Source organism: Roseateles sp. FW301-B2 (assembly GCF_058788955.1).
Map to the genome: position 1 here is coordinate 110,305 of NZ_JBYTBE010000005.1, position 56,241 is coordinate 166,545.

The window sequence follows — 56,241 nt, forward strand, 5'->3', positions numbered from 1 at the left end:
CCACCGTCATGCCGACCGCCTCGGCCAGCAGGGCCGAGAGCTCGCCGACGCGCCGCACATGGGCGCCGGTTTCCTTGGAGCGCTTTTCCACCGCCTCGCCGATGATGTAGACGGTGGAGCGCTGGGTGTCCTGGATCTCCTCGCGCAGCAGCAGGCTTTCGTAGGTGATCGCCACATTGGCGCAGAAGATCTCCAGCAGCTCGCGCGCCTGCTCGTCCACCGGCTCGGAGAACACCATATAGAGCAGGCTCTCGTTGCCCGAGCTGGTGCGGTAGTAGCCGACGTAGCAAAGCTCCTCGAAGTAGCTCTGCTGCTCGATCAGGGCCTTGTCGAGCGCCTCGCGCACCTGGGCCGGCAGGCTCTCGACCTCCTGGTCCACCAGCAGGCGCGAATACTCGGAGGTGGCGGCCAGCACCTTGAGGCGGCCGTCCATGTGCGAGGCCGCATAGGCCGAGATGCGGCTGGCGCACAGGCCCTGGGCTTCGTAGCCCAGCAGATGCGCCACCTGCTCCAGCACGGCCGAGGCGAAGCGGCGTAGATTGTGCGAATCGTAGACGCGCGTGATTGCATCGATGGAGCGGCGCAGCGACTGGCGCGACTGCTCGATGATCATGATGTCGCGGTAGGAGCGCAGCGCGGAATAGAACACCGTGATCAGCTTGCGCTTGGTGAGCTCGGTCTTTTCCTTGTAGTCGTTGATGTCATAGGTCTTGATGACATGCTCTTCCGGCGCCTGGCCGGGCTGGCCGGTGCGCAGGACGATGCGCACAAAGCTGTTGCCCAGCTCTTCGCGGATATAGCGCGCCAGGTCCAGGCCGGCATGCTCGGACTCCATCACCACATCCAGCAGGATCAGCGCGATGTCGCCGCGCGACTGCAGGATCTCGCGGCCCTCGGCGGCGCTGTAGGCATCGAGGAACTGCAGGCGGCGGCCCGAGAACTCGAAATCCGCCATCACCAGCTGCGTGACCTGGTGCACGGCGGGATCGTCGTCGACGATCATCACCACCCAGGGATCGATGGGCTTGACTCTGCCGGTGGTCGCCTCTTCGGGCAGTTCATCGGCAAACACCAAGTCGGTCATTACGTGCCTCACTTTGCAGAGCCAGGCCCGATTATGGCCAGGGACCGGCCGAAGTAAACAGCAAGAACTGACAGGTAGGCGCGGCCCAGTTTGGCGCTCGCGCCGGCCCGGTTTTCAGGCCTGGCTGACCCCGGCCGAGGCAAAGCTGGCCATCTCGGCCAGCAGTTGGCAGGCCGACACCAGCAGGGGCCAGGCCAGCGCGGCGCCGGAGCCCTCGCCCAGGCGCAGGCCCAGGTCCAGCAGCGGTTCGGCCTGCAGGGCCTGCAGCATCAGCCGATGGCCGCTCTCGTTGGAGCAGTGCGAGAACACGCAGCGCTCCAGCACGGCGGGCGCCAGGCGCGCCGCCACCAGCACCGCGGCGCTGGCGATGAAGCCATCCACGACGATGACGCGGCGCTCCAGTGCCGCCTGCAGCACCGCGCCCACCATCATGGCGATCTCGAAGCCGCCGAAGGCGGCGAGGGCGGCGAGTGGCTCGCTGGCCTGCGCGTGGCGCTCCAGCACCTGGCCCAGCAGGGCGGTCTTGTGCGCCAGCTGGCCATCGTCAAGACCTGTCCCCCGGCCCACGCAGGCGCCGATCGGCTGGCCGGCCAGGCGCGCCAGCAGCAGGGCCGCGGCCGAGGTGTTGCCGATGCCCATCTCGCCCAGCAGCAGCGCATTGCCGGGGCGCTGGCGCAGGAGGTTCTTGCCGGCGGCGATGGCGGTGGCGCATTGGTCCGCGCTCATCGCCGGCCCCATCAGCGCATCGGCCGTGCCGGCAGCGATCTTGGCGACCACCAGGCCCGGGCGGGGCGCGAACTCATGGCGCACGCCGGCGTCCACCACCGTCAGCGCCAGCCCATGCTGGCGCGCCAGCACGCTCACCGCCGCGCCGCCGGCGAGGAAGTTCTCCACCATCTGCCAGGTCACGTCGGAGGGGTAGGCCGAGACCCCGCGCGCCGCCAGGCCATGGTCGGCGGCGAACACCATCAGCTGCGGCTCCAGCAGCGCGGGCGTCTCGCTGCCCAGGATCAGGCCCAGCCGCAGCATCAGCGCTTCCAGCCGGCCCAGAGCGCCCAGCGGCTTGGTCTTTTGATCGATGCGGGTCTGCAGGCGCAGGGCCAGCGCGGCGTCGGCGAGGCTGGGAAGTTGCGGGATCAGGTCGCTCATGCGGATGGGACTCCAACAGTGGTTTGAATGGCCGCCAGCACCTGGGCCGCGCCGCGCTCGATGGCGGTGGGCCCGGGGCTGAGGATGTCGGCCGATTTGATTTCGATGAGCCGCGCGTTGAGCGCGGCAAAGCCGGGGCGGGCCAGCACGCGGTCGGGCGCGAAGCGCTTGCCGCACCAGGAACCGAGGATGAGCTGAGGCGCTTGCGCCAGCACCTCCGCGTGCGTGACGATGCGCTGCCGGGCGAAACCGGCCTTGGCGCGCTCGGCAAACACATCGACGCCGCCGGCCAGCTGGATGATCTCGCTCACCCAGCCAATGCCGCAGATGAGCGGCTCGTCCCACTCTTCGAAGAACACGCGTGGCCGCCAGGGCAGGGCGGCGGCGGCCGCGGCGATGCGCGCCTGCGCCTGCTGCAGCGCCGCCACCAGCTGCTCGGCCTGCGCCTCGCGCCGCACCAGCGCGCCCAGGCTAAGCACCATGGCGTGGATGCCGGCCAGATCGCGCTGGTCGAAGCACAGCGTGGCCAGGCCGGCCGCCGCGCATTCGTCCAGCAGGGGTTTCTGCAGGTCCGAGAAGCCGATCACCAGATCGGGCCGCACCGCCAGGATCTTCTCGATCTTCATGCTGGAAAAGCCGCTGATCTTGGGCTTTTGCGCGCGCGCCTCGGGCGGGTAGACGGTATAGCCCGAGATGCCGGCGATGTGGTCCTGCGCGCCCAGGCGGTAAAACGTGTCCACCGCTTCGGTGGAGAGGCAGGCAATGCGTTGGGGGATGGTCATGCGGGTGGGGGCTGCAGCAGCTGCATCAGATAGTCGGGCTGGAAATGCCGGTCGATGAAATCGGCCAGGCCATCGAACACCGCGTCCAGCGTCTGCACCTCGGTGCCGAACAGCGCGCGCAGCAGGGCCGGCTGCTCGAACAGGCCATGGGCGTACAGGCCCAGCACGCTGCCCTGCTGCCAGCCCACCGCCGCGCCAGCGTCATCGCGTAGCGCCACCTGGGCCGGCGCCATGCTGGGGTGCTGCGCGGTGCGGCCATGGTGGATCTCGTAGCCTTGCACCGCCACGCCGTGCAGCGCCGCCCAGGGGCCCTGCAGATCGGCGGCGAACTGCAGCTGGGCCGGGCGCAGCAGCTTCTCGCGCTCGAACTGGGTCACCAGGGGCAAGAGGCCCAGGCCGGGCGCGTTGCCGTCGATCTGGTAGGGGTCCAAGAGGCTTTCGCCCAGCATCTGCAGGCCGCCGCAAATGCCCAGCAGGGGTTTGCCGGCGGCGGCATGGCGGGCGATCGCCTGGTCGAGCTGTTGCGCGCGCAACCAAGCCAGGTCGGCCGCCACCGCCTTGGAGCCGGGCAGGATGATCCAGTCCGCCGCCTCCAGCTGCGCCGGCTCGCGCGCCCAGCTCAGGCGCACGCCGGGCAGGCTGCGCAGGGCCTGGAACTCGTCCAGGTTGGACAGGCGCGGATAGGCCACCACGGCGATCTTCAGCCCGCTGCCGCTGGCGACGTCATCGAACACGCCGTCTTCCTCGGGCAGGCCATGGCCGCGCCACATCGGCAGCACCGCCACCGTGGGCACGCCGGTGAGGGCCTGCAGCTGCGCCGGGCCGGGCGCCAGCAGGCGGGCATCGCCGCGGAAGCGGTTCAGCACAAAGCCGCGTATCAGCGCGCGTTCATGCGCGGGCAGCAGCTGGTGCGTGCCGTAGAGATGGGCAAAGGCGCCGCCGCGGTCGATGTCGGTCACCAGCAGGCAGGCAGCGTTCACCTCCAGCGCGGTGCGCATATTGACGTAATCGCTGCTGTGCAGATTGATCTCGGCCGGCGAACCCGCGCCCTCGATCACCACCACATCGTTCTCGGCCATCAGCTCGTGCAGGGGCGGGCGCGCGCGCAGCCAGAGTTGCTCGCTGCGTTCGCGCCAGGGCATGTCGGTGAGCTGCCGGTCCACCTCGCCCAGCACGATCACCTGCGAGGCGGTGTCCTTCTCGGGCTTCAGCAGCACCGGGTTCATGCGCACCTCGGGCAGGCAGCGCGCGGCCAGGGCCTGGAAGTACTGGGCGCTGCCGATCTCGCCCATCGCCCCGTTCAGGCCGGGCACGACGCGGGCGTTGTTGCTCATGTTCTGTGCCTTGTAGGGCGCGACTCTGAGCCCCTGGCGCGCATACCAGCGGCACAGCGCGGTGGCGAGCCAGCTCTTGCCGGCATTGCTGGTGGTGCCCAGCACCATCACGGCCTTGGCGGTCATGGCATCAACTCCTTCAGGGCGAGGCGCAGCGCCTGCTGCGCCGCGGGGGATTGGGTGGAGACGCGCAGCCAGCCGGTCAGGCCGAAGCTGCCGGCATCGCGCAGCTTGATGCCGCGCGCGCGCAGCGCTGGCAGGGGCAGCTCGGCGGGTGGCAGGGTGAGCCAGAAATTGCTGCAGCTGGGGCGTTGCCGCCAGCCCAGCTCGGCCAGCAGCTCGCGTTGCACGGCCCGCCATGCCAGCAGGCGCGCCCTGGCGTCGCGCAGATAGGCCTGCGCGGCGGGGCTGTGCCAATGGCTCAGGAGGGCGCAGCCCTCGCCGGAGAGCACCCAGCTGGGGGCCAGGTCTTGCATTGCGGCCAGCCAGCGGCCGCTGGCCGGTGCCAGCAGATAGCCCGCGCGCACCCCCGTCAGGCCCAGGGCCTTGTTGGGGCCCTGCAGGCGCCAGGCCTGCTCGGCCAGCGCCGGCGGCAGGCTCGTCTGCCCCTCCAGGCGCAGCGGCTCGTAGGCCTGGTCGATGGCCAGCTGCGCGGCCGAGGCCCGCAGGGCGGCGCCCAGCTGGGTCCAGTCATGCGTGTCCAGGCTGGCGCCGGTGGGGTTGCAGGGCTCGCAGACCCAGACCAGCGCCGGCCCGCTCAGGCCCGCCGCCAGCTCGGCCACCGAGGCATAGCCGCGCACCTGCAGGCCCAGGGCCAGGGCGGCGGCGGCATAGTCGCCATAACCGGGCTGCGGCACCCAGACCTGTTGCAGGCCGGCCAGCTGCGCCGCCAGGCTGAGCCGGCGTATCGCCTCGCTGCCGCCGGCGCTGGGTAGCACGCGCTCGGGCGCGAGGCCATGGGCGGCCGCCAGGGTCTCGCGCAGCGCCAGGTAATGCGGGTCGGGATAGCGGCCGCGCTCGGCGCCCAGCAGCGCGTCCAGCAGGGCCGGCGGCGGGCCCAGCGGGCTGGCATTGCTGGAGAAATCGTGCGGGATGGGCGGGCCGGAGTCGCTGCCGCCATGCATGGTTTTTTCTTGCATCAGTGGATAAGACCTCCGCGCAGGGCGGCGGCGCCCAGCATCAGCAGCAGGGCGGATCGCAGCATGCCGCGCAGGGTCAGGTCTTGCCCGCGCGCCATGTCGGCGGCCACGGGCGTGGCGCCGCCTGCGTTCAGGGCATAGACACCCGGCTTGGCCAGGCGCAGGTTCAATCGCAGCGCCAGCGCCGCCATCGGCCAGCCGCTGTTGGGCGAGGGCGTGCGCGCGGCCTCGCGCGCCAGCCTGGGCAGCAGGCGCCAGTGCCAGGCCAGCATGGCCAGGGCGCTCAGGCGGGCCGGCAGCCAGGAGAGCGCATCGTCGGCGCGCGCCGCCCATTTGCCGGCCCATTCCCAGCGGCCGCGATAGCCCCACATGGCATCGGCGGTATTGGCGAAGCGGTAGACCGCGGCGCCCGGCAGGCCGGCGATGGCAAACCAGAACAGCGGCGCCACCACCGAGTCGTTGAGGTTCTCGGCCAGGGATTCGAGGGCCGCTTCACGAACTTCGGCGGCGCTGAGCGCTAGCGTGTCGCGGCTCACCAGCCGGGCCAGGCGCGCGCGCCCCTCGGGCAGCGAGCGCTGCAGCGCCGCCTCCACCGCGTCGACCTCCTGGCTCAGCATGGACCAGGCCAGCAGGGGCTTGAGCAGCAGCGCCAGCGCGCCGGCGCAGGCCAGCAGGGCCAGCGGCGAGCGCCAGGGCTGCAGCAGGCCGATCAGCCAGCCCTCTAGCGCGGCCGCCAGCAGGCCGACCACCAGCGCGCCGAGGCACCAGGCCAGCGCGCCCCCGATGAAGGCGGGCGCGGGCCGCAGGGCCGGCAGGCGCTGCGAAAAGAGGCCCAGATAACGGCCCATGCCGACCACCGGATGCGCCCAGGCGGGCGGCTCGCCGAACAGGCGATCGACCAGCAGGGCGAGCAGCATCGCGAGCGGCAGGAGCAGGGCCATCTGCATCGAACAATCAGTCTTCGATGCCGCGCTGCGCCGGCACGCCGGCCTTGAAGTGATGCTTGACCAGGGCCATCTCGGTGACGGTGTCGGCCAGGGCGATCAGCTCCTCGGGCGCGTTGCGCCCGGTCAGCAGCACATGCACATGGGCGGGGCGCTCGCGCAGGGCTTGCAGCACCGGCTCCAGCGGCAGCCAGCCATAGCGCAGCGGGTACATGATCTCGTCCAGCACGACGAGGAAATGCTCGCCCGCGCGTATCGTGCTTTCGGCGCGTGCCCAGCCGTCGCGTGCGAGTTGGGCCGAATGCTCGAGGTCCTTGCTCTTCCAGCTGAAGCCGTCGCCCAGGCCCTCGATGGGCAGGCCCAGCTGCTCGAACATGCGGTGCTCGCCGAAGCGCGCGCTGGGAACCTTCATGAACTGGTAGATCTTCACCGCCTTGCCGCGGCCATGGGCGCGCAGCGCCAGGCCGAAGGCGGCCGTGCTCTTGCCCTTGCCGTCGCCGGTGTGGACGATGACGAGGCCGCGGCGCTCCGCGCTGGGCTGGACGCGCTGGTAATCGACGGGTGGGGTTTCAATCTGCATGATGGCCGGCGGAGATAAAGAAGCGCGCGAGCGCCTCCGGGTTGGATGGGAAGTAATGGTGCACATAGCTGGCGCGCAGGCTGCCTTGGGCATACAGCGCCTCGGCCGTGCGGCCGCCATTGGGATTGCTGGCGCGCGCCAGCGGCAGCAGCGGCGTGTCCAGCGTCGAGTAATGGAAGCTGTGGCCGCGCAGCGTGCCTTCGGGCCAGTCCAGCGCCTGCAGGCCCAGTGCGGCCAGGCGGGTCTGCATCTGCGCCCGGCCCGGCAGCAGGCCGGCCATGGGCTGGGCCCGGCCCTCGGCATCGCACAGCTCGTCCAGCAGGCACAGCATGCCGCCGCATTCGGCCAGCAGCGGCTTGCCGAGGGTCAGGTGTTGCGCCAGGCTGGCAAAGAAACCGGGTTGGGCGCGCAGCGCGGCGGCGTGCAGCTCGGGGTAGCCGCCCGGCAGCCAGAGCGCATCGCAGTCCGGCAGGGCCTCGCCGGCCAGCGGCGAGAAGGGCCGGAGCTCGGCGCCGAGCGCGCGCAGGCAATCGAGGTTGGCCGGGTAGATGAAGGAGAAGCAGGCGTCCTGTGCCAGCGCGATGCGGCGGCCGGCCAGCAGGGGCGGTAATGGTTCAGCGGACCGACCCGCAAACTCGACGCGAGGGAACTCGAAGCCGTCCACCAGGCCGGCCTCCCAGGCGTCGGCCCAGGCATCGAGCTGCGCATCCAGCCCGGGCAGCTCCAGCGCCTGCACCAGGCCCAGATGGCGTTCCGGCAGGGTCAGGTCTTGCTGGCGCGCGATCGCGGCCACCAGGGGCAGGGTGGGCGGCAGGCCCTCGGCCACCATGGCGCCATGGGCGGCGCTGCCGACGCGGTTGGCCACCACGCCGCAGAGCCGGATATCGCTGCGAAAGCCCTGCAGGCCCAGCGCCAGGGCCGCGAAGGTCTGGGCCATGGCGCTGGCATCCAGCACCGCCAGCACCGGCAGGCCGAAGGCGGCCGCCAGGTCGGCGCTGCTGGGCTTGCCGTCGAACAGGCCCATCACGCCCTCGACCAGGATCAGGTCGGCCTCCTCGGCGGCCTCGGCCAGCAGCTGCTGGCAATGGGCCAGCCCGCCCATGAAGAGATCGAGCTGGTAGACGGCATGGCCGCTGGCGCGCGCCAGCACCATCGGGTCCAGGTAGTCGGGGCCGGTCTTGAAGACGCGCACCTTGAGGCCGCGCCGGGCATGGGCGCGCGCGATCGCGGCGCTGACGCTGGTCTTGCCCGATCCCGAGGCCGGGGCGCTGACCATCAGCGCGGCGCAGGGGCGGCTCATCGCGTTGCCCTCTGAGACCCGCGCAGCGGCAGGATCTGCGCGCCGCCCTCGGCCGGCGGCCTGGGCGCGGGATCGAAGGGCAGGGCCAGCCAATGGCCGTCCAGTTGCACCAGGTGCAGGCGTTGTTCAAAGGCGGCCTGCAGGGCCTGGTGGCAGGCGGGCGTGCCGGGCGGGCCGAGGTGGCGCAGGCGCCCGCCCTGCATCACCGCCAGCTGATCGGCCTGCAGCGCCATATTGAGTTCGTGCAGCACGCTCAGCACCGCCACGCCCTGGCGCGCCAGCTCGCGCACGATCTGCAGCCAGTCGGCCTGGTGCGGCGGGTCCAGATGCGCCAGCGGCTCGTCCATCAGCAGCACCTGGGCCTCGACGGCGAGCGCGCGCGCCAGCAGCACGCGCTGGCGCTCGCCGCCCGAGAGGCGCGCCAGCGGGCGCTCGCGCCAATCCCAGCACTGCGTGCGGTGCATGGCGCGGGCCACGGCCTCATGATCCTGCGCGCTGGGCGGGGCCAGCCAGGCCTGGTGCGGCAGGCGGCCCAGCATCACCACCTCGTAGGCGCTGAGTTCGTCGGCGCTGGCCTCGTTCTGGCCCAGCCAGGCGAGGGCGCGCGCGCGCGCCCGGGGCTCCCAGCGCTGCAGCTCGCGGCCCAGCAGATCGATGCGGGCCCGCGCCGGCAGCAGGCCGGCCAGCGCGCGCAGCAGGGTCGACTTGCCGGCGCCATTGGGCCCCACCACGGCCATCCAGCAGGCCGCGGGCAGGGCCAGCTCGATGTCGCGCAGGATCTCGGCGTCCTGCAGGCGCAGGCTCTGCAAGGCGGCGTTGAGGGCCATATTCGTCGTCATTTCAGCTCCCCGACCTTGCCGCGATGCATCAGCAGCAGCAGATAGGCACCGCCCAGCATGGAGGTGACCACGCCCACCGGCAACTCCTGCGGCGCGATCAGCCAGCGCGCTGCGATGTCGGCGGCCAGCAGCAGGGCGCCGCCGGTGAGGGCCGACAGCAGCAGCAGCCAGCCATGCGTGCTGTGGGTGCGGCTGCGCACCAGGTGCGGCGCCACCAGGCCCACGAAGGCGATCAGCCCGGCCTGGGCCACGGCCGCGCCGGTGGCCAGCGCCAGGGTGGCGATCAGGCTCAGCCGCACCAGCGGCAGGCGCACGCCCAGCGAGCGCGCGGTGGCCTCGCCCAGGGTCAGCGCGTCGAGCGCACGGCTGGCGCCCAGCGCCACCAGCAGGCAGCCGAGCAGCACCGGCAGCAGGATCCACACCGAGGCCCAGCTGAGGAAGCCGGTGGTGCCCAGCATGAAGGCCTGCATGGGGCGCATGATGTCGGGCGTCATGATGGTGAGCAGGGCGGTGGCCGAGCCCAGCACCACGCCGACGATCACGCCGGCCAGCAGCAGGCGCATGGTCTGCTGCACACCGCGCGCCAGCGTCAGCGTCAGCAGCACGGCGGCCACGGCGCCCAGAAAGGCCGCGCCGGTGAGGCCCAGCTTCATCGACCAGGCCGCCGTCGCCGGCGAGAGGCCCAGCAGCACCAGCAGCACCGCCACGCCCAGGCCGGCGCCCGCGGAGGCGCCGAGCAGATAGGGGTCGGCCAGCGGGTTGCGGAACAGGCCCTGCGCCACCGCGCCGGCCAGGCCCAGCAGGGCGCCCGCGGCCCAGGCGCCGGCCGAGCGCGGAAAGCGGATCTGCCACAGGATTTGTTGACTTATCTGCTGCTGCATCGCGTCGCCGCCCTGCTGCAGCATCTCCAGCGAGAAACCCGTGCTGCCCACCGCCACGCCCAGCAGGCTCAGCGCGCAGCTCAGCAGCAGCAGGCCCAGCAGCAGGTGCAGCGGCTTGGTGGCGTTCATTTGGGGGCGACCTCGCGCAGGCAGCGCGCCATGAACTTGGCGGCCTCGCCCATCCGGGGGCCAGGTCTTGCCATCAGCTCGGACTCCTGCGGCGGGAACACGCACAGGCGCTTGTCCTTCAGTGCGCGGATCTGGTTCCAGCCCGGGCGCTCAGCCAGCTTCACCGCATTGCGTTGCGCCACCATGATGAGCTGCGGATCGGCGCGCACCACGAACTCGGGGTTGAGCTTGGGGAAGGGCCCGAGCTCCTTGCCGACGATGTTGCGCGGCCCCAGGCGCGCCAGGGTCTCGCCGATGAAGGAGCTCTCGCCGGCGGCAAAGGGCGAGCTGTCGACCTCGTAGTAAACCGTCAGGCCGCGTGCGCTGGCCGGCACGCTGGCGGCTGCCTCAGCCATCTGGGCCTCGATCTGCTGCCAGACCTTCAGGGGCTCGGGCACCGCGAGCAGCTGCCCGACGCTTTGCAGCACGCGCTTCACGTCGGCATGGCTGCGCGTTTCCAGCACCACCACCTTGAGGCCCAGCGCGGCCAGGCGGTCCTGCACGCGCGAGCTGGGCGCCACCAGCACCACATCGGGCCGCAGCGCCACGATGCTCTCCACCTGGGTGTCATCCAGGCCGCCGAGCTTGGGCAGCTTGTCCACCGCGGCGGGGTAGTTGGAATAGCGGTCCACGCCTACCAGGCGCTCGCAGGCACCCAGCGCGCAGACGGTCTCGGTGAGCGAGGGCAGCAGGCTGACGATGCGCTGCGGCGGCGCGGGCCATTGCTGCAGCAGGCCGCGATCGTCCTTCACGCTCACCGGCGCGGCGCCGGCCTGGGCGGCCAGCGCGAGCAGCCAGACATGGAGCCAGGGCTTCATCTTCTTGATCATCAGGGCAACTCCGCTTCGACCGGCCGGCTCCAGGCCTGGCCGGCCACCATCAGGGTGAGGTCCGCGCAGCGCGCGGCAATGGCCTGGTTCAGCCGCCCCAGCTCGTCCACATAGTGGCGCACCGCGCTGGACAGCGGGCTGACGCCCCAGCCGACCTCGTTGGAGACGAACAGCACCGGCCCCTGCAGGCGCGGCAGCAGGGCCAGCAGGGCGGCCTGCTCGCGCTGCCAGCCCGGCAGGTCGGGCTCGGCCTCGAAGGGCATCAGCCAGTTGGTGAGCCACAGCGTCAGGCAGTCCACCACCACCAGATGGCCGGGCGCGTCGGCCACGGCCAGCGCCCGGCTGAGGTGGCGCTGCTCCTCCAGCGTGGCGAAGCCGGCCGGCCGATCCGCGCGGTGGCGGGCGATGCGTGAGCGCATCTCCTCGTCATGCGCGGCGGCGGTGGCGAGCACGCTGACGCGGTGCGTGGCCGCGGCGCGCAGCCAGCGCAGCGCCAGGGCCTCGGCGTGGCGCGATTTGCCACTGCGCTGGCCGCCGACGATGAGCTGGTGCGCGGCCATCGTCGCTGCTTACAGCGTGGGGCTGTAGCGCAGGCCCACGAACAGGGTGCGCGGCGCCTGGGCAAAGCCACCCGCGGTCTGGTAGGCGCGGTTGAAGGCGTTGTCCAGATTCAGCTGCAGGCGCAGCTCGTTGCTGAGCTTGTATTGCGCGTCCAGATTGATCAGGCCATAGCCCGCCAGCGGCTTGGTGTTGGCGGCGTCGTCGTAACGCTTGCCCGAGGCCTGCACGGCCGCGCCCAGCGCCCAGGCGCCCAGCGTCGTATCGGCACGCAGGGTGCCGTACTCGCGGGCCCGGCGTGCCAGCAGCTTGTCGGTGCTCTTGTCCTTGGGCGCCTGCAGGTCCAGCGTGCCGGAGAGGCGCACTGGGCCGAGCTGCGTGCCCGCCGCCAGGCTGACGCCCTGCAGGCGCGCCTTGCTGACATTGGCATAGCAGCCGAAGGCGCTCTGGCAGCTGCCGGCGGCGCCGAACACGATCAGGTCCTTGACGTGGTTGCGGTAGGCGGTGATGGAGGCCTCGTTCAGGCCTTCGTTGTACTTGAGGCCGAACTCGATATTGCGGCCATGCTCGGCCTCCAGCGGCTTGACGCCGGGCTTGCCGAGGTCGGGGCCGTAGACGCTGCCGCGCTGGTACAGCGAGGGCGCGCGGAAGGCCGTGCCGGCCGAGCCGACGACGCGCAGCGTGGGCGCGAGCAGCCAGCCCAGCGCCAGCGTGCCGGTGTTGACGCCGCCGAACTGGCTGTCCTGGTCGTGGCGGGCATGGGCTTGCAGGCTGAACGCGCCTTCGCTCATCAGCCAGCCGAGCGCCGCGGCGTTCTGATGACGCTGATCCTCGCCGTGCAGGCTGGCCACCAGGCCGGTGTTTTCAAGCCGGTCTTCGCGACGCTCGAGGATGAAGTTGAGCTGGCGGTTCTTGGCGAACTCGTAGCTGCCGTTCAGCGCCAGATTGCGGATGCGCGTCTTGGTCAGGTAGGGCGAGGGCTTGGTCTCGTAGCGCTCGCTCGATTCGCCCAGGCTGGTCTGGGTCTGCAGGGCCGGCAGCCATTGCGCGCTCCAGCTCAGCTGCTTGGCCTCGGTGTCCTGGATGCTGTGGTCGTCGTTGAGGGGCTTGGACTTGGAGCTGTCGTACTGCGCATCGGCATGACTCTTCAGGGCGATGGCTTCGAGGCGATGCTCGGCGTTCAGCTGCGCGCCGACGCGGAACTTCACGTTGTGGCTGCGCCAGCCGTCGCGGTCGGGCACATAGCTGAAGCTGCCGGGCAGATCCAGGGTGGCGTTGAAGCCATCGCTGCGCTCGACGGCACCGCTGAGCGCGTAGTCGATGATGCCGGCCGTGCCGGTGATGCCGGCATCGGCCTTGCGCGTGCCGAGGCTGCCGAAGCCCAAACCCAGATCGGCCTGGGTCTTGCTGCCGCCCTTGCGGGTGATGATCTGCACCACGCCGCCGACGGCATCGGAGCCGTAGATCGCGCTGGCCGGGCCCTTCAGCACTTCCACACGCTCGACCTGCGAGATCGGGATCGCAAGCCAGCTGGTGCCGCTGCTGGCTTGCGAGTCGACGCGCACGCCGTCGATCAGCACCACGGTGTGGCGCGTATCGGCGCCGCGCAGGAACAGCGAGGTGTTCAGCGCCGGGCCGCCGTTGCGCACCATCTCCACGCAACCGGCGTTGCGCAGCAGGTCGCCGATGCCGCCAAAGGCCTGGCGCTCGATGTCTTCACGCGTGATGACGGTGAAATCGGCCAGCACCTCGCTGAGCTTCATCGGCGAGCGGGTGGCGGTGACCACCACGGTGCCCAGCTTGTTGGGGCCGGCGCCGCCTTGGGCGAGCGCGGCGTGGGGGAGGATGGCCAGCGTGGCAGCGGCCAGGGCCAGCAGGGTACGGGCGTGGGTAGGCGCAGGCAGGGAAGCCGCGTGTGCGAGGGAAAAGCTCATGGAATCCAGACAGCAAACAGCCAGGTGCCAGCTTCCCCGCAGGCCCCTGTGAATCGACGCATCGCGTCGCGATGCATCACCTGTTGGCCGGTATCCGGGCTGGTGGATTCAAGCGCCGCATCCTTCCCAGCGCAATTGCGCCAGTGGATTGCTGTACGGGCCTTGGAGCACTGAGGGCTCCATCCACTTACCGTTGCGGGGACAGCTCAGGTTGGGTTTGCCTCGGCGAGACGCGCCCTTCTGATTCCCGTTTAACTGCCCAGACATGAATGGCTGGGCGAGCACCAACGAGCGGCATTCTAGCCGGGCTTGTGCAGCGCGGCATTTGAGCCAACTCAGTTGCTCGGCTCGGGCGCCTTGGGCAGCTTGGGTGCTTTGGGTTTCTTGGGCGGCTTGGGCTTGGACGGCTGCTGCGCTGCGGCGGCGCTGGCGGCGCGTGCCGGCTTGTCGCTGGTTTGGCCGCGATGGCCATGGATGCCCGTCGCCGGCGCCGCGTGGCGCTGCTGTTCGGCCTCCTGCTTGAGGCGGGCCTGCTCCATCGCGTTGGCCTGCTTGGCCTCGTGTGCCGCGCGCTGCCTGGCCTCGGCGGTCTGTGCGGCGGAGGGTTGGTCGTAGGGCAGGGTCTGCGCGCTGGCCTTGGCATCCAGCGGGCAGGGGCTGCCGCGCAGCTCGCGTCCATCGGGGCCGCAGCGGTAAATCGTGGTGCTCTGCGGCTGGGTCTGCGCCAACGATCCGTCACTGCCGCAGGCTGCCAGCAGCAGCGCGGTGCTAAACAGGCGGATCGCCTTGCTCATGATGCGACTTCGGTGCCCACCGGCGCTGGCGGCTTGGGTGGCTTGGGCCTTGGCGGCTTGGCGTGGATCTTGGCCAGCGCCTTGTCCATCTCGCCCTTGAGCATCAGCTCCACCGCCTGGTAGGACTTGCCAATGCAATCCTCCACCGCCTGGCGCTCCGCCAGCGGCGGCTTGCGCAGCACATAGTTGGCCACCTCGGCCTTGATGCCGGGATGGCCGATACCCAGGCGCAGGCGCCAGAAATTGGCCGAGCCGAGCTGGGCCTGCATGTCCTTGAGCCCGTTGTGGCCGCCATTGCCGCCGCCCAGCTTCATCTTCATCTCGCCGGGCGCGATGTCGAGTTCGTCATGGATGGCGAGGATCTCCTCGGGCGCGATCTTGAAGAAGCGCGCCAGCGCCGCCACCGATTTGCCGCTGAGGTTCATGAAGGTCATGGGCTGCAGCAGCCAGATCGGGCCGGGTGCACCGGGCGCGTTGTTGACGCGCGCCACCAGGCCGTAATAGCTGCGCTCCACCTGCAGGTGGGCACCCAGGCCGCGCGCCAGGCCGTCTATCCACCAGAAGCCGGCGTTGTGGCGCGTGTCCTCGTATTCCGGCCCGGGATTGCCCAGGCCCACAAAGAGTCGAATCATGGCGAGGATTATCGATGCGAGCGTGCAAGAAAAAAGGCCCTGCAGAGCAGGGCCTTCGTGCCTTTGGATGAGGCTGAAGCAAGAATTACTTCTTGCCCTTCTTCTTGCCCTTGCCGTCGTCGGCAGGAGCGGCGGCGACCACGATGACCTCTTCGGCCACCGGCTCAACCGGCGTGGCGATCACGGGGTTGGGCTTGCCGTGGACCTTGACCTTGATGTGATCGGCCAGCTTGATGTCGTTCACGTGCACCGAATGACCCTTGGTCAGGCCGCTCAGGTCCACTTCGATGAACTCGGGCAGCTGCTGGGCCAGGCAGGTGATTTCCAGCTGCGTCACAACGTGGTTGACGGTGCAGTGGTCCAGCTTGACGGCCGGCGAGTTCTCTTCGCCCACGAAGTGCAGGGGCACCTTCTTGGTGATCTTGGTGGTGCTGTCCACGCGCTGGAAGTCCACGTGCAGGACTTGCGGCTTGTAGGGGTGCATCTGGTAATCACGCAGCAGCACTTGCGAGACGGCGCCGTTCAGTTCCATCTCGAGGATGGAGCTGTGGAAGGCTTCCTTCTTCATGGCGTGGAACAGCGCGTTGTGGTCCAGCTCGATGGTGGCGGGTTCGCCAGCGCCGTACACAATGGCAGGCACCTTGCCCGAGATACGCAGGCGGCGGCTCGCTCCGGTCCCCTGCAGCTTGCGCTCGAAAGCGGTGAATTTCATATGGTTCTCCAAAATGGATAGAGCACCCGCGACCAGGTGCTCAAGGAATGTGATCTTGCGATCACGGCTCATCACGCCACGCCCGTGAGGGCCCGGCGCCAATGTCTTAGAAGTTGTTGTTCTGCTCCGAGAACAAGGAGGTCACCGACTCACCGTCCGAAATGCGGCGGATGGTCTCGGCGAACAGGAAGGCCACCGACAGCTGGCGGATCTTGCCGCAGGCCTTGGCCGCGTCGGACAGGGGAATGGTGTTGCTGATCACCACCTCGTCCAGGTGCGAACCGGAAATGCGCTCGATCGCCGGGCCGGACAGGATGGGGTGGGTGCAATAGGCAAACACGCTCTTGGCGCCGCGGTCCTTCAGCACCTCGGCAGCCTTCACCAGCGTGCCGGCGGTGTCGATCATGTCGTCCATGATGACGCAGTTGCGGCCGTCGATTTCGCCGATCACATGCATCACTTCGGAGACATTGGCCGCGGGGCGGCGCTTGTCGATGATGGCCAGGTCGCAGCCCAGCTGCTTGGCCAGGGCGCGGGCGCGCACCACGCCGCCGACGTCGGGGCTGACCACCACCAGGTTGGAATAGTTGCGGGCCTTCAGGTCCGACAGCAGCACCGGCGAGGCGTAGATGTTGTCGACCGGGATGTCGAAGAAGCCCTGGATCTGGTCGGCGTGCAGGTCCATGGTGAGCACGCGCTCGACGCCCACGGTCTCCAGCAGATTGGCCACCACCTTGGCCGAGATCGGCACGCGCGTGGAGCGCGGGCGGCGGTCTTGGCGGGCGTAGCCGAAGTAGGGGATCACCGCGGTGATGCGGCGTGCGCTGGCACGCTTCAAGGCATCGACCATGATGAGCAGTTCCATCAGGTTCTCGTTGGTCGGCGCGCAGGTCGGCTGGATCACGAACACGTCGCGGGCACGCACGTTCTGCTGGATCTCGACCGTCACCTCGCCATCGGAGAAGCGACCGACCACGGCCTTGCCGAGGTCCACGCCCAGATGGGTGGCAATTTCTTGGGAGAGGACCGGGTTCGCGTTACCGGTGAAGAGGACGGTATTGAGCAGCACAGGCCATCCTTTGAGTCAGTGGCCTTTGGCCAGCCGAGCGGGGCGCCAAGGCCCCGGAGGTGGAAAAGAAATTTGGCAGGGGAAGAAGGATTCGAACCTTCGCATGTCGGAATCAAAATCCGATGCCTTAACCAACTTGGCGACTCCCCTACACAGGACACTGCAGAGCTGCAGCACCCCATAACTTTACTCAGTCTTCAGCCCATTCGCGAAGCGGATGAGCATCCAAACTGCGGCATATTTTTCCGAGCCATCCCGGAGGAAGATCCTCCAGATTTGTCGCCATGGCCTGGTCCGACATGCCTGCGCCTTGCGGCGCTTCGTCTTGCAACGTTTCTCCTGACACTCTGGCAAACACCGCACTGCCCGAGCCCGTCATCCGGCTGTTGCCGAAGCGGTCTTGCAGCAGTCGCAGCGCCTGACTCACTTCGGTACTGTGATGCTCGGCGGCGGCTTGCAAATCGTTGCGACCCCAACCTTGAATCACGCTGGCAAGCCAGTCGGACCTCGTTTTGTCTTCGCTGCTATTGTGTGCAGGAAAGCCCGCTACTATAGCCACGCTTTTTGATCTCTGCAAGAGCGGCGACGAAAATATTTCCTTGGTGCCTATGCTCGTGGCCGGTTTCAGCACCGCCAGGGTCTGGGCGGGCAGCGCGATGGGGTGCAGGATTTCGCCCACGCCTTCGACAAAGGCATTGCTGCCGCCCAGGAAGAAGGGCACATCGGCACCCAGGCTCAGACCGAGCGGAAGCAGGCGTGCGCGCGGCCAGTGCAGGCCCCAGAGCCGGTTCAACGCCAGCAGGGTGGAGGCGGCGTCCGAGGAGCCGCCGCCCATGCCGGCACCGGCGGGCAGGCGCTTCTCGATATGGATGTCGGCGCCCAGCGCGCAGCCGCTCTCGCGCTGCAGGGCGCGCGCGGCGCGCAGGCAGAGGTCGTCGGCGGGCAGGGCGTCGCCCCGGTCATGGCGCAGCAACTGGCCATCGCCGCGCTTCTCGAAGTGCAGGGTGTCGGCCCAGTCGATCAGCGCGAAGACCGATTCGAGCAGGTGATAGCCGTCGGGCCGCTTGCCCACCACATGCAGAAAGAGATTGAGCTTGGCCGGGGCCGGAACGTCGTAGAGCGCTTGCATGGCAGCGTGTCAGGGCTTGGGGTCGAGGCGCACGCGCAGCGTGGCCTCGGGTTCGGTGCTGCGCCTGGCCAGGATCAGACCCTCCTCGTAGCGGCTCAGGTCCACCTCCCAGCCCAGTTGCCGGAAGCCGGCCTCGTCGCCGGGCCTGCGCAGGTGCGCGGCCTGCGGCCAGGGGCGGCCCATCAGCCAGTCGAACATGGCGGCGATGGGAATGGCCTCGCCCAGCAACTCGCGGGTGAGGGCGTCGAGATCGTCGAAGCGGCGTTCATCGCTGGGGGTCTGCAGCAGCACCTCGCTGCCGCTCCAGCGCGCGCGCGCCAGCAGGCTGCCCAGCGGGGTGCTGAGTTCCAGTTGCCCGGCCTTGGCCGAGCCCTGCAGCTCGAAGCCGGCATTGCCGCCCTGGGCGCGGGCGCCGTTGAGTGCCGCCACCTGCACGCTCAGGCGGCCGCTCAGGCGCAGATCCTCGGCCTGGGCCTGATAGGGCTGCGGTTGCGGCGGCACGCTGACGCAGGCCGCCAGGGCCAGGCAGGCGCAAAGCGCGAGCGCACGCCTCATGGCTTGGCTTTGAGGCGCTGCATGGTCTCGCGCAGGGCTTCGTTCTTGGGGTCGCGCTTGCTGCCCTCGGCCCAGATGCGCTTGGCTTCGTCGCGCTGGCCGGCCGCCCACAGCACCTCACCCAGGTGGGCGGCGATCTCGGCGTCGGGGCGCGAGCCATAGGCCTGGCGCAGCAGGCGCTCGGCCTCGTCGAGCTTGCCCATGCGGTACTCCACCCAGCCCATGCTGTCGACGATGAAGGGCTCCTGCGGCGCGAAGCTGAGCGCCTTGGCGATCAGCTCGCGCGCCTCGGGCAGGCGCTCCTTGCGATCAGCGAGCGAATAGCCCAGCGCGTTGTAGGCGTGGTAGTGGCTGGGGCGCAGTTCGATCACCTTGCGCAGCAGCGCTTCCATCTCCGCGGTGCGCCCCAGCTTCTCGGCCATCATCGAGCGCTCGTAGATCAGATCGGCATCGTCCGGGAAGCGCTCGCTGGCCTTGCTCAGCACGTCCAGCGCCGGCGCCCATTCACGTGCATCGCGCAGCAGCTGGGCCTCGGCCAACAGCTTGGCGCGCAGATCCTGTTCGCGCTCGCCGGGCAGGGCCTGGATGAGCTGGCGCGCCTGCGCCAGCTTGCCCTGCCGCGCCAGCAGCGAGGCGCGGCGCAGCTGGGTTTCCATCTGGCGCTGCGGCGCATCCACGCGCAGCAGCCAGGCCTCGGCCGCCTTCAGCTCGCCGCGCATCTCGGCCGCTTGGGCCAGCAGCAGCCAGGCCTGCTGGCGCGCATCCTTGCCGGCATCGCTGAGCTCGGGCTCGGCCGCCTTGTCGCCCTCCAGCCGTTTCAGAAAGCTGCGCAGCGCGCCGTCGGCCGCCTCGGCATGGCCCAGCTCCAGCTCCAGCGAACCCAGCGCCAGCCAGGACGAGGGGTTGTCGGGCATCTGCTCGGTCAGCAGGCGGAACTCGCGTGCGGCATCGGCCGGGCGCTGGGCGCGCGCCAGGGCGCGGCCGTAGGCCTGGCGCAGGCCGTGGTTGTCGGGCTTGGCCTGCAGGGCCGACCTGATCAGCGTCTCGGCCTCGGCGCGCTGCCCCATCAGATCCAGGGCCAGGATCAGCGGCTCCTCGGCGTCTGGGAATTCGCTGGCGGCGCTGCGAATCAGCGCCATGGCGTCGTCGACCTCATCGGCCACCTGCTCCAGCTTGGCCAGCACCAGCATGCCCATCATGCGGGTGTCGGGCTGTTGGGCCGCCTCCTGCAACGTCGGCTTGAGGCCTGCCAGCACCTGCTTGGGCTCGGGCGCGCGCTGGAACAGCTGGGGCAGCGATGCCAGCACCGCGCCGCGCTGCGCGGCCGGCGTCAGGGCCAGCAGCGACTTCAGCGGCGCGGCAGCCTCGGCCGGCTTGTTGAGCAGGGCCAGCAACTGCAGCAGCGATTGATGGGCGTCGACGGAATCGGGCGAGGCATCGCGCCAGGCCTTGGCGGCGATCAGTGCCTGCTCGCCGGCGCGTGCCTGCAGGGCAATGCTCACCACGCGCTTGAACAGGGCCTGGTCCTGGGTGCGGCGCGCCGCGTCCAGCAGCACCTGGTAGGCGGTGCCGGCCTGTCCGGCATTGAGCTCCAGCTCGCCGATCAGCAGCTGGTAGAACAGCGGCGCATCCATCGCCGAATTGCTGATCACGGCCGGTGCGGAGTCGGCCTCGCTGGCGGCCCAGGCCGGAGCGGCGCAGCCCATCAGGACGGACAGGATGGCCGGCGCCCACAGCGGTTTGGCGGGCGGGCGGCGATTCGAGGCGGGCATGCGGGGCTCCTGGAGAACGAATGGGCCAGCCCGTGCGAGCTGGCCCTGCAGTCATTCTAGGCAAGGCGTCGCTCGTATCATGAGTCATGCCTGAATTGCCCGAAGTCGAAGTCACGCGCCGCAGCTTTGCCGACGCCATTGCCGGAGCCCGCGTGCTCGAACTCAGGCTGGGCAAGCCGCTGCGCTGGCCGTTGGGTGTTGCGCCGCAAAGTCTGGTGGGGCGCCGCGTGGGCGAGGTGCGGCGGCGCGGCAAATACCTCTGGCTGCCGCTGGAGCCGGGCGGTCTGCTGCTGCATCTGGGCATGTCGGGCTCGCTGGCCTTCCGGGAGCATGCGCCGCCGGCCGGGCCGCATGACCATTTTGAATTGCTCACCAACCGCGGCAGCCTGCGCCTGACCGATCCGCGCCGCTTCGGTGCGGTGGTCTGGTCGGATGCCCTGGATGCCGACCCGGCCGCCAAGCTGCTGGCCGGCCTGGGGCTGGAGCCCTTCGACGCGCGCTTCGATGGCGCGCATCTGCATGCCGGCCTGAGCGGCCGGCGCGTGGCCATCAAGCAGGCCCTGCTGGCGGGCGACATCGTGGTGGGCGCCGGCAATATCTACGCCTGCGAGGCCCTGTTCCGCGCCGGCATCGATCCGCGCCTGCAGGCGCAGCGCCTGAGCCGGCCGCGTGCCGGCCGCCTGGCCCTGGCGGTGCGCGAGATCCTGGCGCAGGCGGTGGAGGCCGGGGGCACGACGCTGCGCGACTTCAAGGACGCGCATGGCGTGGCCGGCAGCTTCCAGATGCAGGCCCAGGTCTACGGCCGCGAGGGCGAGCCCTGCCTGGTCTGCGGCACGCCGATACGCCGCATCGTGCAGGGGCAGCGCTCGACCTATTACTGCCCGTCCTGCCAAAAGCGCTGACTCAGGCGCTGATTCACGCGTTAGCATGCGCCGCGCATGAGAGAAGAAGAGCCCAACCCCGCCGCGATCCAAGCCCTGTTCGCCCCCACCTTGGTGGCCTGGCAGCGCAGCCATGGGCGCAACGCGCTGCCCTGGCAGAACACACGCGATCCCTACCGCGTCTGGCTGTCCGAGATCATGTTGCAGCAGACCCAGGTGAGCACGGTGCTGGGCTATTACCAGCGCTTTCTCGCCAGCTTCCCGAGCGTGCGCGAGCTGGCCGCGGCGCCGCTGGACGAGGTGCTGACCTTGTGGGCGGGCCTGGGCTATTACAGCCGTGCCCGCAATCTGCACCGCTGCGCCCAGGCCGTCTGCGAGCTGCATGGCGGCGAGTTTCCGCGCAGCGCCGAACTCCTGCAGACCCTGCCCGGCATCGGCCGCTCCACCGCCGCGGCGGTGGCCTCCTTCTGCTTTGGCGAGCGCGTCGCCATCCTGGACGGCAACGTCAAGCGCGTGCTGTCCAGGCTGCTGGCCTTCGACGGCGACCTGGCCAGTGCGGCGCAGGAAAAGCTGCTGTGGCAGCGGGCCGGCGAGCTGCTGCCCGCCAGCGCCGACATGCCCAGCTATACCCAGGGCCTGATGGATCTGGGCGCCAGCCTGTGCAGCGTGCGCACGCCGCAATGCCTGCTGTGCCCGGTGAGCGAGCTGTGCCTGGCGCGCGCCCAGGGCGAGCCGCAGCGCCTGCCCAATAAGACGCGCAAGCTCAAGCGCAGCCGGCGCGAGAACTGGTGGTTGTGGCTGGAGCATGAGGGCCGCATCTGGCTCGAACAGCGCCCGGCCACGGGTGTCTGGGCGGGGCTGTGGACCCTGCCGCTGTTCGACGACGAGGCCGCGCTGCAGCGGCAGTTGGACGGACTTGCCGGCCTGGGCGCCAGCGCCGAGGTGCTGCCGGTGATCCAGCACGCGCTGACGCATCTGGATTGGGTGCTGCATCCGCGCCGCGCCGAGGTGGCGGGGCCTGCTCCCGAGTTGAGCGGCGGCGTCTGGGTGGCGCGCGAGCGCCTGGCCAGTTATGCGCTGCCGGCGCCGCTCAAGCGCCTGCTGGATTGATGGCGGATGGATGGCGTATGCTTGCCCCCCTCGACAGCCGACCCCACACCATGCAAAGCACTGCCAAGCCCGCCGTCAAGAGCGCGATCGAATCGGCCGTGGTGGCGGCCCTCGCGGGCGCCACCTGCCTGTGGTTTCTGATCTCGGCGGCCAATATGGACGAGGTCGACGGGGCCAAGGCCACCCTGTGGGGCCTCGGTCTGGCGGTTTGCGTGATCGCCCATATCAGCTTCGTGGGTGTGGCCCTCAAGCATGCCGGCCGCCGCGTGCTGCCCTGGCTGCTGGGCATGGTGATCCTGTTTCCGGTGGTCTCGGTGGTGGCCATGGTCCTGCTGCTGCAGGACGAGCAGGCGGGCTGATTACTTCGCGTCCAGCTCGCGGTGCCGCTTGAGCACCTGGCCGTGATAGGCGAACTGCTTGGACAGCGTTTCCACCAGATAGACCGAGCGGTGCTGGCCGCCGGTGCAGCCGATCGCCACGGTCAGGTAGCTGCGCTGGTCGGCCGCGAAATTGGGCAGCCATTGCGAGATGAAGGCACCGATCTGGCCCAGCATCAGGCGCACCTCGGGCTGGGCCTCCAGATACTCGGCCACCGGCGCATCGCGGCCGGTCAGCGGACGCAGCTCGCGGTCGTAATAGGGGTTGGGTAGCACGCGCACGTCGAAGACGAAATCGGCATCGCTGGGCACGCCATGCTTGAAGGCGAAGGATTCGAACACCAGGGTCAGCGAGGTGCCGCTCACCACCACCAGATCGCGCACCCAGGCGCGCAATTGCGCGGGCCGCAGTTGGCTGGTGTCGATCACCGTTGACTCCACGCGCAGCGCCGCCAGCAGCTCGCGCTCCAGCTCGATCGCGTCCAGCAGGATGCGGTGCGCATCCTCGCCGTCCTGCTGGGCCTGACGCAGCGGATGCGGGCGGCGCGTTTCGGAGAAGCGCCGCATCAGGGTGTCGGTATTGGCGTCCAGGAAGATCGAGCGCAGGCCCACACCCTCGGTGCGCAGTTGCTTGATGAGCGGCAGCAGGTGCGGCAGCGAGCCGGCGCTGCGCACGTCCACCGCGATCGCGACGCGGCGCTTGCCGCGCTGCTTTTCCAGCGTCAGGAATTCCAGCAGCAGCTCGGGCGGCAGGTTGTCCACGCAGAAGAAACCGGCGTCCTCCAGCGCATGCATGGCGATGGACTTGCCGCCGCCCGACACGCCCGTGACCAGCACCACATCGCTTTGCGGCGCTGGCTTGGCCTCGGCCCCCCGCTTGCTATTGCTGCTCATGACCTGGCCTTCTTGCTGCGCGCTGCCGCGCCGGTGTTGGAGAGATCCAGCATCTCCTGCGCGTGGGCAATGCTGGTGGACGAGAGGCGCTCGCCGCCCAGCATGCGGGCGATCTCGGCCACGCGCGCCTCGCCATGCACCGGCTGCACATCGCTGCAGGTGACGCCGGCGCGCAGGGCCTTGGAGACGACGAAATGCTGGTCGGCGCAGGCGGCCACCTGGGGCAGGTGGGTAACGGCCAGCACCTGGCGCTCGCGCCCCAGCTGCTTCATCAGCCGGCCCACGGTCTCGGCCACGGCGCCGCCCACGCCGGCATCGATCTCGTCAAAGATCAGGGTGCCGGCGCCGCTGTCCTGCTGCTGGCAGGTGGTGACGGCGATCGCCAGCGCGATGCGCGAGAGTTCGCCGCCCGAGGCCACCTTGGCCAGCGGCCGCGGCGTGCTGCCGGCGTGTCCCGCCACCAGGAATTCGGCCGACTCCAGGCCGAAGCTCTGCGGTTGTTCCTGCTTGAGCAGGGCGATCTCGAAACTGCCGCCGGCCATGCCCAGCAGCTGCATGGCCTGGGTGACTGCGGCCGCGAGCTGCGGCGCCGCCTTGGCGCGTGCGGCGCTGAGGCGCCGCGCTTCCTGTTCATAGGCCTGGCGCGTCCGCTCCAGCGCGGCCTGCAGGGCGGCCAGATCGCTGGCAGCGTCCAGCGCCGCAAGCTCCTGCTTCCATTCCCGCAGCAGGGCCGGCAGCTCGGCCGGCTGGCGCCGGTAGCGGCGCGCCAGCGCCACCCAGGCGGAGAGGCGTTCGTCCAGCTCCTGCAAGCGCTCGGGCTCCATGTCGGCGCCGTGCAAATAGGCGCTGAGCGTGTGCGTGGCATCCTGCAGCTGCGCCTGCACGCCCTGCAAGGCCTCGACGGCGGGCTGCAGGCGGGCGTCGTAGGCCAGCACGTCCTGCAGATCGTCCAGCGCGCGTTGCGTCAGGCCCTCGGCATTGAGCTCGGCCTCGCTGAGAGCTTCGAGCGCCTTGCGCGCCGCATCCATCAGCGACTGCGCATGCGAGAGCCGCTGGTGTTCACCGTTCAGCTCGTCCCATTCATCGGCGCCGGGCGCCAGGCGATCGAGCTCGCCGATCTGCCAGCTCAGGCGTTCATGCTCGCGCGCCAGCTCGCCCTGGCGCGCCTGCGCCGCCTCCAGGCCCTCGCTGGCCTGCTTCCAGTCGGCGTATGTCTTGGTGACCAGCGCGGTTTCGATGCCGGCATAACCGTCCAGCAGGGCGCGCACCGCGGGCGCGCGGGTCAGGCCTTGCCAGGCATGCTGGCCATGGATGTCGAGCAGGCTGTCGGCCAGCTCGCGCAGCTGCGCCACCGTGGCGGCGCTGCCATTGATCCAGGCGCGGCTCTTGCCCTGCGCATCGATGACACGGCGCAGTAGCAGGCAATCGTCGTCGCCGTCAAAGCCGGCCTCGGTGAGCCAGTCGTGCAGCGAGGCGGGGCGGTCGAACTCGGCCGTGATCTCGGCCCGCGCCGCGCCCTCGCGCACCACCCCGGCATCGCCGCGGCTGCCCAGCGCGAGCTGCAGGGCGTCGATCAGGATGGACTTGCCGGCGCCGGTCTCGCCGGTGAGCACCGCAAAGCCGTTGCTGAAGTCGAGTTCAAGTTCGGGCACGATCACGAAATCGCGCAGGTTCAGGCGCCGCAGCATTCAACTCACCCCTTCGTACCAGCGCAGCTTGCGGCGCAGCGTGGCGTAATAACTCCAGCCGGTCGGATGCAGGAAGCAGACCTTGTGCTTGGAGCGCCGCACGGTGATGCGGTCGCCGTGCAACAGGCTGGCCAGGCTCTGCATGTCGAAATTCACGCTGGCATCGCGGCCGGCCACGATCTCCAGCCGGATCTCGCCCAGGTCGGGCAGCACGATGGGGCGGTTGGAGAGCGTGTGCGAGGCGATCGGCACCAGCACCCAGCCGCCGATGCTGGGGTGCAGGATGGGCCCGCCGGCCGACAGCGAATAGGCGGTGGAGCCGGTGGGCGAGGCGACGATCACGCCGTCGGCGCGCAGATTGGCCACGAACTCGTCGCCCACGTCCACGCGCAGTTCCACCATCGAGGCGGTGGCGCCGCGGCTCACCACCACGTCGTTGAGGGCCAGGCCCTCGAAGATGATGCGCTCATCCCGCCAGACCGCGCCTTCCAGCATGGCGCGCTGCTCTTTTTCGTAGGTGCCGGCCAGGATGGGCTCGAGCGCCTCGCGAAAGCGCTCGATCGAGATGTCGGTGATGAAGCCGAGCCGGCCCTGGTTGATGCCCACCAGCGGGGTGCCATGTCTTGCCATCTCGCGGGCAAAGCCCAGCATGGTGCCGTCGCCACCGACGACGATGGCCAGATCGCACTCGCGGCCTAATTCGTCGTTGGAGAGGGCGTCGAAGGCGGTGATGCCGGTGTTCAGGGCGGTCTCGCGCTCCAGCGAGACTTCCAGGCCGAGGCCGGCCACGAACTCGGCAATCTCCTCAAGCACAGGGCGTATGCCCCTGGCCTGGTGCTTGCCCACTAACGCCACATGACGGAATCGCTTGGCCATGCGCAGAATTACACCACAGGGTTGCGACGACTTGCGGAACATGGCGGGCCTGTCCGTACAATGAAAACCATGCTCGACGAGCGCTCCAAATCACTGCTGAAAACCCTGGTCGAACGCTATATCGCGGACGGTCAGCCCGTGGGTTCGCGCACGCTGTCCAAGGCCTCGGGCCTGGAGCTCTCGCCCGCGACCATACGCAATGTGATGGCCGATCTGGAGGAACTGGGCCTGATCGCCAGCCCGCACACCAGTGCCGGCCGCATTCCCACCGCGCGCGGCTATCGCCTCTTCGTCGACACCATGCTGACGGCGCAGCCGGCCCTGCTGGGTGCGGACGCGCGGCCGATCGAGACGCAGTTGCAGCCCGACCAGCCGCAGCGCGTGATCGCCAGCGCCGCGCATCTGCTGTCCAGCCTGTCGAGCTTTGTCGGCGTGGTCACCGCGCCGCGCAAGCCCAGCGTGTTCCACCACATCGAGTTCCTGCGCCTGGGCGAGCGGCGTGTGCTGGTGATCATGGTCTCGCCCGACGGCGATGTGCAGAACCGCGTGATCTTCACCGCGCAGGATCTCAACCAGGCCGAGCTGGCCGAGGCCAGCAACCGCCTCAACGCCCATTACGCCGGCCTCACCCTGGAGGCGGTGCGCGAGCGCCTGAGGAGCGAAGTGGATGCGCTGAAGGGCGAGATCGGCCTGCTGATGAATACCGCCGTGCAGGTCGGCACCGAGGCACTGGAGCATGAGGAAGAGCGCGTGGTGATCTCTGGCGAGCGCAATCTGCTCACCGTGCAGGACTTCAACAACGACATGGGCAGCCTGCGGCGCCTGTTCGAGATGTTCGAGCAGAAGACCCAGCTGATGCGCCTGCTCGACGTCTCCAGCCGCGCCGAGGGCGTGCGCATCTATATCGGCGGCGAGAGCCAGGTCGTGCCCTTCGAGGAGCTCTCCATCGTCTCCGCGCCCTACGAGGTGGATGGGCAGGTGGTGGGCACCCTGGGCGTGATCGGCCCCACCCGCATGGCCTACGACCGCATGATCCAGATCGTCGACATCACCTCGCGCATGGTCAGCAACGCGCTGTCGCAGAAGTAGGTCGCTGCCAACTGCCCTATACAATCCGCGCTCCTGGCGCCGGCCGGGTCACTCAGGGCCGTTAGCTCAGTTGGTTAGAGCAGAGGACTCATAATCCTTTGGTCGCAGGTTCAAGTCCTGCACGGCCTACCAATATCCATCGGGGTTCTCTCGATTTTCGGATGATCCCGAGCCCAGTGAAAACCGCAGACGTAGACGCCACGTAGACGCTGCGCCTGGGTTTCTGCTTTCCTGCCGGCCTTGGCTAAGCCGTCCTACGCCATGCTTGCACAGACAGGTCCTTTGGCGTGGTTGTGCGGCAGCGCTGGGGGCCAGCGCCACAAGGCACCGACCTGGCGACGCGAGTCCTCTACCTGTTCCGGTGGTGGACACCGCACCTAGTCTGTGGGGAGTCCCCGGAGAGTCCCTGGGGACACCTGAGGGACATGGCGAGGTCATGAAGTGGGTTGCCGTCAATTGCTCGGCTGTTGCTCTCGGTGCATGTGGCCTGACGCTGATCGCGTGTGGCGAGGCCCAAGCTGCTCGACTGACCACGATATTCGGCCCGCTAGATGCCTATGCTCTGTCATAGGGTTTGGTCTCGAAGTGCATCTGTTGGGGGGAGCGTGTAGGCGGGCGCAGGCCTAGTGACGCCTGTTGAGTTTCGAGTCTCTGACTCCTGCGGACAAGGCTTACCCCTATTGTTCGAAATAGTGCCTAATGCCGCCCAGCGCACTGACCAATGCGTACTTTGAGCAATTGATGAATAGCCCATACGTGATCCTCCCGCTGGACCAAGAGTTCCGCGCCACGCTGCCGACCAACATGGCGGCGCAACATCTCAACCGTTCACCCCAGACGTTGCGTCTGTGGGCCTGCAAGCAGAACGGCCCGCTGCAACCGTCGCGTATTAACGGGCGGCTAGCTTGGTCCGTTGCGTCCATCCGCAAGTTGGTGGGGGTGAGCGCATGCTGATCTGGCAGGGTGAAATGACCGGCGAGGCCGCCCCAGCTTTGTTGTTTGACTCATCCATGGGGCCCCGTTCGATTGCACAGTTCCGTGCACTGGTTGCATTGAGCGTTGGGGGTATCAATCGCGAGGAGCTTGATGAACTCGCAGCGGTTTCCAATGGACCGGCGCTGATCCAAAGCCTTGATTCGCAAGGCTACCGTGTGGGCAGCCGACGGAGGCCGGCTGCTTGGCCACTCATCTGGAGCGGACGTCATTGGCGTGGCTCAAGCGATGCTGGCTACCGGCAGCATCAGTGTTACCAATATGCGCTAACACCTTTGGGAGTTAGGGTGATGGAAGAACTTATGCGGCCGGACCGATTTTTCAGGCACCGCTGGTTTGGATACGTGAGTTACTACCACGCGCTGTGTGATCACGGGCAACTGTTCGCGCACGCCTCGAAGTTGTTCCGAAATCTGCTTCGCCGAAATGGACACTGGGCGTTCCTCGGAGGTGAAGCATGAGCTGCGTCGTTTTGCGCCTCAAGAAGCTCAAGGGATCCGGCATCGTCTGCATCGCGGCGAAGCACAATCTGCGCCGCATCGAGGCTGAGCAGGCTCCTGGTGGTCACATCGATGCCACTCGGAGTGGGCTCAATGCCGTGCTGCGCGGCGCCGACACGCCTGAGGGGGTCGCATCGCACGCGCTCTTGATGATGGCGGGTGCCGGCATAACCAAGCTGCGTAAGGATGCGGTCCGCGCGGTGGAGATTGTGGTGAGCCTGCCCAGCGGCCGCCCCGTCAATGAGACGGAGTTCTTCGAGGCAAGCTGTGCGTGGATCTGCAAGCGCTTTGGTGGAAGCGACAACATGCTCAGTGCAGTTGTGCACCGCGACGAGTCTGCAGTGCATATGCATGCTCTGGTGCTGCCGCTCCTGAACGGGCGAATGACTGGCAGCGATGCGGTCGGCGCCGGGCCACGCTTCCTCGCTATGCGGCGCGACTTCTGCAAAGAAGTTGCGGTGCCCTTCGGCTTTGATGCGTACCCTGACCGGCTGCTGGGTGTTGACAAGCAGCGCATGGCGAAGGCTGTGATCAAGGAACTGAACAGCCGCAACGACACCAGTCTGAAGAGCCTGGTGTGGCCTGCGGTTCGTGACTTGATTGAGCGACACCCCGTGGCTTTTGTCCATGCGCTCGGGCTGGCGACGCCACCGGAGCGCAAGCAGCGCCTGCGCTCCAGCACGTCGATCTTCATCAGCAAGGGCAAGGGCAGCCAGCGCCGGGAGTCGCTGGCTGCCTGATGGATCCAAGTTGACGCGGTTTCCATCGGCCCAGTTGATTTCGTATTCATAGGACGCTGACCATGAGCCGAGGCGGAAGCCGCCCGGGTGCAGGACGCCCGGCTAGAAGGGCGAGAGCGGAGGACTTCCGTCGCTTGGACGTCCGAATGCTCGCCCGCGCCGGCATGTTGCGCGGTGGATCGTGGCAGTGCCGATGGGTGGAGTCAGGGACCGACAGGACCCTGGCCACCTTGCGCATTGAAGCGCTTGGTGATCGGCTGGCGCTGAACTACGGTGTCGCGACAAACTCTACGACGAGCGCGGTGCCCGTTCTTGAGACTGCTTGCAACTTCGGCGGATCTCGCCCGTGGTTCTCGTGCCCGGGTTGCGAGCGCCGCGTGGCCGTCCTGCTGCTTGGCCGTTCTCGCATTGCCTGCAGCAAGTGCAGGGTGGTCAGCTACCGCAGTCAGCGTATCGACTTCTGCGGGCGCATGTGGCTGAAGCAACGCAAGCTCGAGGCACGGCTAGGGCCAAGGATGGCTTGCCCATCCAAGATGTCAATGGAAACCTACTCGCAGATCATCAGTGACATCCGGCGCTGTCAGCTGCGTAGGGATGCGTGGTTGACCGCGGCGCTCCGCGGCGTCCATGACGACCTCAGTGCACTGCGCGCTCAAATGCGTGCGGATAGCTCGGCATTCACTCTGGCACGCTAGCTAAGCTGGCTTGCTGGGGCACTTGTCTTACATTGAGGCTAGTCTTCATCTAGTACTGCCTCTCAATCTCGACCATGAATGGGTCCGTCGGAGTTGCAAACTGATCCTCGATGTCGTCCCACTCGCAAGAGTTGAACGCTGCCTTGAAGGCGCGCCGAAACTTCGTATCAATTTCAAAGGGAGGGGGTGGTCCATCGGACAAGGGGCGCAACTGGATCGCCGTCCATGTCCCTCGGATTTTCCGAATCAAATCGATGCGCATCCACTTGATGCTGCGTGTCGTCCCGATTTGGTCGCCTTCATCCAGCTTGAACTGAAGAACGAAGTCGCCTTCCTGGAATAAGCCTTCATCAACATCGTTGTCATTCACCCACTTGTTGCCACCGGTTTGCTGGAGTACGACCTCCTTAATGGCATTGCTGTCAGTTCGTAGTTCCCACCAGGGGAGCAGCTTCCATCGTCTAGGTAACGCCAGTCGCCGTGCTTCCAAGTAGGACAGTGTGGTGCTTTGCTCAAAATCGGCGTCGGGCTCTCTAGACCGCGCCTTGGCATGTTCAATATCGAGCGCGGCGAGTCGGTCTTCGGTTACGGGTTGGTAAACAAGATCCCGAAGTACTTTGTCCAAAGGGAGTACCGGGTTCGAAGTAAACACGCCGCATTCATGCTGTAGGCCTGTGGATAGCGCGTTGGCTGATAGATTTGCAGACCCAACGATCTGCCCGCGGCCTTTGGACCAATAGATCTTGCTGTGTAGCCCCTCACAGAAATAGACCGCTATGCCCGCTTGAAGGAGCCTTCGCACGCCGTCTGGGTGGGTCGCCCCTGCCTTGGGCCAGCAGACCACACTGAGATTCTTGATTCCCTTGGGAAGCTGATCGAGCGCGCCGTGCCCTACAAACGCCACGATGGCCCATTTCTCTTGGTCACCGGAAAAGATGTCAGCGATGCGATTCTTGATGGCAGCAGAGTTGAGAAGATATTCCATGACGACTATTCAGTTGGGCAATCAAGCTGCACCACAGCAGCGACGCCTAAGGAAATTCTTGCGGGCATATGTTTCGGCTCGAGGCCCTAGGCCCAACTCTCCCCCAACGCCTGCGCCTGCTGCAACACCAGCTCCACCGCCGCCTCCTGCATGTCCGGCGGGTACTTGTACTTGCGCAGGATGCGCTTGACCATCAGGCGCAGGCTGGCGCGCACGCTCTCCCGCTCTGACCAGTCCACGCTGAGGTTCTTGCGAAGGTTGTCGGTCAGCTCGTGGGCGATCTTCTTGAGGGTCTCGTCGGTGAGTTCCTTCACCGCGGACTCGTTGTTGGCCAGGGCATCGTAGAAGCGCACCTCATCGTCAGACAGACCCAGGGCCTCGCCCCTTGATGCAGCCTCCTTGAACTTCTTGGCCATCTCCACCAGCTCTTCCATCACCTGCGCGGTCTCGATGGAGCGGTTCTGGTAGCGGGTGATGACGTTGCCCAGCAGCTCGGAGAACTTCTTCTGCTGCACGATGTTGGTGGCGAATTTGGACTTGATCTCGCCCTCCAGCAGGCGCTCCAGCAGCTCCACAGCCAGGTTGCGCTCGGGCAGGTTCTTCACCTGCGCCAGGAAGTCGTCATCCAACAGGCCGATGTTGGGCTTCTCCAGGCCAACGGCGTCGAAGATGTCCACCACGCTCTCGGAGACCACCGCCTGGCTGATGATCTGGCGGATGGCGAGGTCGCGCTGTTCGTCGGTGCGCTTCTGCGCCACGATGTCCCGCTTGGTCAGGATCACCTTCACCGCCTGCATGAAGGCCACCTCCTCGCGCACGGCCTTCGCCTCATCCAGCGTGCAGCAGAGCGAGAAGGCCTTGCTCATGGCCAGGGCGGTGTCTGCAAAGCGCTTCTTGCCGCTCAGACCCGCCTCAAGGGGCAGACCCAGCACATGGTTGGCCGCGCCGGCCAGGACCTTGTGGCCGCCCGCGAGGAAGCCGCTCCAGTCATAGCCATGCAGCAAGGTGCGCAGCACATCCAGCTTCTCTGCCAGCACCGAGTAGGCCTCGTTCGCGTCCACCGTGGGGCGGCCACGGCCTTGGGCTGCGGTGTACTCCTTCATCGCGGCCCTCAGCTCATTGCCGATGCCGATGTAGTCCACGACAAGGCCGCCCTGCTTGTCCCGGAACACACGATTCACGCGCGCGATGGCCTGCATGAGGTTGTGGCCCTTCATGGGCTTGTCCACGTACATCGTGTGCACGCAGGGCGCGTCAAAGCCCGTGAGCCACATGTCCCGCACGATGACCAGTTTCAAGGGGTCGAGCGGGTCCTTGAAGCGCTTCTCCAGGCGTTTCTTGACCTGGCTGTTATAGATGTGGGGCCGCAGCAGGGCCTTGTCGCTGGCGGAGCCGGTCATGATGATCTTGACGGCGCCCTTTTCGGGGTCCTCGTCATGCCAGTCCGGGCGCAGCTTCACGATCTCGTTGTAGAGGTGCACGCAGATGTCCCGGCTCATGGTCACCGCCATGGCCTTGCCGGGCTGCGCCGCCAGTCTCGCCTCGAAATGCGCTACCAGGTCGGCCGCGATAGCCGCCACGCGAGGCTCTGCCCCCACCACCTTCTCCAGCGCCGCCCAGCGGCTCTTGAGCTTGGCCTGGGCGTCTTCCTCTTCGTCCTCGGCGAGCTCGTCGACCTCGGCATCGACCTGGGGCAGCTCGTCTTCTTTCAGTCGCAGCTTGGCCAAGCGGCTCTCGTAGTAGATGGCCACGGTGGCGCCATCCTCCTTGGCCTGCTGCATGTCGTAGACATGGATGTAGTCCCCGAAGACGGCGCGGGTGTCGCGGTCTGCGGCTGATACCGGGGTGCCCGTGAAGGCGACGAAGGTCGCGTTGGGCAGCGCGTCGCGCAGGTGCTGCGCGTAGCCCACCTGGTACTTGGTGACGGTGTAGCTGGCGCCCGGATCGAAATGCGCCGTAGAGGGTTCAATGGCAGTTGCCTCGCCATCTGAAGAGGCCAGCACTTGCGGCTTGGCTGATGAGAACTTGACCTCCTTCAGCTTGGCTTCGAATCCGTACTGGGTGCGGTGCGCTTCGTCGGCGATGACGACGATGTTGCGGCGATCCGAGAGCATGGGGAACAGGTCTTCGTCCTCGCCCGGCATGAACTTCTGAATGGTCGCGAAGACGATGCCGCCAGACGGCCGGTTGGCCAAGAGGGCCCGCACCTCCTGCCGTGTTGTGGCCTGGGCGGGCTGTTCTCGCAGCAGGTCCTGCGAGAGGCTGAACACACCGAAGAGCTGCCCGTCCAGGTCATTGCGGTCGGTGATGACCACGATGGTCGGGTTCTCCATCTGCGGCTCCTGCATCACCCGCGCCGCGAAGCAGGTCATCGTGATGCTCTTGCCGCTGCCCTGGGTGTGCCAGACCACCCCGCCCTTGCCGCGCGTGCCGGTGCCGTTGTCAGCGCGCGAGGCTGCGACGACCTGCTGGATGGCCGCCTGTACCGCATGGAACTGGTGATAGCCGGCAATCTTCTTCACCAGCTGCCCGTCGTCCTCGAAGAGCACGAAGAAGCGCAGGTACTCCAGCAGCCGGGCAGGTGCGAGCGCGCCACGCACCAGGGTCTCCAGCTCGTTGAACTCGCCCAGCGGGTCCAGCTGCACCCCATCGATGGTGCGCCATTGCAAGAAGCGCTCGGCGTTGGCCGAGAGTGAGCCCATGCGGGCCTCGCTGCCATCCGAGATGACCAGTAGCTCGTTGTACTGGAAGACGTCCGGGATCTGGGCCTTGTAGGTTTGGATCTGGTCGTAGGCCTTCCAGATATCCGCCTGCTCGTCAGCCGGGTTCTTGAGCTCGACAAGCACCAGGGGCAGGCCGTTGATGAAGAGCACGATGTCCGGGCGGCGGGTGTGGTGCGGCCCCTTGATGGTGAACTGGTTGACTGCCCACCATTCGTTGAGGGTCACGTCTTGCCAGTCGATCAGGCGAGCGAAGTCACCGCGCGTCTCGCCTTCTGTCTGGTACTGCACCGGCACGCCGTTGACCAGCAGCTTATGGAAGGCACGGTTGGCCGAGAGCTGGGCCGGGATCCCCAGGTTGAGGACCTGCTGCAGGGCATCGTCACGAGCGACCGTTGGCAGGTGAGGGTTCAGGCGCGCGATGGCAGCAGACAGGCGCTCCTTCAGCAGCACCTGGCGGTAGTCCGAGCGCTGGGCGTTATCGCCATCCGGGGCGATGGTCTGGCCGTGGTGGTGGGCCCATCCCAGCTTGGTGAGCCATCCCAAGGCTTCTTGTTCGAGTTGATCTTCAGTCATGACAGTTCCGATTGAACATTAGTCATCCTCCGTGGCCGCACGCTATCGCCACAAGGGGCAAGCCGCGATAGGGCCGCTTGCAGCGTTCCAGGCAACTAGGCTGGGGCACCCTCTGCCCGCTTGGCCGTAGCCCCTTCTTCTCCGGATCCACTGTCATCTTTGCCGTTTGCGGGCTGCTTTCCAGCGTAGAGCCTGGGGCGCTTCGAGAAATCTCGTTCAAGTTGATTGGCTCGAGACCACATGAACAGGTTGGGAGTCATCCACATGGCGGTGAGCATCAGGACCGTGAGGACTAGCCCTTCTCCCATGATTCTCGAAGGCGCGGCGCCGCTGATGCTCTGACCTCTGCCGACATAGGCCTCGATGCAGAAGACGATAAAGGCAGAGAAGCAGAGTTCCAGCAGCACGATGAACGTAGCGTTGGAGTGCTCTCGAAGGTGGGTATAGGTCTCGCGAATGTCCTTTGACCCCTCAAGCCGTCGCGCGCGAGTCAGCACTCGGTAGAAGCGATGCACGCAGCGTTCCGTTCGGAAGATGCGAAATAGGGTGAGGTACTGCATGCATCCGACAAACACTGTCGGCAGGGAGAACGCCAGAAGCGCCACTACGGCCGGCCGTCCCTGTAGTCCGAGCAGCTTGGTCGTGACCATGACGATGGCTGTGAGGAGCATTGCCCAGCCGATCGAGCGTTTGGCGTCGAGCTGGGACTCCTCCCGCCGCTGAGCCCGGCGGGACTTAGGGCGGGCGTTCTGTGGGCGTCGTGGGCCTACCCCCAGGGTAGAGCAAACCAAGTAGCTCACAGCAATGATGGCCAGCCCGACCCAGGCGCAGAGGAGATCAGGCGCTGCTGAAAGAACGCCCGAAGCCATCAGTACGTTTAGGCCGATGAGCGTGATGACCCACCCAAGCCAGAAGTAGCGTACGTGCTGCTCCATCTTCGAGCGCCAGTAGCGGCCGAAATGGATGACCGTGATGGGTGCGCTGATGATGTACGAGTACATCAAGCCGCCGGCGATCAGCAGAAAGGCGATGGCGGCCGCTGGTAATGCCTTGTCGTCTAGCGGCTTGGTCGTGTGCTCTCCGCTATACAACCGGAAGTCCAAGTACAGCAAGATGCCGCTGAGGCAAATCGCTCCGACAACCGCTCCCGAGAAGTACCGGACGAGGTAGGACTCCCACCATCGAGTGTTGGGCCCCGAACCTCCTGATTTTTTGTCGTCGCTCATGTCAATCTCCCTGTACACGGCTCAGTGGCCATGTTGCTGACAGTCAGTCCAGTTCCGTACTACGCGGCCAACCCCATCACCTTCGCTCCGAGATGCGACGGCAACCCCAGCCGCTCCAGGCCGCCCATGGACTCGCGGTCCAGGTCAAAGGGCAGCACCTCCAGCTGCAGCCGCTCGTCGAAGGCAAAGGCTGGCAGCGGCGCCCGGAAGCGCTCCGTGGCTGGGTAGACCAGCGCCATCCGCCCCTGGCCTCCCAGGTACTTCTGCCCGTAGGCATAGAGCTGATAAAAGTCCGACTGGCTGAGGCCGTACTTGCGGGCACGGTCGGTGGCGTCGAGCAGCTTCCACTTCGTGTCCAGCACCCAGGCCTGCCCCTGATGCGTCACGAACAGGTCGGGCTGCAGCTGGAAAACGTCCTGCTGCTCGTGCCGGCACAAGGACTGGCTCCGGGCCGGGGTGCGCAGCACGGCCTCTGCCGGTAGCTGCTGGCGCAGCCAGCGGGCCACGTAGCGCTCGAAGAGCTTCTCCATGGGGAAGAGCAGGCTCAGGCCTTGGAATTCGCCGGCCAGGGCCAAGGGCATGTGCTCGCCCAGGATCAGCTCGCACCAGGGCCTGACGGGCCGGTAGTGGGCCAGCAGCCGGTCTTGCCCCCAGGCGCGGAAGTCCTGCGGAATCTGTCGGCTGGCCGGGACCTCGGCGAGGCGGAAGCTCAGCTCTTGAGCCAGCCGCCAGTTGTCCGGGTCCTGCGTGTGCTGGCGCACCCGCTCCAGCGCGCGCTTGAGCAGCCGGTTCTCAGGCCGGTCCGGCAAGTACACCTCATGCCGCACCTGGAAGCGATGTTCCCGGCCAGGCGGCTGTTGGAGCTGCCGCGTTACGTCCAGCTGGCCGCGCAGAAAGGGCAGCTCCTCTTCGACGCGTTGGTACTCGAAGCGCAGCCCGCGACTCACCAGCGCATCGAGGTGCTGCAGGAACTTCCGCATCACCCACTCTGAGAGGGGCGCGTCAAAGAGCTGCAGCGAGGCCGCGCCCACTTCACGCGTCGGCAAGTCCAGCAGGGCCAGCAGGAGCTTGCGCAGCAAGGCTCTCGCCTCGTCCAGGTCACCGCCTTCGGCGTGGTGCTTGGGAACGATCTCGAGGGTCGTGCCGCAGGGTGTTTGAACCACCCCGACGAAGCTGTCCAGCTTCAGGCGCTGCCGCCCCTCGACCTGCAGCAGCCGGGCTCCATTGCGCGAGAAGCGCTCGCTCAGGCGGCACAGGTGGTCGAACGCGGTCACGCTGACCTGCGCGCAATCCAGCGTCGGCTCCACCGCCTCGGTGGTCAGGCAGGCGTACTCGCGCACGCTGATGCGCTGAGGGGCCCGAGGAGATGCCATGGCGCTCATGCGCGGCTCAGTCCTGCTCCGTGGCGCTGAGGTGGTCGATGACGCCCAGGTAGCTCTGCACCTCGCGGAAGGCCGCGTCGTTCACGTACCAGGCCTGCGGGCGGCGCGACACATTGACCTCATCACCGAACAGCGCGGCCGTGTTCACGCCCTGGCTGCGCACAAAGCAGAACTCCTCGGGCTTGCGGTGGTCGTTGAGCACCCACTGGATCCGCTGCCAGTCATCGAAGAAGTACTCCTGCAGCAGCGGCAGCACCTGCTTGCGGAAGATCTGCTCCAGCCGGCTCAGGCGGCGGTTCTCGCGCAGCGGCATGAAGAAGGCATGCCCCAGGCGATGGTCTCGGTCCAGCAGTGCTTCGATGCGCTCGTTCATGACCTCCAGCAAGCGCTGCACCTCGATGCCAGCGACGTTGATGCCCTTCAGCACTTCGGGCCTGGGCGGCATCTCGACGAACTCGAAGCGACGGCGTAGGGCCACGTCCATGCTCGACAAGGAGCGGTCGGCCGTGTTCATGGTGCCGATGAGGTAGACGTTGTCGGGCACGCTGAAGGGCTTCTTCGAGTAGGGCAGCGTGACCTGCAGCGCCTCGCTGCTGCCTGCCCGCTTGGAAGGCTCGATCAGGGTGATCAGTTCGCCAAAGATGCGAGAGATGTTGCCGCGGTTTATTTCGTCAATGATCAGAACCCGTGCCGGTGCAGCTGCCGGATCCGGTGTGAGTAGATCCTGAAGCATGGTGATGTCGAAGTCCTGCGAATCGCTCTCTGCCCTTTGAGGATAGAGCTTGTAGAAATGCCTTCGAGCGAACTCTCCGCGCCCCAAGAATTCCGCGGCGGATAAAGGTGTCGGGTACTTGCGTAGCCACCGCACCTTTCGTGAATGCGAATAGCCCTCGAGGATGGGTTCCTTGTGGAATTCATAGGGGCCGGTCACTTCAGCGATTGCCTTGAACTGGTAGATCCCCGCGTCAATGATCACCAGATCGCCGGCTCGAGCCTCATTCACAAACGGGAGCATGCAGGTAACGGCATAGTCCTTGGCAGGGTTGGTCAGATGGAAGTCCGCTGCCAGATATCTGTCTATCACCTCATCTTTGGACTGGCATCCAGAAAAATCGACGCCAGGCCCATAGTTCAGCAGGATGCAGTCGTTTTCTAAGCTGGTCCAGTAAGCCTCGCTGTCGGTGTCATTGCTGATCCCCAGCGTGAGCTTCCAAACTTGGCGCCCCCTAACCGTGACGGCGCCCGCAGGCTGCCATGCCTGTAACGCCGTCACTTCACTGCAAATCTCCTTGAATACCCCATCTTCAATGCGGTATCTCAGCGCGCCATCCTCGTGGTCGGTGGCGGCCCGAATGCCTTCCACAAAGTCCTCGTAGCTGAAGCTCTGATGGAAGGTCACAAAGCGCACGCGGCGTTCACGCACCAGCGTGTCGAAGCGCGCCTTGCGCTCTGCGCGCTGAGTGGGATGAGGATGTGCCCCCTTGAAGGCCGGATCCAGGATCTCCAGCGCGGCGTCGATGGTGCTGTAGGTCTTGCCGGTGCCCGGCGGGCCGTACAGGATCTGGTTCAGGGGCGGGCGGGGCGCGGCCAGGTCTGTAGCCTCGCTGGGGCCCTCGGGCGGCTGGATGCCGGTGCCATTGCTGGGGTGATCGTGGAACACGGGTGGCACTTCCCCGGTGTAAGCCTCCAACAGCTCCAGCAGGCGCTCGCGGCTGGGGATGCTGAAGGACACCGCAGGGTTCGGGGCGGCCAAGGTGGGGGCGTTGGCGGCCAGGCCATGGCTGCGGGTGTCGTCCGCTCCCTTGGGCGTGGCGCCTTGCGTGGCCTCCGTGAGCTCATGCGTCCAGGGCCCGGGCTGGAAGTAGACGACCGGCGTTTGCCGCGCACGCATGAGACACAGCTCACGCCCATCCGGCAGCCGGAAGCCGGCGTGCTTCTTGGTGGGCGGCTTGATGGCCGTGAGCGCGGGATGGGCCTGCAAGTAGCTCAGCGCCTCGTCCGTGCTGATGGCCCCGGCCAGCACCTCGCCGGCCTGCTGCCAGAGCGCCGTGCCGTACTCCAGCACCCCCTGCTCAGCGGGCTTTGCGGCCATCAGCTGCTGATAGACCTGCCCGGTGCTGGTCTTGGCATTCACACCCGGCAGCGCGTCCAGCATGGCGCGCTTGAACACGGGGGCGATCACGGGGTGAGCACGGTCCTGGTAGAGGAAGGCGATCTTCCACTTGGTGGCGTGGCCCAGGTCTGCGGCCTCGATGGCGTCCAGGCGGCCTTCTCGAGCGGCCTGGGCGATGTCGGCAATCAGGCCTCGCACACGCTCGAAGGCCTCATTGACCGTCGTGCCGTACTTGCTCAGCCAGCCGTGCGTCGAACCAAAGCTCAGGCCGCTGGAGGCTTGCCCCGACTTGTCGCTCTGGTCCTTGCGCGAATAGACGCCGAACTTGAAGGCCGAGCCACCCCAGATCGAGCCCAGGTCCTCTGTGCGGCTTTCCAGCCAGTTGGTGAAGCAGTCCTTGCTGCCGGCCTGTGAGTACTCCTCCAGGCTCATGCTGCGCAGGCTCTCCATGGGCCAGCGGGCCAGGAACTCGTCCCAGAGTGCGTTGAGGGCGGTGAAGTGCGTGCTAGTGGGGCTCATGGGCTGGTGGCGAGGGCGTGGTCGACGGCCTCGGTGGCCTCGGGCAGGCGGAGCTGGCCGGAGATGAGGCGGGGGAGGAGGGTGTCGCGGAGCCTTTTCAATGTCAGCGAGTGCTGCTCATTCGAAAACACCTTCTCCTGGATTGGTCCTACGGTTCGAGCGAACAGCTGGACTACCGGTGCAGCAGGTTTTGCGATCAATAGTCGTCTCATGTCGGCCACGGTGACATGCCCAAGGCCCGTGGTCTGCTTGTTCCTGGCAAGCTCCGCAAAGACTGGCCTAAGGTGGCGAAGTAGCTGCAGCAAGTAAGTTCGCTCAAAGGGCTCTACTGGAAGCACGCGGAAGATGTGTTGGTTCAACCATGCGGGCTCATGCACCCATACAAACGTGTCGATCGAGGTGTCGGGGTTACCTGACCAAGAGAACAATATGTCGCCGGTAGCGATGAGGTACTTCGCTGGCATCTCCACATCTGAATACGCCGTCTGCGCAGTCACGCCAGCTTTCAACTCTGCGATTTTTATGATTGGTCGGCCGCGACGTTCTGCGTTCGGGCTAAACGACTTGTAAGCAGCTCCATTTACGTAGGTGGCCATGTCGTACACCGAGCACTGAGGCCACCCCCTCGGCACCTCCCCCAACTCCGAGTCCTCGAAGCTGTCAGGGAAGAGCGCGGCTGTGGCCTCATCCATGCCTTCGGGGGCGCGGCCGGCCATATTGGCGCGCACGGGGTCGAAGTCCACGAACCAGGACTTGAACAGCGCCTGGGCGATGGCTTCTAGCGTGGTGTTGGTTTCGCGGAGGAGGGTGATGCGGTCGTCCAGAGCGTCAAAAAGCTCGGCTATCCGCACCTGGGTACCAATCGGTGGCAGGGCAATGGCCATCTGCCGGAGGTGAGATGGTCCGAAGTGCTTGATGACGCTGCCAGTCGCCATGCGCTCAGCCTGCTCGACGAAGCTCCTTGACGACAAGAAGGCACGAAGGTACTCGTGATGCAGTCGTGGGCTACTACTCCTAAACCTGATGATTCCCGTGTATGCAATAGCTCCGGCTGAATTGCCGTCAACGACGCTCACGCGACCGAGTGAGGCACTGGTGCTGATGAGAAGGTCGCCAGGCGCTAGAGCGAAGTGCTTCCATTTCGCGTCAACTTTGGCAGGTGCTAAGTAGTTGCACCCATCGAGTCGGACGTTTGGCCCCTCGATGTTGCGAAGTCGTAGAAGGGGTACACCGGATTCGGCGAAGTCCTTCGCCAGTATTCCCGGACCCTCCTGAAAATCCGTCACCTCGGCGAGTAGCGCCACCTCCCAATCCGCGGGGGTCTTCGCTCGCAACTCAGCCCAAGCTGGGGAATCAAAACTCATACCCCAGCCCCCCCAGCTTCCCCCGGATCACCGCATCCAGCTCCGCCCCCTTCGCCATCTGCTCCCCCAGCTGCTCCGTCAGCCGCGTCATCTTCTCGGCAAAGGCCTCGTCGTCGTCCTCGACTTCTTCGGCGCCCACATAACGCCCCGGCGTCAGTACATGGCCGTGCTGGGCGATCTCAGAGAGCTCCACGCTGCGGCAGAAGCCCGGCACATCGGCGTACTCACCCATCGCCTCGCCCGGCGCAGTCTCACCGCGCCAGGCCGCCACCATAGCGGCGATGCGGGCGATATCTTCATCCGCCAGTTCACGCTGCACCCGGCTGATCATGCGGCCCAGCTTGCGCGCATCGATGAACAAGACCTGACCCTGGCGCGCCGCGGGCTTCTTCTTGGCCAGGAACCACAGGCAAGCCGGGATCTGGGTGTTGAAGAAGAGCTGGCCCGGCAGCGCCACCATCACCTCCACCACATCGGCATCGACCATGGCGGCACGGATGACGCCCTCGTTGTTCTGGCTGGAGCTCATCGAGCCATTGGCCAGCACGATGCCGGCCCGACCCGTGTCCTTCAGGTGATGCAGCATGTGCTGCAGCCAGGCGTAGTTGGCGTTGCCCTGCGGCGGGTCACCATAGACCCAGCGCGGGTCGCCCTCCAGGCTGCCATGCCACCAGTCGCTGATGTTGAAAGGCGGGTTGGCCAGGATGTAGTCGGCCCGCAGGTCCGGATGCTGGTTGCGGGTGAAGGTGTCGCCCGGCTCGCGGCCGAGGTTGAAGTCGATGCCGCGGATGGCCAGGTTCATGGCCGCCAGGCGCCAGGTGGTGGGGTTGCTCTCCTGGCCGTAGATGGACACGTCGCCCAGCTTGCCGCCGTGCGCCTCGATGAACTTCTCGCTCTGCACGAACATGCCGCCGGAGCCGCAGCACGGGTCGTAGACCTTGCCGTGGTGCGGGGCCAGCACGGCCACCAAGGTCTGCACGATGGAGGCGGGCGTGTAGAACTGCCCGCCCTTCTTGCCCTCGGCGCTGGCGAACTGGCCCAGGAAGTACTCGTAGACCTGGCCCAGCACATCGCGGGCTGTGTTCGGGTTGTCACCAAAGCCGATAGTGGACACCAGGTCCACCAGCTCACCCAGCTTGCCGTCCGGCAGCTGCGCGCGGCCATAGCGCTTGTCCAGGATGCCCTTGAGTTTGGGGTTCTCGCCCTCGATCAAGGTCAGCGCGTCGTCGATGCTGCGGCCGATGGTGGGCTGCTTGGCCTGGCCGCGCAGGTGCTCCCAGCGCGCCCCTGAAGGCACCCAGAAGACATTGACGGCGGTGTAGTAGTCGCGGTCGTCGGCTTCGGCGGCGAGGTCGTCCTCGCTGGCGTCGCCGTAGTAGTACTCGTCGTCCGGGTTGCGCAGGCGGGCGATGACCTCGGCGCGGCGCGCGGCGAAGGTGTCGGACACGTACTTCAGGAAGATCAGGCCGAGCACCAGGTGCTTGTATTCGGCCGCGTCCATGTTGGCGCGCAGCTTGTCTGCGGCGGCCCAGAGGGTTTTTTTGATGTCGTCGAGCATGAGGGAGCGGTACAGCAGGTATCAGGGGGCAGCGGCTGCAGCTGCCGGTGCGGGAGTGTCTTTCGGGGTGGCGAGCGCGACAGTCCAGTGCCCGCCGGCTTCTTGGCGCAGGGTCAGGAGGTCGTAGGTCTTGAGCATGCCCACCAGGCCCGAGTGGCCGTAGTGCTGGGGGGAGAAGGCGGGGTCCGCGCGGCGCAGGTAGGAGCCCAGGGTGGCGACATGCACGCGGCCATCGGGCGTCTCGGCGGCCATCAGCTTGACGGCATTGACGACCGACTTGGGCCGCTGCTTGGGCTTGGGCGGCGCCGCGGGCTTGGCGGGCTGGGCCGTCGACTCTGCCGTTGCGGCAGGTTCTGCTGGGGCCCACTCGAAGAACTGGTCACTGGCGTTGCGCAGGGCCTCGGGCGTCTTGGCCTCGCCGACGATGTTGACCGTGGCGCCGCGCTCGCGCAGCTTGCGACACAGGCCGGCGAAGTCGGAGTCGCTGGTGACGAGGCAGAAGGTGTCGGCCCGGCCATCGAACATCGCCTCAATGGCATCCATGGCCAGGGCGATGTCGGAGGTGTTCTTGCCGGAGGAGTAGGTGTACTGCAAGCAGGGCGTGAAGGCCCGCCTGACGAGGGCTTCCTGCCACTTGTTGGCCAGCGCGTTCTGGTTGCCAAATCCCCGGCGCAGCACCACGCGGCCGAACTGCGCAGCCACTTGCAAGGCGTACTCCAGGACATCCGGAGACGCGTTCTCGCAATCCACCAACACTGCCACTTTGGCGTCTGTTCCGAGCTCTGTTGGCCCCATTCGATATCCCCTGATTGCGGCGGGGATGATATGCGGCGCAGCGTCAGCACAGCTACGGGGCTGGCCCGAATGGCTGAACGTTTCGCGACAGGACGGGCGCAGTGCGCCCACCACCGATCAGGCATGCTCACCTCAGAGGGTGACTGACAGCCAATATTGAGAGCCGGTAGCGTGCCGCCATCAGCAGGCAGGCCGCAAGACTCTAGCGTATTGGCACCGCTTGTCCCCCGGGACGCCCCAGGGAGTCCGCCGGGATTCATGGTGGCCGGTCGACTGCGTCATCAAGGGCGCTGCAGTGTTCGGCTGACCCTGTCAGCTCAGGCGAGTTCCGCCTCTAGCAAGGACTTCAAGAGCAGCAGCTCTGCCGGCGACAACATGATGGACAACTTGGCTTGGCGTTCCGGGCGACGCGCTGTTGGCACGTAGCTGACAAAACGCAGTTCGATGCCCAAGGGCGTGCGGCGCGTTTCAGCGCTGAGCTCGTAGGCTGGCGATCTATGAATGACTGCTGTGCTCATGATTGGCTCCTCATTTGGCCCTTGCCCGCCTCGGAAATGGCGACTACTTTGCCTATGGACTACCTGACCTGGCCTCGGCGGGGTGGCCATCCGGGAGGTCTACTCTCGAATGGAGCGAGCAGGGCGCCACGATCCAAAGGCTTGGGTGAACTGGCTTGATGACGAGCCAGAAATCCACGAAAGTGAAGAGTCTCGAACCGGCCTTGCTGCTCGCGAATAGTGAACTCATCGAAGCAGCATTGCTTGGCCTGCATGTGGATCCCGTCAGCGCTCAGCTGCGGACCTTGTTGACGGCCGAGGAGTTGCGTGTCACCCCGATCATGGCGTCGTGCACTCATTCGTGTACTAGCTGCCCCCCCGCCGCTTCTTGGCTGCAGCGCGGTGTCCACAAGGCTTGCACCAGGTTCCACGACTCACGTTGGTCCAGCTAGCCGACCATTCATGCCCACAAGTTCCGCAGGCCCAGTTGTAGTGTTCATGGCTGCCAATGAACTCTGTCGATCGGCAGGTCCCGCCGCGCGCGCTTGCGTGTTCCTGCAAGTCTTGAATTCGAAACCTAGAACGCGAAATTCGCGTCGCGGCCCCCTTCCTTTGCCCACAGGGCTTGCACCAGTGACCATCAAGAATGTTGTACCAATACGCTGACCACTCGTGGCCACAGGTTCCGCATTTCCAGAGATGCATGGTTGTTGACCCCAGGTAGGCGTCCGAGAGGCAGCGCCCACCCCTTTTGGCTGCATGAAGTTGAAGATGAGTGATAGACCAGCTTTCTGTCGGAAGGATCCAGTGGCTTACGTCGATGCCCTGCCATGGAGCTAGAAGTGGTCGTAGACGTGCAATGCGATGAAGTTGCTTATGGATCCAATGAGGCAAAGCTCCCGCATCCAGGCTGCTTGGGACCTCAATCAAGTTGATGCGGCGCGCCTTGCAGGTGTCGCGCTTGTGCTGGTCGCGGCTGCGTACGGATTGCAGATCGTCGACCGTCATTTTGTATACCGCCATGGCGCTGCGGTGATGAGGCCCTTGAAACTCAAAGGCAAGGCGTAGTTCTTCGTTGTACCCGTCGAGTTGCAGCGGACGGTCTGTCAATGGATTGATCAACCACTCGGGATATCGGGAAGGAAACAGATGGCCCGGCAGCAATTCCTCGAAGGCCGCCCGGGTGCGGCGCTCCCCGATTCCTCGGGTGCACTCCGCGCACCATTTCTTGGCGGTCACAGTATTCGCGTAGCTGGCTTCCCATTGATGGCCCGCCGCGCACCTCCAAGACAAGGCCTGACCAGGCACATAAAGCTGGGAATCCAACTGCCCGCCACACGCCGAGGCGTACTTCTGCGCCTTTTCCAGCAAGGCTACCGGGCCGCAGGCTGCGTCTTTGCAGTTTGGACACCAAGAGCCCAAGTGGAGTACGTACCGATAGGGCAGTTCAAATTGGTGGCCGAGCTTGCATTCCCAAAGGTGCGGGGCCTCTTGGCCCAAATAGCGGCCAGTGATGAACGCGCCGCCTTTCGCCTGTGCAGCCTCGTGGCCCCGACGCACAAGATCGCCGGCATCTTTGCGCATCATGCTGCAGCGCTTGCACCAACAGCCCTCATTAACGACCCTACTGTGTCGCGTCGCCCACCTGTGCCCCTCCCTGCATTCCCATTCTGTATAGCTGCAATTCTTAATCTCCGTGCCTGTCGACAGAAAGCGGCCCCCTTGTGCTATGGCAACGCGCTTCGCCTCGTCCACCAAAGCTTGTTGCTTGCAATCCTTGCACCATCGCCGGTGCTTCACGACGCTGTCAAAAAGCGCTGACCACTCATGACCATTTGCGCACTGCCATCGATGCGGGAGTGCTTTCCCGAGGTAGGCACCTTCGACCAAGGCGCCACCATATTCGTTGGCGACAGAGATGGCCAAGGCGACCATCTCCTTTGCAGGTAGCTTATGAGCCATGATGAGTGCGGCACAGTTCAGCAGCCTGCTGAACTTGCTCCGCCATCAGAGGGAGGAATTGGTGCGCGGCACTGGCCAGGCACGTGCAAATGGCTCTAGTAGGTTGCCGTTGCTCCATTGATTGCGCCCCAAATGGTTGCTTGTGATGGCCGGATCATTGGGAACAAACGGGCGCATGTCAAAACGTCTGTGGCCCCAGTTCCACTGTGATTCGGTAGGCTTTGGTAGGGTAGTACAGGCTAGATATGGGACGGTCACGTAACGCGTTATCGGCTGATAGTTTGCAGTTCTGTGCTTTGGGAAGACCCCTCTAAGAGGAACTCCGCGACATATTGAATTTCAGCTGCTAGCGAAGGTCGTCACCCTCGGTGTGCGCGGAGTTGCCGCTACTGGCGGAAGGGGCGGTCACAGCGTTGTGTGCGACCACTCTGCAGCGCGAACGGTCTACCATTTCACAATGGTTTTGAAGCCCGATGCAGCGGTTCAAATTCGCCGTGATCGGCGACTGGCGGCACACGCCCCGCGCTGGCAGCTGTCTAGTCGCGACGAGACGGGGGACGGTTCGCAGGATCTGGCTGCAGCTCCAAGTCGACTTGGATTGTCGATAAGGGCGCTGCAACACACGCTATGTGGTTACCTTTCAGCTCCGCGACCAAAGGCTCCATGTGTGCGACGACCTGTTCAGGTGAGTTGGGCACTTCTGGGAGCTCCCACGATGCAACGGCGCTCGACATGTAGTCGGCTTTGAACGGGGGAGCGGGCACCTAGTTAGATCTGCCCGCATAACGTTCATGTTACATTCTCCTCAGGGGGAAGAAATTGGTATACGTCGACGATGCCGATGTGTCTAAGTACGGTCGTGGCTGGTTCCACCTAACGGCGGACAGCCTTGATGAGCTTCATGCCTTTGCATATCGCATTGGGCTACCCGCCCGCGCCTTTCATCGCGGGGCACGCCATCCCCACTACGACATCACTGATGCTCAGCGGCTGAACGCCCTTCGCAGCGGTGCCCGGCCCGTTAGCCCTCGTGAGGTCGTGCGCATCGCCAGGCAAGTATTCGTACCTGCACCAGTGGTCGCCACGTCGACCAGCGACGCACAGCTTGCTCTTTTCGCCTAGGGCTTTCCGGCACATGTACGTCCGCGCCGATTCCTTAGACGACCTCTTGGCAAAGGTATATCGGCAACTCCTGGCACGTGGCACTCGAATTGAACCCACGAAGGGGCCGGCCCGCGAAATCTATGGTGTCTTGCTGAAGCTGTCGGCACCACGTCTGCGGCTCAGCCGCACCGAGTCACGCGGCATACTCTTTAGCTGCCTTGGCGAACTGCTTTGGATACTGGCCGGGAGTAATGCGCTGGATTTCATCGAGCACTACATTCCCTTGTACACAAAGTCATCTGACGATGAATTGACCATCCATGGCGCGTACGGCCCCAGAATGTTTGGCAAGCGGCCGAACGACCAGTTGGCCCGCGTCATTTCATCGCTGAAGAGCAAGCCGGATTCGCGACAAGCTGTGGTGCAGCTATTTGACCGCCGTGACACGCTGGAGTATCACCGTGACATCCCCTGCACTTGCACTATGCAGTTCGTCATCCGGGACCGACGGCTGCACATGTTGACGTCCATGCGGTCGAATGATGCCTGGATCGGCCTGCCGCACGATGTGTTCGCGTTCACCATGATCCAGGAGCTTGTCGCCAGGTCACTGGGCGTCGAGTTGGGGGAGTACAGGCACTCCGTCGGGAGCCTGCACCTGTACGAACCGGACGACAAGAAGGCCATCCGCTACCTTGAAGAGGGCTGGCAGATCGGGCGTCCGATGCCGCCGATGCCTCAGGGCGACCCATGGGACTCCGTGCGGGCCCTCCTTGATTTCGAAGAGTCGGTGAGGAGCGGCGATCCGAGCGCAATCGATCCGCGGGAGTCTATGGATCCTTACTGGGCGGACCTGGCCACCCTCCTTGCGATCTACAAGGCGGGCAAGACAACCGGCAATCAGAATGAAATCAGGCGGTTGAAGCGGCGGCTGCGCGACGACGTTTACGCCATGTACATCAACAAGCGCTACGGGGTTGTCCCTTCGGTGAAGGACCAAGTGACGATCTTCGATGACAGCAACAACGCATCAAAGGCTGCGGTATGAAGGCGCTCGAAAAGGAACAGCGGGCGCAAGCCCTCGAAGCCCAGCTTCTCGCCTTCCACCAGCAGAACATGCCACTGCTGGGGGTGGCGCCTCCCGAGAATATGCTCGCTTTCGTCGCGCAACTCATCGACAGCATTCAGCGCGTGTCGTATGTGCAGACTGTCCGCGCCCGCGCTATCAGCGCCTCACGTAGCGACCCGCAGAGCCCGTTCTTCGACCCTATAAGGGCGGCTGTGGCTTTTTCTGTGGGAAATGCGGAAGAAGCCTTCTGGCTCGTCTTCCTAGCCACTCACTGCGGCCGCAACATCAAGACAGCTTGGCGCCTTGCTGCTGAGCTTTACGGCGCCTCAGAAGTGGTGCCGTGGACGTGGGCGCGGGTCCTGAGCGATCCACAGTCTTATGCCGACTGGGTCGAGGATCAGCACCTTACCTTCGCGGGTAAATTCGGCAATCACCGCAAGTACGAGTCGCTCAAGCCAGGGCCCAAGGGGACGGGCGCCGTTGTTCGCAGTTACGTCGCCTGGATCGCTGGCTTTGGTTCACATGCGGAGATGATTGCTCAGGCACAGGCCCAAGCAAACGGAAACGCACGGCGCGCCTTCGGTGTGCTCTATGAGCAGATGCGCGCCGTGATGCGCTTCGGCCGCACGGGGCGCTTTGACTACCTCACCATGCTAAGCAAGGTCGGTCTCGCCAACATCGAAGCGGATTCGACATATCTGAATGAGGCCACCGGGCCGAAGCGCGGCGCCAGGCTACTTTTCGACGGCCAGATTGACTCCAACACCGGAGCCCGTGTCTTGGAGGCGCGCGTGGCCGCGCTCGAGCAGCATCTCGGCGTCGGCATGCAGGTCATGGAAGATGCGATGTGCAACTGGCAGAAGAGCCCAAACCTCTATCGGCCGTTCCGCGGGTAGGCCTACTCGGCCCAGGAATACCGCTTCTTTAGGAAATTCAGTCTGTCTTGGCGGAGCAGCCCACGATGCTGAAGCTGCCCGACCACGATGCCGGGCGAGATGGACAGGTTCTTCGCGAACCTCATGATGCTGCGGTACTCATGGGGCAACGCCCGCAAGGCTGCCTCTTCGGATGGAGGTATGAGCAACTGGCCAGCGAACTTGTTCGCTTCGGCCTCCTCACGGCTATCGAGTTCACGCCGGTCGGACCACTCGAGGAAAAGCCGGTCCTCATGGAGTACCAGATGGCTGGCTTCGTGGAAGAAGGTGAACCAGAAGCTGTCATCACGTAGGTACCGAACGCTGAGTTGCAAGATCGCATTACCGTTCTTGACGCGAGTAGCGCCGCTAGCGGGACAGCCCTTCGGCGCGCGCGCGATTACAACTGCGACGCCGCAAGAGGCGCACTGCTCCTGCAAATGTGGGATGAACTCAATGGGCTCTCGAAGACGGGTCAGCGGCTTCAACGATGGCAGCAAGCGCTCAAAGCATTCACGCGACCAGGTACCCACTGACAACTCGGTTGCCGCCAGCTCTCCCTGTCTAAGCCACGCGGCGACCGACGCCGACTGCGCGGCAAAAACGGGCGATGTGCGGTAAGCAGTAAGACCGGCACGCTCCGAAAGCCATGCGTCGCGCCACTCGTCGACGGTACTGACCTCAAAAAAATCCAGCGCGTGCCGGAGCTTTTCGCCCGTCGAAGTTGCTGCCTTCAGCCATCCAAACCGCGCCATTTCCGCAAAGGGTAGGCTTGATACCCACTGCTTGCTGTCGTCCTGCAGCGCCTGAACGTCGCGCCTGTACTGAGCCTCCCGTGCCAGCCAGAAACGCACACTCGCCCCAACAACGCCGGCCAATGCATTAGCGCGAGCAGCCGTGATGGGCAACTCGCCGGTCCAGAGCTGCGAAAGGCCTTCTGGAGGAACCCCTAGCGCCTGAGCCAGGTCGTCGGATCGCAGGTTTTTCTTGGCGGCGAGTTGTCGCACGGTCTCGCCCGGGGGGGATGCCCATGCTGGGATGAACTCAGTGGAGCGCGTCACAGGTCGCCTCCGATGTGGATGATCTTCAGTCTCGTAACCTTGCGCCAGTCAACAACTTCACCGCTCATGGGGACATGGTGGTGATTCACTTCGCAGTAGAGGTGTCGCCCCTCGCTAAGTTCAAACCGTATCAGTCCCACCTTCGACCCGCAATTCTGAAATTCCATCCCCATCTCAAAGAGCTCTGCGACCGTTTCCACGGCCTCCAGATCGGCAAGATATCTACGCAAAGCTGCGGCGGCACCGTCCCCAAGCTCACGCTTGGCCCTCGTGGGGCTCTCACACGTGGACCGTAACTCTTTTGACCGAAAGGCGACCTCAAGCCCCATAAATCTATTGTCTTCGATAACGCAACGCTCGAGGGTTGGGTAGGCAAGGGGAGTGTTAGCCGGCGCGGCGCGCCGACTCCATAGACACTACTTGGACTGTATGGACACCCGGGGGCGATTCATTTTGCCCCTGCATCTAAGGGGAGTGACACCCCGTTTCCTCCCCAGGTCGAGTGCTATCTTTTGCCCCGCATTAAACAGCCCGGAACGGGCAAAGGGAGGGAGCAATGTCTAGGGCATGGATTGCATTTGTAATGACGACGTTGGCTGCGAGCGCGAGTGCTGCACCAAGCTTCACACTGACTGACCTGGGTGTCGCTACTGGCTTCGCTACTGGCTACGGGTTCTCCGTGAACTCGCTGGGCCAGGTTGCGGGAACGTCGGCAGGCGCCATCCGTTCGGCAACGTACTTTGACCATGGGCTGGTCACGACCTTGGGGCCTGGAGGTTATTCCGAGGCTTTTGGCATCAACAGCGCTGGTGTCATTGTTGGCGAGGTCGGCGTTTTCGGATCGACGGCAAGACCGGCCATTTGGACCAATGGAAATCTGACCTACCTTGCTGCTCCGCCTGGGACTGTGCAGGGCGGCGCCGTGGCGATTAATTCTTCAGGTATGGCAGTCGGCTACACCACTACCAGGGGCAACGGCTGGGAACAGGCAACGATATTTTCCAATGGAGGCTACTCCCTGGTGCCCCATTTGCCTGGCGCTGTAGGCAACGAGCAGTCGTTCTCTTACGGAATCAATGATGCAGGCGTTGTGGTGGGCTACGAGGCCGGCAAAGCGACGCGCTACTTCAACGGTGTCATCGAGGAAATACCAGACGCTGGGGCTACTTGGTCCAGAGCCTCGGCCGTCGCAAACAACGGAACGATTGTTGGAACTGGTTCCGGGTTTTCAGGTGTTTTGGCACCTTGGAACGACCATGGTTTCATTTTGCGTGGTGAGCGCATAGATGTTGTCGATATTGGACGCTGGTCAGACCTTCGCAGTGTGAACTCAAGTAACGTCGCCGTCGGTGAGTTCTACCCCGATGTAGGCCCCTCCAGCACTTGGGATGGCAGCCTTTATCGCGCCTTCCTGTGGACACCCGACGAAGGTGCGATTGACCTAAATTCCCTAGTGGTTGGCCGGGGCCAGTGGGTCCTACATGGGGCTTTCGGAATCAGCGAAAACGGCTACATCACCGGGGACATGTTTAAGGAGGACGGCACGCAGCACGCCTTCTTGCTCACTCCGGTTGCTGAACCAGTCCCCGAGCCGACTTCATGCGTGCTGATGTTGAGCGGCCTGACCGCCTTGGGGTGGGTGGCCCGCCGTCGCAAACGGGCCTGACGGCGCCTTGCATCTCTGGGGGTCCGATTCGCCGGGTTCGTTCGCCATTGCGGCTGCGCCAATAATACGCAGGGCGAAAAGTGCGGCGGATCCCGGCCCCGAATCTCTTGAGTTTCGCCACAGCAGAGCCGTGTGCATTTGGGCAGCGGTCCAAGACGTAGCGCCGCCTTTCACTTGGTCCGGGGTAGGCGGCGGTCCATGCCTTTAACGAAAGCACTTACTTGCCGTCTGCCTGCTCCAGGATCCACCCTTCAATCCTCTCGTGATGCACCCGTAGTAAATCCAGCGGACGCCTTTTGTAATGTTTTTCCGCCGTCGCACTCGGCTTGTGCCCCTGGATCTGGGCCACCACGCCCGTCGGCACCTCCAGCCACTCGGTCAGGCTGGCGAACGACCGCCGCAGCCCATGCAAGGTCAGCCCGGGGAGCCCCGCTGCATCGCAGGCCGCGGTGTGCGGCCGGTTGGGTTCCGTGATGTGCCCTGAGGTGCTGGTGTCCACCCACTGCCCCTTCTTGCCGTCCTTGGGTGGCTCCCAGCGCGCGCTGGCGAAGACCCAGTCATTCGCCCGCGGCAGCTTGGTCAGCAGGCTCTCGACGTAGGGCGTGAGCGGAATCTCCCGCGCGCCCTCGACCTTGTCCCGGATGGTGATGCTCTTCCACTTGAAGTCGATGTCCTGCCAGCGCAGGCAGATGACCTCGCCCGGCCTGGCGCCCGTGAGCAGCATGACCTGCAGGGCGGCCGAGATGGTGGTGTTCGACATCTGCCGGACCTGAGCGAACCAGGCCTGCAGTTGGCCCCGCTGCAGCACGTCTGACTTCACGGCCCGCTTGCCGAAAGCCTCACGGGTCCGGGTCGTCTTGGCCGGGTTCTTGGCAGGTAGCAGGGCGGCGTAGCGGGGGTGCTCGCCACACCAGGTGAGAAATACCTTGAGCAGGCGCCAGGCCAAGCTGGCGCTGCTCGGGCGGGTGGCAGCCTCCCGTGCGGCCCAGCTCTCGATGGTCGGCGCATCGAGCTTGGCCAGGGGCAGAGCCATCAGCGGGTAGAGGGGGCCGGGCCGGGTCTTGCCGGTGCCCCGGGTGCCGCGCAGCGCAGGCTTGCCGCCAGGCGACGCCTTGCGTTCGTGATCCCGCTTGTGGAGGTCTCCCCAAAACGGCGTGCGCTCCGCGATGTAGTCAGCCCAGGCTTGCCCCACGGTGACCTTGGCGAGTGCCCGCTTGGCTGCTGCCTCGGCACGCTCCGCCTCACGTTGCCGCTCCTGCTCCCGCGGGTCGGTGCCTTGGTCGCGCAGCACGGCGAGGCGGCGAGCCTCCTTCCGGGCCTCGTCGATGGTCCAGGAGCCCACAGCGCCAATCGCCTTGCGCATGACCTTGCCCTGGACGCGCGCCTCGTACACAAAGGTCTTGGCGCCTTGCGGCGAGACCCGCACCTTGAGGCCCGGCACCTCGGCATCGCGGAGGAAGGCCTGGTCCTTGTCGACGGGGCAGACCAGGCGCTCGATGAGGCCCGCAGTCAGGTTGTGGGGGAGGGCCAGGTCGGGGGTGTCGGACTTGCGGGGGCGTGCCATGCGGTTTCAGACGTAGACGCCACGTAGACACCTAGCCTGAATTTTGTTGAACAAATGTCAACGCATGGTACTGTATAAAAGCCCAATGAAAACGTCTAAGTTGTTGATTTGTATTGATGCAATCAACACTGCGCAACACCAGTGAATGTATGTGTTCCGGGACTCATAATCCTTTGGTCGCAGGTTCAAGTCCTGCACGGCCTACCAAACAATCCCCTCAGCAAAGAAAAAGGGCTTGGCGAATTTGCCAAGCCCTTCTTGCTTGAGAGCGATCGATCAATCGGTCGACCAGCGCGCCGGTGCCGGTGCCGGCGCCCGCGTCACGCGCGTCTTGCCGCCGGTGGTCACCAGCACCACGGCGTCGCCGGGCAGCAGGGTTTCGCCGGCCTTGGCTTGCACCACCGAGCGGCGCTCGCCGTTGCGCAGCTGCAGCAGGATCTCCACCGCTTCTTCGCGGGTGGCGTTGCGTTCCACGGCGTTGCCGATCACGGCACCGGCCACGGCGCCCAGCACGCCGACGATCTGGCCCTCGCGGCGGCCGCCGACGCTGGAGCCGGCCACGGCACCGATCACGCCGCCGGTGACGGCACCGGCGCCGCTCTGGCTGCCGTCCACGGTGACCGGGCGAATCGAGAGAATGGTCGCGTCCTGCACCTGGGACATGCGCTGGGCGTCGCCGCGCTGCACCACGTCGGGGCTGGTGGTCGAGCAGGCGGCCAGGGCTGCCACGGTGGCGGCGACGATCAGTTTCTTGATGGGCATGGTTCCTCCGGATAAGTCGTGGAAGACCAACGTCGCCGTGGGCTGCGGCGTTGACCGGATTACAAGTCTTTACCGGCGGCCATGACCTCGGTCATGCCCGAGCTGATGCTCAGGCATGCAGGCGGCTGGACCTGGGCACGCTGGCGAGCAGGAACTCCATCTGGTCGGCCAGGATGCGGCGCCCGCGCAGAATCATGTCCTCGTGCAGGCTCGGCACATAGGGCAGGTATAGCAGGCTCATGTGGGCCTCTTCGGGCATGCGGTTGCCCTTGCGGCCGTTGCAGCTCTTGCAGGCGGTGATGCAATTCATCCAGGTGTCGTGCCCGCCGCGCGAACTGGGGATGATGTGCTCGCGGGTCAGGTCGTCGGGATGGTGGCTGTGGCCGCAGTAGGCGCAGACATAGCGGTCGCGCGCGAACAGCTTGGGGTTGGAGAGGGCCGGCGCCTGGCGCCAGGCACGCGAGGGCACGGCACCGCGTACCGCGATGATGGGGTGCACTTCGATGCGCGATTGCATGCCGGTGCGGCGCTGCAGGCCGCCGCGCAAGACATGGCAGGGGTCGCCAAGCGTCCAGGCCACACCGTCGCTGGCATAGATCACGGCGGCTTCCTTGGTCGTGATCCAGGCTTGCGGTCTGCCCGAGATATCAAGTTGCAGAACATCCACAGCGTTGACCTCCTGCCCGCAGCGTACTGCATTAGTGCGCGCTAACTCAAGCCTTGCGCGCGGGGGTGGGCGCTTTGTGCCCGGGCCGCGACGCGCCATGGCGGCGCCGGCAAGCGTGCGGTTCTAGGCGGCTTCCCCTAGAAGTTGCGGCAAAACCCGGCTTGTCAGACTTGGCTTTTGGGCAAAAATAGAACGATCGTTCGTTTTATTATGCGGACGCCCCAAAACTCCCAGGACCTGCCTTGACCGCTACGCCAGACCCCAGCGCCCGGACCGCTGCGAAAGCAGTGGCGCCGCGCCGTGCCGTGCGTTCGCTGCAAAAAGGCCAGCAGACGCGCGCCGCGATTCTTGAAGCCGCATTAGGCCTGGCCTCGCACATGGGCCTGGAAGGCCTGTCGATCGGCGCCTTGGCCGACGTCACCAAGATGAGCAAGTCGGGCGTGTTCGCCCATTTCGGCTCGCGCGAGGAACTGCAGATCGCGGTGGTGCGCGAGTATCACGCCAAGTTCGAGGAAGAGGTCTTCTTCACCGCGATCCGCGAGGCCCGCGGCCTGCCGCGCCTGCGCGCGCTCTACGAGCGCTGGGTGCGGCGCGTGTCGGTGGAGATCGATTCGGGCTGCATCTATATCAGCGGCGCGGTCGAGTTCGACGACCGGCCGGGCCCGGTGCGCGACGCCCTGGTCTCGATGGTGAAGGCCTGGCATGCCGCCCTGCACCGCGCCATCGTGCTGGCCAAGGAGGTCGGCCACCTCAAGCCGGACGCCGATGTCGAGCAGATCCTGTTCGAGTTGCACGGCCTGATCCTGTCCCTGCATCACGACGCGCGCTTCATGCGCAGCCCGGGCGCCATCGGGCGCGCCGAGGCGGGCTTCGAGCGCGCCATCCAGTCCTATGCCACGCCGGCCGGCCTCAAGGCCGATCGCGAGCACAGCCCCAAGTCAGCGGCCGCAGCCATCAAGAAGCGGCCCTGATCTCTCATTACTACAAGCCCACCTCAGGAGCTCCACATGCCTCAGTACAACCCGCCCCTGCGCGACATGAAGTTCGTGATGCACGAACTGCTGCACGTCGTCGACGAGTTGAAGCTTTGCCCCAAGCATGCCGACATCGACGAAGACACCATCAACGCGGTGCTGGAAGAGGGCGGCAAGTTCTGCTCCGAGGTCATCACGCCGATCAACCTGAGCGGCGATGCCGAGGGCTGTGTACTCGACAAGACCACCCACGAGGTCACCGCGCCCAAGGGCTTCAAGGAAGCCTATGCCAAGTACGTGGAAGGCGGCTGGCCGGCACTCTCCTGCGACCCCGAGTACGGCGGTCAGGGCCTGCCGGTGATGATCAACCAGTGCATGTACGAGATGATGAACTCGGCCAACCAGGCCTGGACCATGTATCCCGGCCTGAGCCACGGCGCCTACGAGGCCCTGCACGCCCATGGCACGCCCGAGCAGAAGAGCGTCTACCTGCCCAAGCTGACCAGCGGCGAGTGGACCGGCACCATGTGCCTGACCGAGCCGCATTGCGGCACCGACCTGGGCCTGCTGCGCTCCAAGGCCGAACCGCAGGCCGACGGCACTTACAAGATCACCGGCCAGAAGATCTTCATCTCGGCCGGCGAGCATGACCTGGCCGCCAACATCGTGCACCTGGTGCTGGCTCGTCTGCCGGACGCGCCGCAGGGCTCCAAGGGCATCTCGCTCTTCATCGTG

The 56,241-nt window shown here is 65.9% G+C and carries 50 protein-coding genes, 2 tRNA genes and 1 riboswitch (2 of these 53 cut by a window edge); of the genes, 14 read left to right on the forward strand and 38 right to left on the reverse strand.

From position 1 onward, the window contains the following. The 21 genes from AC3WQY_RS05630 to AC3WQY_RS05730 form a co-directional block, all read right to left on the reverse strand. Positions 1-1,084, reverse strand: the 5' portion of a protein-coding gene (locus AC3WQY_RS05630; RefSeq protein ID WP_492706512.1) for a DUF3369 domain-containing protein. 464 nt of this gene lie to the left of the window's left edge; only the first 1,084 of its 1,548 coding nucleotides appear in the window; it begins with the start codon at positions 1,082-1,084; its stop codon lies off the left edge, out of view. A gap of 114 nt (positions 1,085-1,198) precedes the next feature. Then, entirely contained in the window at positions 1,199-2,233 is a 1,035-nt protein-coding gene (gene cobT / locus AC3WQY_RS05635) for a nicotinate-nucleotide--dimethylbenzimidazole phosphoribosyltransferase (RefSeq protein WP_492706514.1), read from the reverse strand. Continuing rightward, positions 2,230-3,015: an ABC transporter substrate-binding protein gene (locus AC3WQY_RS05640; protein ID WP_492706516.1), complete on the reverse strand. Its 786-nt coding sequence runs from the start codon at positions 3,013-3,015 to the stop codon at positions 2,230-2,232. The genes cobT and AC3WQY_RS05640 overlap by 4 nt, the downstream gene beginning before the upstream one ends. Continuing rightward, entirely contained in the window at positions 3,012-4,475 is a 1,464-nt protein-coding gene (locus AC3WQY_RS05645) for a cobyric acid synthase (protein ID WP_492706518.1), read from the reverse strand. Before AC3WQY_RS05645 ends, AC3WQY_RS05640 begins: the two co-directional genes overlap by 4 nt. Next, on the reverse strand, positions 4,472-5,488 hold the full coding sequence (locus AC3WQY_RS05650) for a pyridoxal phosphate-dependent aminotransferase (protein ID WP_492706520.1): 1,017 nt from the start codon (positions 5,486-5,488) through the stop codon (positions 4,472-4,474). Before AC3WQY_RS05650 ends, AC3WQY_RS05645 begins: the two co-directional genes overlap by 4 nt. Then, positions 5,488-6,435, reverse strand: a complete 948-nt coding sequence (gene cbiB / locus AC3WQY_RS05655) for an adenosylcobinamide-phosphate synthase CbiB (protein WP_492706522.1) — start codon at positions 6,433-6,435, stop codon at positions 5,488-5,490. Before cbiB ends, AC3WQY_RS05650 begins: the two co-directional genes overlap by 1 nt. Positions 6,436-6,442: 7 nt before the next feature. Further along, entirely contained in the window at positions 6,443-7,012 is a 570-nt protein-coding gene (cobO, locus tag AC3WQY_RS05660; protein WP_492706524.1) for a cob(I)yrinic acid a,c-diamide adenosyltransferase, read from the reverse strand. Next, positions 7,002-8,312, reverse strand: coding sequence for a cobyrinic acid a,c-diamide synthase CobB (locus AC3WQY_RS05665; protein WP_492706526.1), 1,311 nt, complete (start codon positions 8,310-8,312; stop codon positions 7,002-7,004). The genes cobO and AC3WQY_RS05665 overlap by 11 nt, the downstream gene beginning before the upstream one ends. Further along, positions 8,309-9,151, reverse strand: a complete 843-nt coding sequence (locus tag AC3WQY_RS05670; RefSeq protein WP_492706528.1) for an ABC transporter ATP-binding protein — start codon at positions 9,149-9,151, stop codon at positions 8,309-8,311. The genes AC3WQY_RS05665 and AC3WQY_RS05670 overlap by 4 nt, the downstream gene beginning before the upstream one ends. Further along, positions 9,148-10,161: a FecCD family ABC transporter permease gene (locus tag AC3WQY_RS05675; RefSeq protein WP_492706530.1), complete on the reverse strand. Its 1,014-nt coding sequence runs from the start codon at positions 10,159-10,161 to the stop codon at positions 9,148-9,150. The genes AC3WQY_RS05670 and AC3WQY_RS05675 overlap by 4 nt, the downstream gene beginning before the upstream one ends. Then, positions 10,158-11,030, reverse strand: a complete 873-nt coding sequence (locus AC3WQY_RS05680; RefSeq protein WP_492706532.1) for an ABC transporter substrate-binding protein — start codon at positions 11,028-11,030, stop codon at positions 10,158-10,160. Before AC3WQY_RS05680 ends, AC3WQY_RS05675 begins: the two co-directional genes overlap by 4 nt. After that, complete coding sequence (gene cobU, locus AC3WQY_RS05685) at positions 11,030-11,590, reverse strand: bifunctional adenosylcobinamide kinase/adenosylcobinamide-phosphate guanylyltransferase (protein ID WP_492706534.1); 561 nt, start codon at positions 11,588-11,590, stop codon at positions 11,030-11,032. Before cobU ends, AC3WQY_RS05680 begins: the two co-directional genes overlap by 1 nt. A gap of 9 nt (positions 11,591-11,599) precedes the next feature. Next, positions 11,600-13,522 carry a TonB-dependent receptor plug domain-containing protein gene (locus AC3WQY_RS05690; protein ID WP_492706536.1) on the reverse strand — a complete coding sequence of 641 codons (1,923 nt, stop codon included), beginning with the start codon at positions 13,520-13,522 and terminating at the stop codon, positions 11,600-11,602. 68 nt (positions 13,523-13,590) lie between these two features. Further along, a riboswitch (cobalamin riboswitch) is annotated at positions 13,591-13,826 on the reverse strand. 31 nt (positions 13,827-13,857) lie between these two features. Next, positions 13,858-14,316: a hypothetical protein gene (locus AC3WQY_RS05695; protein WP_492706538.1), complete on the reverse strand. Its 459-nt coding sequence runs from the start codon at positions 14,314-14,316 to the stop codon at positions 13,858-13,860. Continuing rightward, positions 14,313-14,948, reverse strand: a complete 636-nt coding sequence (pth, locus tag AC3WQY_RS05700) for an aminoacyl-tRNA hydrolase (protein ID WP_285233535.1) — start codon at positions 14,946-14,948, stop codon at positions 14,313-14,315. Before pth ends, AC3WQY_RS05695 begins: the two co-directional genes overlap by 4 nt. An 85-nt stretch (positions 14,949-15,033) precedes the next feature. Then, on the reverse strand, positions 15,034-15,660 hold the full coding sequence (locus AC3WQY_RS05705; RefSeq protein WP_285233534.1) for a 50S ribosomal protein L25/general stress protein Ctc: 627 nt from the start codon (positions 15,658-15,660) through the stop codon (positions 15,034-15,036). Positions 15,661-15,766: 106 nt separating this feature from the next. Beyond that, positions 15,767-16,729 carry a ribose-phosphate pyrophosphokinase gene (locus AC3WQY_RS05710; protein ID WP_285233533.1) on the reverse strand — a complete coding sequence of 321 codons (963 nt, stop codon included), beginning with the start codon at positions 16,727-16,729 and terminating at the stop codon, positions 15,767-15,769. Between the two features lie 73 nt (positions 16,730-16,802). Next, positions 16,803-16,879, reverse strand: a tRNA-Gln gene (locus AC3WQY_RS05715). Positions 16,880-16,919: 40 nt separating this feature from the next. Continuing rightward, positions 16,920-17,858: a 4-(cytidine 5'-diphospho)-2-C-methyl-D-erythritol kinase gene (gene ispE / locus AC3WQY_RS05720; RefSeq protein WP_492706541.1), complete on the reverse strand. Its 939-nt coding sequence runs from the start codon at positions 17,856-17,858 to the stop codon at positions 16,920-16,922. A gap of 9 nt (positions 17,859-17,867) precedes the next feature. Continuing rightward, complete coding sequence (locus AC3WQY_RS05725) at positions 17,868-18,413, reverse strand: outer membrane lipoprotein LolB (protein WP_492706543.1); 546 nt, start codon at positions 18,411-18,413, stop codon at positions 17,868-17,870. Continuing rightward, positions 18,410-20,185, reverse strand: coding sequence for a tetratricopeptide repeat protein (locus tag AC3WQY_RS05730; RefSeq protein WP_492706545.1), 1,776 nt, complete (start codon positions 20,183-20,185; stop codon positions 18,410-18,412). The genes AC3WQY_RS05725 and AC3WQY_RS05730 overlap by 4 nt, the downstream gene beginning before the upstream one ends. An 86-nt stretch (positions 20,186-20,271) precedes the next feature. On the opposite strand from AC3WQY_RS05730, the gene mutM reads away from it, so the two are divergent. From mutM to AC3WQY_RS05745, 3 genes are read left to right on the forward strand one after another with little or no spacing between them, the layout of a single operon-like run. Further along, a complete protein-coding gene (gene mutM / locus AC3WQY_RS05735; RefSeq protein WP_492706547.1) occupies positions 20,272-21,087 on the forward strand; it encodes a bifunctional DNA-formamidopyrimidine glycosylase/DNA-(apurinic or apyrimidinic site) lyase in 816 nt (271 codons plus the stop codon). Between the two features lie 36 nt (positions 21,088-21,123). Continuing rightward, positions 21,124-22,176, forward strand: coding sequence for an A/G-specific adenine glycosylase (mutY, locus tag AC3WQY_RS05740; protein WP_492706549.1), 1,053 nt, complete (start codon positions 21,124-21,126; stop codon positions 22,174-22,176). 50 nt (positions 22,177-22,226) lie between these two features. After that, on the forward strand, positions 22,227-22,535 hold the full coding sequence (locus tag AC3WQY_RS05745; protein ID WP_492706551.1) for a hypothetical protein: 309 nt from the start codon (positions 22,227-22,229) through the stop codon (positions 22,533-22,535). Here AC3WQY_RS05745 and rapZ read toward each other — a convergent pair whose 3' ends face one another. From rapZ to AC3WQY_RS05760, 3 genes are read right to left on the reverse strand one after another with little or no spacing between them, the layout of a single operon-like run. Next, positions 22,536-23,447: an RNase adapter RapZ gene (rapZ, locus tag AC3WQY_RS05750; RefSeq protein ID WP_285233526.1), complete on the reverse strand. Its 912-nt coding sequence runs from the start codon at positions 23,445-23,447 to the stop codon at positions 22,536-22,538. Further along, positions 23,444-25,135, reverse strand: coding sequence for a DNA repair protein RecN (recN, locus tag AC3WQY_RS05755; RefSeq protein WP_492706553.1), 1,692 nt, complete (start codon positions 25,133-25,135; stop codon positions 23,444-23,446). Before recN ends, rapZ begins: the two co-directional genes overlap by 4 nt. After that, on the reverse strand, positions 25,136-26,011 hold the full coding sequence (locus AC3WQY_RS05760) for an NAD kinase (RefSeq protein WP_285233524.1): 876 nt from the start codon (positions 26,009-26,011) through the stop codon (positions 25,136-25,138). Between the two features lie 69 nt (positions 26,012-26,080). Here AC3WQY_RS05760 and hrcA point away from each other — a divergent pair, with 69 nt between their 5' ends. The 5 genes from hrcA to AC3WQY_RS05785 all read left to right on the forward strand — a co-directional run bounded on the left by hrcA (position 26,081) and on the right by AC3WQY_RS05785 (position 29,333). Next, on the forward strand, positions 26,081-27,100 hold the full coding sequence (gene hrcA, locus AC3WQY_RS05765) for a heat-inducible transcriptional repressor HrcA (RefSeq protein ID WP_492706555.1): 1,020 nt from the start codon (positions 26,081-26,083) through the stop codon (positions 27,098-27,100). A 55-nt stretch (positions 27,101-27,155) separates the two neighbouring features. After that, a tRNA-Ile gene (locus AC3WQY_RS05770) sits at positions 27,156-27,232 on the forward strand. Positions 27,233-27,841: 609 nt separating this feature from the next. Then, a complete protein-coding gene (locus tag AC3WQY_RS05775; protein WP_492706557.1) occupies positions 27,842-28,054 on the forward strand; it encodes a MerR family transcriptional regulator in 213 nt (70 codons plus the stop codon). Further along, positions 28,048-28,554: a hypothetical protein gene (locus AC3WQY_RS05780; RefSeq protein ID WP_492706559.1), complete on the forward strand. Its 507-nt coding sequence runs from the start codon at positions 28,048-28,050 to the stop codon at positions 28,552-28,554. The genes AC3WQY_RS05775 and AC3WQY_RS05780 overlap by 7 nt, the downstream gene beginning before the upstream one ends. Further along, positions 28,551-29,333: a plasmid recombination protein gene (locus AC3WQY_RS05785; protein ID WP_492706561.1), complete on the forward strand. Its 783-nt coding sequence runs from the start codon at positions 28,551-28,553 to the stop codon at positions 29,331-29,333. Before AC3WQY_RS05780 ends, AC3WQY_RS05785 begins: the two co-directional genes overlap by 4 nt. A 744-nt stretch (positions 29,334-30,077) precedes the next feature. On the opposite strand, the gene AC3WQY_RS05790 is transcribed toward AC3WQY_RS05785, so the two are convergent. The 10 genes from AC3WQY_RS05790 to AC3WQY_RS05835 form a co-directional block, all read right to left on the reverse strand. Next, on the reverse strand, positions 30,078-31,013 hold the full coding sequence (locus tag AC3WQY_RS05790) for a phospholipase D family protein (protein ID WP_492706563.1): 936 nt from the start codon (positions 31,011-31,013) through the stop codon (positions 30,078-30,080). 86 nt (positions 31,014-31,099) lie between these two features. Further along, positions 31,100-34,309 carry a type I restriction endonuclease subunit R gene (locus AC3WQY_RS05795; RefSeq protein ID WP_492706565.1) on the reverse strand — a complete coding sequence of 1,070 codons (3,210 nt, stop codon included), beginning with the start codon at positions 34,307-34,309 and terminating at the stop codon, positions 31,100-31,102. Positions 34,310-34,404: 95 nt separating this feature from the next. Beyond that, positions 34,405-35,535: a hypothetical protein gene (locus AC3WQY_RS05800; RefSeq protein WP_492706567.1), complete on the reverse strand. Its 1,131-nt coding sequence runs from the start codon at positions 35,533-35,535 to the stop codon at positions 34,405-34,407. A gap of 59 nt (positions 35,536-35,594) precedes the next feature. Then, positions 35,595-36,917, reverse strand: a complete 1,323-nt coding sequence (locus AC3WQY_RS05805) for an McrC family protein (protein WP_492706569.1) — start codon at positions 36,915-36,917, stop codon at positions 35,595-35,597. A 7-nt stretch (positions 36,918-36,924) separates the two neighbouring features. Next, positions 36,925-39,549 carry a DUF8426 domain-containing protein gene (locus tag AC3WQY_RS05810; RefSeq protein ID WP_492706571.1) on the reverse strand — a complete coding sequence of 875 codons (2,625 nt, stop codon included), beginning with the start codon at positions 39,547-39,549 and terminating at the stop codon, positions 36,925-36,927. Next, positions 39,546-40,913, reverse strand: coding sequence for a restriction endonuclease subunit S (locus tag AC3WQY_RS05815; protein ID WP_492706573.1), 1,368 nt, complete (start codon positions 40,911-40,913; stop codon positions 39,546-39,548). Before AC3WQY_RS05815 ends, AC3WQY_RS05810 begins: the two co-directional genes overlap by 4 nt. Further along, entirely contained in the window at positions 40,903-42,471 is a 1,569-nt protein-coding gene (locus tag AC3WQY_RS05820; RefSeq protein WP_492706575.1) for a class I SAM-dependent DNA methyltransferase, read from the reverse strand. The genes AC3WQY_RS05815 and AC3WQY_RS05820 overlap by 11 nt, the downstream gene beginning before the upstream one ends. 21 nt (positions 42,472-42,492) lie before the next feature. Beyond that, complete coding sequence (locus AC3WQY_RS05825; RefSeq protein WP_492706577.1) at positions 42,493-43,266, reverse strand: NYN domain-containing protein; 774 nt, start codon at positions 43,264-43,266, stop codon at positions 42,493-42,495. Positions 43,267-43,583: 317 nt separating this feature from the next. Beyond that, positions 43,584-43,784, reverse strand: a complete 201-nt coding sequence (locus tag AC3WQY_RS05830) for a hypothetical protein (protein ID WP_492706579.1) — start codon at positions 43,782-43,784, stop codon at positions 43,584-43,586. 345 nt (positions 43,785-44,129) lie between these two features. Further along, positions 44,130-45,350: a zinc-ribbon domain-containing protein gene (locus AC3WQY_RS05835; protein ID WP_492706581.1), complete on the reverse strand. Its 1,221-nt coding sequence runs from the start codon at positions 45,348-45,350 to the stop codon at positions 44,130-44,132. Positions 45,351-46,544: 1,194 nt separating this feature from the next. On the opposite strand from AC3WQY_RS05835, the gene AC3WQY_RS05840 reads away from it, so the two are divergent. The 3 genes from AC3WQY_RS05840 to AC3WQY_RS05850 are packed head-to-tail and all read left to right on the forward strand — an operon-like array spanning position 46,545 to position 48,794. Next, positions 46,545-46,847, forward strand: a complete 303-nt coding sequence (locus AC3WQY_RS05840) for a DUF4031 domain-containing protein (protein WP_492706583.1) — start codon at positions 46,545-46,547, stop codon at positions 46,845-46,847. A gap of 13 nt (positions 46,848-46,860) precedes the next feature. Continuing rightward, positions 46,861-47,877, forward strand: coding sequence for a thymidylate synthase (locus tag AC3WQY_RS05845; protein WP_492706585.1), 1,017 nt, complete (start codon positions 46,861-46,863; stop codon positions 47,875-47,877). Further along, positions 47,874-48,794: an alpha-glutamyl/putrescinyl thymine pyrophosphorylase clade 3 protein gene (locus AC3WQY_RS05850; protein WP_492706587.1), complete on the forward strand. Its 921-nt coding sequence runs from the start codon at positions 47,874-47,876 to the stop codon at positions 48,792-48,794. Before AC3WQY_RS05845 ends, AC3WQY_RS05850 begins: the two co-directional genes overlap by 4 nt. Before the next feature lie 2 nt (positions 48,795-48,796). On the opposite strand, the gene AC3WQY_RS05855 is transcribed toward AC3WQY_RS05850, so the two are convergent. Continuing rightward, complete coding sequence (locus AC3WQY_RS05855; RefSeq protein WP_492706589.1) at positions 48,797-49,819, reverse strand: ImmA/IrrE family metallo-endopeptidase; 1,023 nt, start codon at positions 49,817-49,819, stop codon at positions 48,797-48,799. Between the two features lie 733 nt (positions 49,820-50,552). On the opposite strand from AC3WQY_RS05855, the gene AC3WQY_RS05860 reads away from it, so the two are divergent. Continuing rightward, the gene (locus AC3WQY_RS05860) at positions 50,553-51,539 is read left to right on the forward strand and encodes a PEP-CTERM sorting domain-containing protein (RefSeq protein ID WP_492706591.1); all 987 of its coding nucleotides are present in this window, start codon (positions 50,553-50,555) and stop codon (positions 51,537-51,539) included. Between the two features lie 217 nt (positions 51,540-51,756). Here the strand turns inward: AC3WQY_RS05860 and AC3WQY_RS05865 are convergent, their stop codons facing one another. The 3 genes from AC3WQY_RS05865 to AC3WQY_RS05875 all read right to left on the reverse strand — a co-directional run bounded on the left by AC3WQY_RS05865 (position 51,757) and on the right by AC3WQY_RS05875 (position 54,532). Continuing rightward, positions 51,757-53,103, reverse strand: coding sequence for a tyrosine-type recombinase/integrase (locus tag AC3WQY_RS05865; protein ID WP_492706593.1), 1,347 nt, complete (start codon positions 53,101-53,103; stop codon positions 51,757-51,759). Positions 53,104-53,379: 276 nt separating this feature from the next. Continuing rightward, positions 53,380-53,865, reverse strand: a complete 486-nt coding sequence (locus tag AC3WQY_RS05870) for an outer membrane lipoprotein (protein ID WP_492706595.1) — start codon at positions 53,863-53,865, stop codon at positions 53,380-53,382. Between the two features lie 109 nt (positions 53,866-53,974). Next, complete coding sequence (locus AC3WQY_RS05875; RefSeq protein ID WP_285233520.1) at positions 53,975-54,532, reverse strand: HNH endonuclease; 558 nt, start codon at positions 54,530-54,532, stop codon at positions 53,975-53,977. A 242-nt stretch (positions 54,533-54,774) separates the two neighbouring features. Between AC3WQY_RS05875 and AC3WQY_RS05880 the strand changes: the two genes are divergently transcribed. Then, entirely contained in the window at positions 54,775-55,503 is a 729-nt protein-coding gene (locus AC3WQY_RS05880; RefSeq protein ID WP_425334653.1) for a TetR/AcrR family transcriptional regulator, read from the forward strand. Positions 55,504-55,539: 36 nt separating this feature from the next. Next, positions 55,540-56,241, forward strand: partial view of an acyl-CoA dehydrogenase C-terminal domain-containing protein gene (locus AC3WQY_RS05885; protein ID WP_492706598.1) — the 5' portion only. 1,089 nt of this gene lie beyond the right edge of the window; the window shows 702 of its 1,791 coding nt (coding positions 1-702); its start codon is at positions 55,540-55,542; its stop codon lies beyond the right edge, outside the window.

Coding starts and splice junctions, on each gene's coding strand:
- AC3WQY_RS05675 (WP_492706530.1), bottom strand. CDS start 10,161: ATGAACGCCACCAAGCCGCTGCACCTGCTGCTGGGCCTGCTGCTGCTG.
- AC3WQY_RS05640 (WP_492706516.1), bottom strand. CDS start 3,015: ATGACCATCCCCCAACGCATTGCCTGCCTCTCCACCGAAGCGGTGGAC.
- AC3WQY_RS05665 (WP_492706526.1), bottom strand. CDS start 8,312: ATGAGCCGCCCCTGCGCCGCGCTGATGGTCAGCGCCCCGGCCTCGGGA.
- cbiB (WP_492706522.1), bottom strand. CDS start 6,435: ATGCAGATGGCCCTGCTCCTGCCGCTCGCGATGCTGCTCGCCCTGCTG.
- mutY (WP_492706549.1), top strand. CDS start 21,124: ATGAGAGAAGAAGAGCCCAACCCCGCCGCGATCCAAGCCCTGTTCGCC.
- AC3WQY_RS05845 (WP_492706585.1), top strand. CDS start 46,861: ATGTACGTCCGCGCCGATTCCTTAGACGACCTCTTGGCAAAGGTATAT.
- AC3WQY_RS05795 (WP_492706565.1), bottom strand. CDS start 34,309: ATGACTGAAGATCAACTCGAACAAGAAGCCTTGGGATGGCTCACCAAG.
- AC3WQY_RS05745 (WP_492706551.1), top strand. CDS start 22,227: ATGCAAAGCACTGCCAAGCCCGCCGTCAAGAGCGCGATCGAATCGGCC.
- AC3WQY_RS05695 (WP_492706538.1), bottom strand. CDS start 14,316: ATGAGCAAGGCGATCCGCCTGTTTAGCACCGCGCTGCTGCTGGCAGCC.
- cobT (WP_492706514.1), bottom strand. CDS start 2,233: ATGAGCGACCTGATCCCGCAACTTCCCAGCCTCGCCGACGCCGCGCTG.
- AC3WQY_RS05680 (WP_492706532.1), bottom strand. CDS start 11,030: ATGATCAAGAAGATGAAGCCCTGGCTCCATGTCTGGCTGCTCGCGCTG.
- AC3WQY_RS05835 (WP_492706581.1), bottom strand. CDS start 45,350: ATGATGCGCAAAGATGCCGGCGATCTTGTGCGTCGGGGCCACGAGGCT.
- AC3WQY_RS05760 (WP_285233524.1), bottom strand. CDS start 26,011: ATGGCCAAGCGATTCCGTCATGTGGCGTTAGTGGGCAAGCACCAGGCC.
- ispE (WP_492706541.1), bottom strand. CDS start 17,858: ATGCAAGCGCTCTACGACGTTCCGGCCCCGGCCAAGCTCAATCTCTTT.
- AC3WQY_RS05815 (WP_492706573.1), bottom strand. CDS start 40,913: ATGAGTTTTGATTCCCCAGCTTGGGCTGAGTTGCGAGCGAAGACCCCC.
- AC3WQY_RS05825 (WP_492706577.1), bottom strand. CDS start 43,266: ATGGGGCCAACAGAGCTCGGAACAGACGCCAAAGTGGCAGTGTTGGTG.
- AC3WQY_RS05790 (WP_492706563.1), bottom strand. CDS start 31,013: ATGGAATATCTTCTCAACTCTGCTGCCATCAAGAATCGCATCGCTGAC.
- AC3WQY_RS05800 (WP_492706567.1), bottom strand. CDS start 35,535: ATGAGCGACGACAAAAAATCAGGAGGTTCGGGGCCCAACACTCGATGG.
- pth (WP_285233535.1), bottom strand. CDS start 14,948: ATGATTCGACTCTTTGTGGGCCTGGGCAATCCCGGGCCGGAATACGAG.
- mutM (WP_492706547.1), top strand. CDS start 20,272: ATGCCTGAATTGCCCGAAGTCGAAGTCACGCGCCGCAGCTTTGCCGAC.
- AC3WQY_RS05870 (WP_492706595.1), bottom strand. CDS start 53,865: ATGCCCATCAAGAAACTGATCGTCGCCGCCACCGTGGCAGCCCTGGCC.
- recN (WP_492706553.1), bottom strand. CDS start 25,135: ATGCTGCGGCGCCTGAACCTGCGCGATTTCGTGATCGTGCCCGAACTT.
- rapZ (WP_285233526.1), bottom strand. CDS start 23,447: ATGAGCAGCAATAGCAAGCGGGGGGCCGAGGCCAAGCCAGCGCCGCAA.
- AC3WQY_RS05645 (WP_492706518.1), bottom strand. CDS start 4,475: ATGACCGCCAAGGCCGTGATGGTGCTGGGCACCACCAGCAATGCCGGC.
- AC3WQY_RS05725 (WP_492706543.1), bottom strand. CDS start 18,413: ATGAGGCGTGCGCTCGCGCTTTGCGCCTGCCTGGCCCTGGCGGCCTGC.
- AC3WQY_RS05650 (WP_492706520.1), bottom strand. CDS start 5,488: ATGCAAGAAAAAACCATGCATGGCGGCAGCGACTCCGGCCCGCCCATC.
- AC3WQY_RS05780 (WP_492706559.1), top strand. CDS start 28,048: ATGCTGATCTGGCAGGGTGAAATGACCGGCGAGGCCGCCCCAGCTTTG.
- AC3WQY_RS05850 (WP_492706587.1), top strand. CDS start 47,874: ATGAAGGCGCTCGAAAAGGAACAGCGGGCGCAAGCCCTCGAAGCCCAG.
- cobO (WP_492706524.1), bottom strand. CDS start 7,012: ATGCAGATTGAAACCCCACCCGTCGATTACCAGCGCGTCCAGCCCAGC.
- AC3WQY_RS05705 (WP_285233534.1), bottom strand. CDS start 15,660: ATGAAATTCACCGCTTTCGAGCGCAAGCTGCAGGGGACCGGAGCGAGC.
- AC3WQY_RS05785 (WP_492706561.1), top strand. CDS start 28,551: ATGAGCTGCGTCGTTTTGCGCCTCAAGAAGCTCAAGGGATCCGGCATC.
- AC3WQY_RS05805 (WP_492706569.1), bottom strand. CDS start 36,917: ATGAGCGCCATGGCATCTCCTCGGGCCCCTCAGCGCATCAGCGTGCGC.
- AC3WQY_RS05730 (WP_492706545.1), bottom strand. CDS start 20,185: ATGCCCGCCTCGAATCGCCGCCCGCCCGCCAAACCGCTGTGGGCGCCG.
- AC3WQY_RS05775 (WP_492706557.1), top strand. CDS start 27,842: ATGAATAGCCCATACGTGATCCTCCCGCTGGACCAAGAGTTCCGCGCC.
- AC3WQY_RS05830 (WP_492706579.1), bottom strand. CDS start 43,784: ATGAGCACAGCAGTCATTCATAGATCGCCAGCCTACGAGCTCAGCGCT.
- AC3WQY_RS05670 (WP_492706528.1), bottom strand. CDS start 9,151: ATGACGACGAATATGGCCCTCAACGCCGCCTTGCAGAGCCTGCGCCTG.
- AC3WQY_RS05820 (WP_492706575.1), bottom strand. CDS start 42,471: ATGCTCGACGACATCAAAAAAACCCTCTGGGCCGCCGCAGACAAGCTG.
- AC3WQY_RS05690 (WP_492706536.1), bottom strand. CDS start 13,522: ATGAGCTTTTCCCTCGCACACGCGGCTTCCCTGCCTGCGCCTACCCAC.
- AC3WQY_RS05810 (WP_492706571.1), bottom strand. CDS start 39,549: ATGAGCCCCACTAGCACGCACTTCACCGCCCTCAACGCACTCTGGGAC.
- cobU (WP_492706534.1), bottom strand. CDS start 11,590: ATGGCCGCGCACCAGCTCATCGTCGGCGGCCAGCGCAGTGGCAAATCG.
- AC3WQY_RS05865 (WP_492706593.1), bottom strand. CDS start 53,103: ATGGCACGCCCCCGCAAGTCCGACACCCCCGACCTGGCCCTCCCCCAC.
- hrcA (WP_492706555.1), top strand. CDS start 26,081: ATGCTCGACGAGCGCTCCAAATCACTGCTGAAAACCCTGGTCGAACGC.